A 56,577-nucleotide genomic window follows, 5' to 3' on the forward strand; every position below is an offset into this window, starting at 1 on the left:
CGCAGGCAGCATCACGGTCTGGATGATCTTGCGGGCCAGCCCGGCGCCGAAGATCCGCACCGTCAGATCGGTGGCCAGGAAGATGAACGGGAAGCTGAAGGCCCCCCAGGTGGTGTGGAAGCCAAAGACGGTGATCGGCAGCTGCACCAGATAATTGCTGCTGGCAATGATCAGAATGTGGAACAAAGAGAGGCGCACCAGCGCCGTATGGTGCTGAGCAGGGGTCAGATTCATGTTGTGACCTTTTTGGTTAATGGGGTTAGGGAACCCATACCGCCACCATTGGCGATAATTGAGGGGCGAGATTATACGCCCCGACACGGATAGTTCAATCCTTATGCTGCTGGTTCAGCCTGCGGCAATCATCGTCGAAGGGCGACGCCACAGACCCCCAGGCCGGTCATTCAATGCTTGTGCGACGGACCCGGCAACCACCATCGGGACTCATGCCCCATATTGCCGACCCAGCCAGAGCACCACCTCCCTGTCGTCCGGGTGTGTCGCCTCCAGCCAGCAGCCGCTGTGCTGCTCATACTCCAGCCGCAACCGGCTGCCTTCGAACTCCAGCAGCCAGCTGTGGCGATCCGCCCCCCACTCCCGCTCGAGCGGTATAAGCTCCCACCCCTCGACCAGCGCCTCGGCCAGGGCAGGGAAGTTGTCCCAGCAGAGCCCGGGATAGGTCAGCAGCAGCACAGCCGACTCGGCATCCACCTGCGTTACCCGCCAGTTCATCCTTCACTCCTCAACTGCTGCAAGAGAGCTCGCCACCGCAATACCACTGGGGAACCGGGGTCGCCAGATCCTCGTATTCAGGCTGCTCATCATAAGGGTGCCGCAGGGCAGCAAACAGCCGCTCGAACGGCGCCATGTTCCCCGTCTCGGCGGCGTCGATGACCTGCTGGGCCAGGGCATTGCGCAGCACGTACTTGGGATTGACGGCGTCCATCCGCGCCTTGCGTGCCTCATCCTGGCTCCCTTCCCGGGCCAGCCGGGCCCGATAGGCGTCGAGCCATTCCTGCCAGGGGGCGGGATCCGGCAGCAGCGCCAGCAGGGAGGCGGGCCACTCTCCCTGAGACGTCAGCTCACCCAGGCGGCGCAGGAAGAGGTGATAGTCCACCCGATGTGCCGCCAGCAGCTGGAACAGCTGGCGGAACAGGGCCGGGTCTTCCTCCTCCCAGCTTTCCAGCCCGAGTCGGGCCCGCATCAGCTCCGAGTAGTGCAGCATCAGCTGATGCTCGTACTGGGCCAGGGCCGCCGCCAGGGCGTCGCCGTCCACCTGATCCGCCAGCGCCTGGGCCAGCTTCTGCAGGTTCCAGTAACCGACCGCCGGCTGCTGATCCAGCGCATAGCGGCCCCCCGGATCCGAGTGGTTGCAGACAAAGTCGGGCACATAGGCGTCGATGAAGCCGTAGGGGCCGTAATCCAGGGTCAATCCGAGCAGGGACATGTTGTCGGTGTTCATCACCCCGTGGCAGAAGCCGGCGGCCTGCCACTTGGCGATGAGCCGCGCGGTGCGGCGCACCACCTCGGCGAACAGCTCGGCCCCGTTGCTGAGCTCCGGGAAGTGGTGGCGCAGCAGATAGTCGATGAGCTGCGGGATCTTCTCCCCCTGGCCGCTCCAGGCGAAGTACTCGAAGTGGCCGAAACGCAGGTGGCTCGGTGCGGTGCGCAACACGGTCGCTCCGCTCTCGGTCTGCTCCCGGTAAATGGGCTCGTCGCTGCCCACCAGCACCAGGGCGCGGGTGGTGGGGATGCCGAGGGCATGCAGCGCCTCCGAGGCGAGATACTCGCGGATGCTGGAGCGCAGCACGGCGCGACCGTCGCCGAAGCGGGAGAAGGGGGTCTTGCCCGCCCCCTTCAGGTGCAGATCCCAGCGCTGGCCGTCCGGCGCCTGTTGCTCACCCAGCAGCAGGGCACGGCCATCACCGAGGCGCGGGCTGTAACCGCCGAACTGATGACCCGCATAGACCTGGGCCACCGGCATCATGCCCGGCAGCGGCCGGCCCTGGCCGCAGCAGGCGAGCCAGTCGGCCGCGCTGACGTCCGCCAACCCCAGCTCGCGCAGCAGATCCTGGTTGAGGTGCAGCAGCCTGGCGTTGTGCAGGGGCTGGGGGGCCACCGGCTCGCAGGCCCAGGGCAGTTCGGTGGCGAAAGTGTTGATCAGCTTCATGGTGGCGTGGTTCATCCCTGCGTATGCTCGTGTCACTCTTTTATACCGCCGTTGGCCTGCGTCAGGCCAACGGGACTGTGTTCTATTTCAAATCGAGGAAAAGAAGATGCAAAAATGGCTGTATGTCCTGCCCCTGCTGGCGCTGGCCTGAGGTCAGCACGCCAGGGCGGCCGATGTGGACGCGGGCAAGGCGAAGGCCGCCCTGTGCGCCGCCTGCCACGGGCCTGAGGGCAAGGCCAGCATGCCTATCTATCCCAATCTGGCGGGCCAGAATGCCCCCTATCTGGTCAAGCAGCTGAAGGCCTTCAAGGAGGGCAAGCGCCAGGATCCCATGATGGCCCCCTTCATGGCCGCGCTCACCGAAGCGGACATGGACAACCTGGCGGCCTACTACGCCAGCCTGAAATGACCCTGTGACGCCCGGCTGACGAGCACCTAGACCCTGGTGCGCCGTCATCCGGGCCCGAGTCTGCGGCGGTCGATTGCGCTTCGCTAATCGGCCCTAGCGCCGGCAATACTCGATGATGAGGTCCATGAAGGCCTCACCGAAGCGCTCCAGCTTGCGGTGCCCTACCCCGTTGACGGCCAGCATCTTGTCTTCCGTCATCGGCATCGTCGCTGACCCATCTCCATCAGGGTTGCTTTCTAGCGCCGGCAATACTCGATGATGAGATCCATGAAGGCCTCACCGAAGCGTTCCAGCTTGCGGTGCCCCACCCCGTTGACGGCCAGCATCTCGTCTTCCGTCATCGGCATCAGCTGGGCCATCTCCACCAGGGTCGCGTCGTTGAACACCACGTAGGGCGGCACCTCTTCCTCTTCGGCGATCTGCTTGCGCAGGTTGCGCAGCTCCTTGAACAGCCGCTTGTCGTAGTTCGCGCTGTCGAGCAGGCCATTGCGCTTCTCCTTGCGACTGGAGATGGGCTGCAGCCGTGGCACCGCCAGTTCCAGCGGCACCTCGCCGCGCAGCACCGGGCGGGCCGCCTCGGTCAGCTGCAGCACCAGGTTGCGGGTGATGTTCTGGGTCAGCAAGCCCTTGTGGATCAGCTGGCGAATGACGCTCATCCAGTACTCGTGACTCTGATCCTTGCCGATGCCGTAGGTCGACAGCTTGTCGTGGCCGTGATCCTTGATGCGTTGGTTCAGCGAGCCGCGCAGCACCTCCACCACATAACCCACCCCGAAGTTCTGCCCCACCCGCCAGACGCAGGAGAGCGCCTTCTGGGCGTCTTCGGTGCCATCGTAGCTCTTGGGGGGATCCAGGCAGATGTCGCAGTTGCCGCACGGCTTGTCGTTGTACTCGCCGAAGTAGTTGAGCAGCACCTGACGACGGCAGGTCTGCGCCTCGGCGAAGGCCGCCATCACGTTCAGCTTATACTGTTCCACCTGCAGCTGCTGCGGGTTCTCGATGTTGTCGAGCAGCCGCCGCACCCGGCCGATGTCGGCGGGATCGTACAGCAGCAGCGCCTCGGCCGGGGTGCCGTCACGGCCGGCCCGCCCCGTCTCCTGATAGTAGGATTCGATGTTCTTGGGGATGTCGTAGTGCACCACGAAGCGCACGTTCGGCTTGTCGATACCCATGCCGAACGCCACCGTCGCCACCACTATCTCGACGTCATCCTTGAGGAAGGCATCCTGGGTGCGCAGCCGCTGCTCCAGCGGCAGGCCGGCATGATAGGGCGCCGCCTTGCAGCCGTGACGGGAGAGCCGCTCGGCCACCTCCTCCACCCGGTTGCGGCTGGAGCAGTAGACGATGCCGCAGTTGCCCTTCTGGCTCTGCACGTAGCGCAACAGCTGCTCCGCCGCCTTGAACTTCTCCACCAGGCTGTAACGGATGTTGGGTCTGTCGAAGCTGGCGGTGTGGATAAAGGGGTCATTGAGCTCCAGCCGGTGCAGCATGTCGCTGCGGGTCGCCTCGTCGGCGGTGGCGGTGAGCGCCACCACGGGTACCTGGGGAAACCACTGCTTGAGTCGCCCCAGCGCCGCGTATTCCGGCCGAAAGTCGTGACCCCACTGGGAGACGCAGTGCGCCTCGTCGATGGCGAACAGACCGAGCGGCAGCTCCGCCAGCCGATCCAGAAACTCGTGCTGCAGCAGCCGCTCCGGCGAGACATAGACCAGCTTGATCTCGCCGCGGCGCATGGCGGCGAAGTTCTGGATCATCTCCTCCCGGCTCAGGGCCGAGTTGATGTAGACGGCCGCCACGCCGTTGGCGCGCAGGCTGTCGACCTGATCCTTCATCAGGGAGATGAGCGGGGATACGACCACGCCCAAGCCAGGGCGCAGCAGCGCCGGGATCTGGAAGCAGAGCGACTTGCCGCCGCCGGTGGGCTTGAGCACCAGGGCATCGCGGCCCGCCACTATCTGCTCGATGATCTCCAGCTGGCCCGGCCGAAACTGCTGGTAGCCGAAGACCGCCTGCAGCAGGGCAAGCGGACTCTCTGGTTGAAAGTCGGGCTGGGTGTCGGCAACAGCGGTCATGGGCTCTCCTTTGGGGTCGCCATTCTAAAGCAGCCGCCGCTCACAATAAACCTGCCATTGCGACTGTTAAGGAAGTGTTGCAGACTGGCTGGAGTTTTTACTCGGCTTTAGCGCCAGGGATTGGGATCAGGGAATGAAACAGATGCTGAAGAAGATGGCGCTCAGTGGTATCGCCAATCTGTTCGCCGAACGGATGCCGTTCAACAAGCTGATCGGCATGCAGGTGACCCACTACGACTTCGACAAGGTGGAGCTGCGCATCAAGATGGAGGACAAACTCATCGGCAACCCCTTCCACAACATCTTGCACGGCGGCGTCACCGCCAGCCTGCTGGACGTGGCGGGTGGCATGATAGTCGCGGCCTCCTGCATCGACGAACTGGAAGACTTCTCCCCCAGCTACCTCAAGGAGCGCTTCTCCCGCCTAGGCACCATAGATCTGCGGGTCGACTATCTGCGGCCCGGCCGCGGCAACGAGTTCATCGCCACCGCCCACATCATCCGCGCCGGCAGCAAGGTGGCCGTTGCCCGCATGGAGCTGCACAACGAGGAAGGCACCCACATCGCCTTCGGCACCGGCACCTACCTGGTCGGCTAATGGCCGTTATTGCATAAAAACTGCACTTCTAAGCCGATTTTAATCATTAGAATTGTTACCCCCGCCGCCGCTCAGGGTCCATACTGAAAGTCGGGATTGTGTGCAGAGGGAGGAGTGCAGACGATGAGCGCGATGCTGGCTACCAAACCATCCAGAGCCTTGCTGACACAGATCGAGCTCCTGCTCGACGAGGTACATACGCCCGAGTGTCGCCACTGGTTGGAACAGGAGCTGGAAGGGTATTCTCTCTGTTCGCCCTTGCCTTGGTATCGCATCATAGCCTGTCGGCAACGCGGTCACTTCTTGGATCTGAAGACGGGAAAATATCTGACTTGCCACATCGGCAGTCAAACGCTAAGCCAACGCGACTTGGCCCAAGTTCAGTTCATCTATGCCCGTGAGCCCGCCGCCCATTATCTACTGCGACACGATTCCGGTATCGAACCTTGGCCAGAACAACTGCTGGAAGAGTATCAAGAGCAGTTGATCCCCGGCCATCTCTGCCTGCAAGCCTGGCATGAGCCCGTGTCTTCGTTGCGTCTACAACTGATGGAGGGAATCGAACATTTCATTAGTGAGTACCCCAAGCATGCGGCTCTGCAAACTCAGCACGGCTTCAAGGCATTGCGCCATCAACACTGGCATATCTGATTAAGCGCCCCGGGCGCAAGGAGGGCAGCATCGACAAGACCCACAACGAGATTGCCACAATCTAGAGTGCCGGAGTCAGGATCAGACTCCACCCCTGGGCCACCGAGCGGTGGCCCTTTTAATGGCCGGCGCTCGGCCCCGAGTATCTTCATCCTGCTGAAGGCATCAGGCAAACTGCAAATGCGAAAAGGCCGCTCATGGAGCGGCCTTCTCTAATCTGGTCGGTGTGAGCGCATCCGTACCTCCGGCCCCTAAGTCCCGAACAAAACCTGCACGAGTCCTGGCGTGACGACTACATCATCCCCCATTGGACGCCGCACGACCCGCATCGCCATGACGCCAATGCTTGCCTTCGGCCTAGCACCGCACATTGCCGAGCTTGCCACCAGCCACACCATCAGCATCGGGGCATCAGGGCATCAGGGCATCAGGGCATCAGGGCATCAGGGCATCAGCAGTATGCGGGGTCCAGGCCGCTACGACTAGCTAGCCGGGATCCGCCAAACCATGGCCCTGTGGGCGGAACGGGTCGGCGCTCTCTCTGCGGGTAACAAGGCAGCCCCTGCCAATGGCCAAACGAGGATAGCGGCTGACGGGAACAGCCCGTCGCAAGCGGGAAGACTTGGCTCACTGAACTAACGACGACGCAAGCCGTGGACAGAAGGGTACTGCATGACCGCAAAAATCAGGGAACACCATTCAAGGTGGCTATCACGGGAATACTGTACCCCGGAGCGCAGCGGTGTGCTGACTGGCACCACGGCCACCACCTACGCAGGTGTGGCTGACTCGCTGGTACACGGTGGACAGGGTGGGCAATGACTCGAACGCGTGCAGCAGGGTCACCGCCGGCTTTGCAGCCAAGCGCAAGTGACCTTCGCTGAGAATTCCACGTCGGCAGACATAAGAAGAGGGCCCGGCTTGCGCCGGGCCCTTCGGTTGGATGCAACGGTGTTACGCCGTTACGGTCCTGTGCACAGGTAGTTGTTGTTGTACTGATCCAGCGTCGTGCCGAGGTTGTTCGCCTCGGTCGCGAACTGGCCCTTCTTCGGATAATCGCCCGTCCCGGTGAAGTTCACCGCATAGCTAGGCGGCGGTCCATCGAGAATGGCCTGGCCCGCGACCATAGCCGTGACCGCGTTCGGGCACTGGCCGGCCCCGGCTTGCACGTTCAGCTTGGCTGCAAGCAGTTGCGCTGCCATGTTGAACGCCGGATCACTCGATTTCTGCTTGCCGGTCCCGACGTCCTGCTTGCTCAGGATGCGTACCGCTTCCTGGCAGGTATCCACGAACAGCTTGCCGATGTAGACGCCACCACCGGCAAAGGATGCCAGCGTCTGATCGAGCACGGGTTCTTGCTTGCCGTTGGATTTGGAACAGGACGCCCAGTTCCGCCAGTAGCCAATGGTCAACGCGCGGCCACCCGGGGGCTGGGTGTTGTCGATCGTGAACACCTTCGTCTCGCCCGGGCCAACCGAGAAATTGCCACAGAGAATACTGTTGTCGACATTCGGGTTGATGACCACTCCATCCGGCGGCATGAACGCATTCGGAACGAAGGTCCCGAAGTTGCTGAGCCACCCCGGCAGCATGATCTCGCAGATCTGATAGATCTGGTTCGGGACGAGCGCCGTCGTAAACGCCAGAGTGCCGCCGTTCCCGGTATTGGCCGACAAAGACTCGAGGGTCAGGCCGTTAACCGAGGGTGTGGCACCCTGCCGCAGCACGAAGATGAACGAGTAGCTACCCAGGTCGGGGAGGCCGTTCATGGTCTTGAGGACTTGCGCCCTGCCAAGCTTGCGGTTCAGGAACGAGCAAGAGAACGTCTTGCCAATATCCTCGGGGTAGTCAACCGTAAAGTCGCAGATCTGGTCCTTCGGAACCGAGTCCGGATCGGCCGAGATCAGGTCCCAACCCGTCTTGGTCGTCTCCACGACTGTGTAGGTGCCCTCGGCCAGCAGCTCCAAGTCGCCGCCCGCCCCCTGGAACATGCCGTAGCCCGCACCGGCGCCAACCACTTGCGTGCTCAGCAAGCCACCGCCCGGACCATACAGACTGAAGGTCCAGTCATAGTCGTCGTCCGAGCTTTCGAGTAGCGGCTCGGTGGTCTTCTGCACCTGCGCCAAGGCAAGGCGATCCCCTGGTTCATTCTGGAAGTCGGCAGTCGCCGCGCAATGCGTGGCAATGCCCTCCTCGAGACGGAGATCTACCGGCCTGGGGTTCGGGTACACGGCTGGATCGCGCTTGTCGACCAGATTGGCGGGCTCACCCGTGTCGCTGCCTGCGGCGAAGAACATGTTGCCCTGCTCCTCGACGTAGTAGAGATCGGGCACCAGGCCCCACGCCGTGACGGACTCTGTCGTCGCGCCACCACCGGTAAAGGTGATGACCTTCGTCTTGCTGAACGTCGGATCATCCGCGCGGGTGATGTGGAACGTCACCTCGAGTTTTTCGCCCGTATCCAGGAAGCTCGGGATGCTCTTCTGGATAGTGAGCTTGGCCTTCACCGACGAGGCGATGGGTATCTGCAATTGATCGGTCTGGGCAATGAACCCGTCCGAGGCGGACAGATAGGCGATATCGCTCAGCATGCCCGTCGTGACGCGCTTCGGATCGTCGAGGTAAACCTCCTTGTTGAAGGTGATGGAGCCACCGTCTGTCAGGCCGGTCGCCTCCCAGGTGACCACGCCGTCAGTCTGCGTATCCGCGAGGTAGCCATCCAGGAAGCCGCCAAACGACGGAGCCCCGACTGCATACATCAGGCCCACGCCGTCGATGTCCTCCACGTCCTTGATGGTCGTCGAGGCATTAGTGACCGCACCCTGCTGGATCTGCGCGTCCGCAACCGCCGTCGTCGTGCCCGGGACCGGGATGCCAGTTGCCTTATCCGTATAGGTCCCTGACACCTCGTTGTGCAGCCAGTCACCGACCTTGCCCGCCGTCGCCGCATCGAATTCCTCTGTGAATTCGGCGACCATGCCGTTGAAGCCGGCAGCGAGATCGAACGGACCCTTGTTGAAGGTGCCGAGCAAGGCTCCAGAGTTGTTCGAGCCCTTGTACAGCTTGTCCGTCAAGTCGATGGTGATGGTACGTGCGGCCGGATTCTTCGCGTTCAGCACTATGTTGACCGCAACCTTGCCGCCGATGACCTCCGCCTTGGTCCAGGTGACAGTGATCTGGACGGGAAGAGACTCTGGCGCGTCACTGCGGCAGACGTTGCCGAAGTCCAACGTATCTTCGGTTCCCTTGGAGATATTCCAGGTCTGCTCCGACCCCTGGTGCGCGGTCATCGTCTTCGAGATTTCCTGCGGCTCGATCTCCTTGACGGGGATCGAAACGTCCCGTGCGCCAGCGCCGCCCGTACCGAGGTCTTCGGCCAGGAGGTTGGCGTGCAGCGACGAGCCCGGGAACAGATGCGAACCCAGGGCCAGTCGGCCGTAGTAGTCGTAGACGCAGGTGGTGTTTTCCGCCTGTGTGACCGTGATCAGCCGGTAAATGGAGACGTCGGTTCCACCGACGCCGGGCACCTTAGGTGTTTGCGCCGTCGACTGAACGGCTTGGCAGGACGCGCTCGACTTGGCCAGGTTCAGCACCGGGGTCGACAGGATGTCATATCCGGGGCGGCTTGCATCCTCGTTGTCCAGCACCACGCCAAGGGTGTATGTCTGGTTGGCAGGGGCTGAGTTGCCGGCCTGCAGCGTGATGCGGTAAGGAACGAGGTCGAGTTCGTTCCACGTCTTGCCGAGGTTGCCGGTGGTGTAGTCAGTGTCGGGGCAAATGTAGGGACCGCCATCGGGGAAGGTGAAGCCCGCGTCTTTGCGGCATCCCTCCAAGGTGGTCTGCACCCCAACGGGGTCAGCGGCTTGCACCGGCGTCGCGCCGAGCAGCCCTAGCGTGAGCAGGGCTCCCAGCGTCGTCATCCATCGTTTATTGACTAACATATCGATGTCTCCTTTGACGTCTTTCCTTGTGTGGCCGGGTGGCGCCGATCGACACGATCACCTGCAACCGCCGGTCGTCATGACGAGACCTTGATAGCAAGCCCTGTGCCGATGGGTGTGGTGTGGAAAAACAAGGACTTACGAGCCACTGAAACGAGGGCCTGTCACAGGGATGAGACAGCTGACACGCCCGACTGGTCGTGGCTAACCGCAAGTCGTTGATAACTGAACCAACCGAGCCTGGCGCACACTGTCTCGCTATTGGTACAGCGGGTTCCGGTGCCTGAGGCGGCACCGGCCCTAGATTCGGCTTGAGAGTCTGCTCCATGCCGCTCGTCGAGCGGCCGCTGCGCGGAATCTCGAGCTGGCCAGTATCGTCGACTGGCAGACCATAGCGATCAGGCGGTCATACGGCGCCTCGCGGAATCGTCCACCTCGATGGCAGCGTCTAGGTCGATGTGGGTCGAAGCTATGATGCGGACGCCCAGTGAAAGGTCCAGCAGACCGCCGACGAGGGTCTGGCGCTGGCGAAGGCCGTGGAAGAGCAGAGTGCCTGGCGCAAGGGGATGACTGAACTGGATGCGCCTGACCACCCCGAGGGATGTACCGTTGCATGAGGGGGAATGCACTGAGAGAGGGAGGGCAATGAAGAGGCTATCCAGAAGAAATGCCCCACAGAACCGGGGTATATCAAATGCGAAAAAGCCGCTCATGGAGCGGCCTTTTCTAATGTGGTCGGTGTGAGAGGATTCGAACCTCCGACCCCTTCGTCCCGAACGAAGTGCGCTACCAAGCTGCGCTACACACCGATGTCTGCGGGGCGAGAATTTACCGAAAGCCCCGACATGACACAAGCCTTTTTTTGTTTCTGATGAAAAAAAGCCGCTTTCCGCTCAACAATGCAGCGCTTTGCGCAAAACGTGGCAAGCGGCGCCACATGAGCGTGGTGTCATACCCCTTTCGTCGGCAGCTGGAATTCGACCGGCCCCAGCAGCCGCTTTCGCCAATCGGCCACCACCCCGTGCTCCAGCCAGTGGGCCGCATGCTGGCGCCAGTTAGGGGAGAGGGCCGGATTGTCCAGCAACAGCTGCAGCTCCCCCTCGTTGCGGACCTGGTTGAACAGGATGTCGGCGGTGCGCTTCACCGTCAGCTCGGGATAGGGCCGGTCGACCAGCAACAGCTCCTCGTCCTGGGCAACCCACCCCTCCTCCAGCACCCTGAGCAACCAGCCGCAGCGGCCGTTGAGTTGCATCACCTGCGAGAGGTGCGGATAGCCAAAACGCTGGTTCAGCTTGAAACAGGGGGATCTCGGTTGGCTTACCTGAACAAGCGCCTCGCCGAGCCGGTAGACATCGCCGATGCAGGCCTGCGCCTCGGTCAGGCCGAGGCCGGAGAGGTTCTCGCCAAAGGCCGCCGGTTGCCAGGGGGTACGGGGTGCGGGCAAACCCAGCGCGGTTTGCCAGGTCTGCCACCAGGGATAGTGATCGGCGGGATAGTAATGCAGCGCCCTGTCCGGGCCACCGTGATGACGCTGGTCGCTCTGTTCATCACCGTCCAGACCCGAGAAGCTGCACCACAGGGGTCGGTCCGCTGCTTGCTTGTGGATGGCCGATACCAGGCCGGGAACCAGTTCGGCGTTCAACTCGGCACTCTGGCCGATAAAGAGGGAGATCCGCATTCTGTCCTCCTGCTGGATGAGAGAATGCGGATCTTAGGGGCTGTCGATGCTTTGGCGCAAGCCGCGTTGCTGCATCAAATGACGTCAGGCGACTGCCTGCATCTGGGTGGTCATTGCAATCTCGGCACGACGGCGTTTCTCCGCCTTGGCCATCAGATACCAGCTGCCGAAGGTAAACAGCGACACCGACAGCAGGATCAGGCTGGCCACCGCGTTGATCTCGGGTTTCACTCCGAGTCGCACCGCCGAGAACACCTCCATCGGCAGGGTGGTGGAGCCCGGGCCTGAGACGAAGCTCGCCAGCACCAGATCATCCAGCGACAGGGCGAACGACATCATGCCGCCCGCCGCCAGCGAAGGCGCAATCATCGGGATGGTGATCAGGAAGAACACCTTCCAGGGCTTGGCCCCCAGATCCATGGCCGCCTCCTCGATGGAGAGATCCAGCTCCCGCAGCCGGGCCGACACCACTATCGCCACATAGGCGGTACAGAAGGTGGTGTGGGCTATCCAGATGGTCAGCATGCCCCGCTCGGCCGGCCAGCCAATCAGCTGGGCCATGGCCACGAACAGCAGCAGCAGCGACAGACCGGTGATCACCTCCGGCATGACCAGGGGCGCCGTCACCAGGCCACCGAACAGGGTCCGGCCACGGAAGTGCGGTATCCGGGTCAGCACGAAGGCGGCCGTGGTCCCCAGCGCCACCGCGGCGATGGCGGTGTAGCAGGCGATCTCCAGGGAGCGCAGCACCGAGCCTATCAGCTGCTTGTTCTCGAGCAGGCCGAAGTACCACTTCAGCGACCAGCCTCCCCACACCGTCACCAGCTTGGAGGCGTTGAAGGAGTAGATCACCATGATGACCATGGGCAGGTAGATGAACAGCAGCCCCAGCCACAGCATCAGCTTGGCAAAACCGAAGCGCTTCATACTTTCCCCTCCAATTCCTTGGCCTGGTTACGGTTGAACAGAATGATCGGCACGATCAGCACCGCCAGCATCACCACCGCCAGGGCGGAGGCCACCGGCCAGTCGCGGTTGTTGAAGAACTCCTGCCACAGCACCTTGCCGATCATCAGGGTCTCGGGGCCGCCGAGCAGCTCGGGGATGACGAACTCGCCCACCACGGGAATGAACACCAGCATGCAGCCGGCGATGATGCCGTTCTTGGAGAGCGGCACCGTGATCCGCCAGAACCGGGTCAGGTTGCGGGCACCGAGATCCGAGGCCGCCTCCAGCAGGCTCTGATCATGTTTGACCAGGTTGGCGTAGAGCGGCAGCACCATGAACGGCAGGTAGGAGTAAACGATGCCGATATAGACCGCCAGGTTGGTGTTGAGGATCTGCACCGGCTCGTCGACCAGGCCGATGCCCATCAGCAGGCTGTTGAGCAGGCCGTTGTTGCTGAGGATCCCCATCCAGGCGTAGACCCGGATCAGGATTGCGGTCCAGGTCGGCATCATGATGAGCAGCAGCAGAACGGTCTGGGTCTCCTTGTTGGCCCGGGCGATGGAATAGGCCATGGGATAACCGATCAGCAGGCAGAGAATGGTGCTGATGAGGGCCATCTTGAGGGAGCCCAGATAGGCCGCGATGTAGAGATCATCCTCCTGCAGCAGCAGGTAGTTGCCCAGGTGGAGCAGGATGGTGAGCTGGTCATCGGCCCAGCTCACCACATCGGTGTAGGGCGGGATGGCCACGTCCGCTTCGGCGAAGCTGATCTTCACCACTATGATGAAGGGCAGCAGGAAGAACAGGAACAGCCAGAAGAACGGGATGCCGATCACCAGCTGGCGCCCGCCCAGTCGCTTCAGTCGTCTCAATGCCTTCATGATTGCAACACCACGCCGCTGTCATCTTCCCAGTAGAGGAACACCTGGTCATCCCAGGTCGGCCGCTTGCCGTGGCGTTCGGCGTTGGCGATGAAAGCCTGAACGATTTTGCCCGAGGGCAGCTGGATGTGATAAACGGAGTGGCCGCCCAGATAGGCGATGTCGTAGACCAGCCCCTTGGTCCAGTTGAAGTCGGGGTGCTCCAGATCGCTCGGCTTCTGAGTGCTCATCAGCAGCTTCTCCGGCCGCAGGGCATAACTCACCTTCTTGTTCTCGGCGCGAGAGCTGATGCCGTGACCCACGTAGATGGGCTGCTCCAGATCCGCACAGGCGATGGTGGCGTGGTCCTGTTCGTCCTCCACCAGCAGGCCGTCAAACAGGTTGACGTTGCCAATGAACTCGCACACCAGCCGGCTGGCCGGGGTCTCGTAGATGTCCATCGGGCTGCCGATCTGCTCGATGCAGCCCAGGTGCATGATGGCGATCCGCTCGGCCATGGTCATGGCCTCTTCCTGATCGTGGGTCACCATGACGCAGGTCACGCCGACCCGCTCGATGATCTCCACCAGCTCGAGCTGCATCCGCGAGCGCAGCTTCTTGTCCAGCGCCCCCATGGGCTCGTCCAGCAACAGCAACTTGGGGCGCTTGGCCAGGGAACGGGCCAGAGCCACCCGCTGACGCTGGCCACCGGAGAGCTGATGGGGCTTGCGACGGGCATACTGGGTCATCTGCACCAGCTTGAGCATCTCCTCGACCTGGGCATCGACCTCTGCCTTGGGCAGACCATCCTGCTTGAGGCCGAAGGCGATGTTCTGCGCCACCGTCATATGGGGGAACAGGGCGTAGGACTGAAACATCATGTTGATCGGACGTTCATAGGGCGGCATGTCGGTAATGTCGACGCCATCCAGGAACAGCCGTCCCTCGGTGGGGCGCTCGAACCCAGCCAGCATCCGCAGCAGGGTCGACTTGCCGGAGCCGGAGCCACCCAGCAAGGCGAAGATCTCGCCTTTATGGATGTTGAGAGACACGTTATCGACCGCCAGCGTTTCGTCGAACTGCTTGCTTACCCGATCTATTTTGACCAGCACTTCTTTACGCTGCTGGCTGCCCTCGAGGGCTTTTTTATAGGCACTGGAGGCTATCGCCATTACCAAACTCCCACACGTGATACCGGCCGGGGCCGATCCATAAAGACAATCTGGCGCCCCGGGGTGGGCGCCAAGGTTAGGTTCCGGACTTGATCTTGGTCCAACTCCGGGTGATCAGGCGCTGTACCGAACGGGGATGTGACTCCTGCACATACAACCGCTCCAGCACCGCCTGGGGGGGATAGACGGATTCGTCATCGCGCACCCGCTTCTCCATGTACTCTCCCGCCTTGGTGTTGGGGTTCGCATAACCCACATAGTCGCTCACCTTGGCGATCACCTGCGGCTCGAGAATATAGTTGATCAGGGCGTGTGCCTCTTTGACATTGGTGGCATCGGCCGGGATCGCCATCATGTCGAACCAGAGATTGCCGCCTTCCTTGGGGATGCTGTAGGCAATATTGATCCCCTTGCCTGCCTCGTTGGCCCGGGCCGCCGCCTGCAGGATGTCACCGGAGAAGCCGGCCGCCACGCAGATGTCGCCGTTGGCCAGATCGCCGATGTACTTGGAGGAGTGGAAGTAGGCCACATAGGGGCGCACCTTCAGCAACTGCTCCTCGGCACGCTTGAGATCGGCCGGATCATGGCTGTTGGGGTTGAGGCCGAGGTAGTTCAGCGCGGCCGGGATCATCTCATCGGCCGAATCGAGGAAGGCGACGCCACAATGAGACAGCTTCTCCATGTTGCCCGGCTCGAAGATGATCGCCCAGGAATCGATCTTGTCGACCCCCAGCACCGCCTTGACCTTGTCGACGTTGTAACCGATGCCGTTGGTACCCCACAGGTAGGGCACGGCGTACTGATGGCCGGGATCCACCTTGTCGAGCTGCTTGAGCAGCAGGGGATCCAGGTTGACCATGTTGGGCAGTTGGGCAGGATCCAGCTTCTGGAATGCCCCCGCCTGGATCTGCTTGGCCAGGAAATTGTTGGAAGGCACGACCAGATCATAACCGGTACGCCCGGTCAGCAGCTTGCCCTCTAGCGTCTCATTGGAATCGAACACGTCGTAGACGGTCTTGATCCCGGTCTTCTGCTGAAAGTCACTGAGGGTGGTCTCGCCGATATAATCGGACCAGTTGTAAAAATGAACCACAGGGGCTGCCTGGGTCAGATTTGCAAACCCCAGGGTCAGGGCCAGCGTTGCTATCTTGGTCATGTGCACTTTGATCAGTCCTCATATTGTGATTTTGCCAGTCGCGCATCCATACACGCCGTCCAACCTATTCGGGTGGTCACTACCCTCCCGGCCGAACTGCGGACCGGGAGGGGCACTCGTCACTTACTTGCCTGATTTGATCTTGGTCCAGCTGCGGGTCATCAGACGCTGCACCTTGGCCGGCAGATCCGGGAAGACGTACAGCTTCGCCAGGACCTCATCGCTCGGGTAGATACCCGGGTCGTTGCGGATCGCCTCCGAGACCAGCGGCACCGAGGCCTTGTTCCCGCTCGGATAGCTGACCGCATCCGAGATCTTGGCAATCACCTCAGGCTTCATCAGATAGTTGAGGAAGACATGGGCCTCTTCCACGTTCTTCGCATCGGCCGGGATGGCCAGCATGTCGAAGAAACTGCCTGCCCCCTCTTTCGGGATCACATAGGTCAGATTGACACCATTCTTGGCCTCGATCGCCCTGGACTTGGATTGCTGCAAGTCCCCGGAGTAACCGACCGCCACGCACAGGTTGCCGTTGGCCAGATCCGAAATGTATTTCGAAGAGTGGAAATAGGCGGTATAGGGACGGATGGAGAGGAATAACTCCTCCGCCTTCTTCAACTCATCCGGCTTCTGGCTATCCGGTTTGAAGCCCAGATATTGCAGGGCCGCCGGCAGCATTTCGGTCGGTGAGTCGAGGAAGGAGACACCGCACTCCTTCAACTTGGCCATATTTTCCGGCTTGAACACCAGATCCCAGGAGTTCACCGGCGCATCGGCACCCAGCACCGCCTTCACCTTGTCGATGTTGTAGGCGTAGCCGATGGTGCCCCACAGGTAGGGGATGGAGTACAAGTTGCCCGGGTCACTCGGCTCGAGCGCCTTGAGCAAGGTAGTGTCCAGGTTCTTCCAGTTCGACAGCTTGGCGCGGTCCAGCTTCTGGAACACCCCGGCCTTGATCTGCTTGGCCAGGAAGGGGTTGGACGGCACGACGATGTCATAGCCCGAACTCCCTGCCAGCAACTTGGCTTCCAGCACCTCGTTGCTGTCGAACACGTCATAGATGACCTTGATGCCCGTCTCTTTCTGGAAATCTTCCAGGGTATTTGGCGCGATATAGTCGCTCCAGTTGTAGACGTGCAGTACCTTGTCATCGGCCATCGCCCCAGTACTGACCATGACCAGCGCCACTGAGGCGGCCAGCATTCCCGTTTTAAAAGACATAGTCCTTGTCTCCTAAGCAAATTGTATGCGTAAGCCAACCTGCTCGGGTACAGCCTATTCCAGCAGCTTCGCAGCCGTCAGATCCAGACTGAGCCTGGCCAGTTTGACCAATTCATCTACCTGTTCCTCGGTGATCACCAAGGGGGGCGATATGATCATGGTATCGCCGACCGCCCTCATCACCAAGCCATTGTTAAAGCAGAACTCCCGACAGGTCATCCCCGCCTGCTGCTGGGCTGGGAAGCGACGCTTGGTCTGCTTGTCCTGGACTATTTCCAACGCGGCGACCAGGCCTTTACCCCGGGTTTCTCCCACCAGCGGGTGATCGGCAAGCTCGCTCCAGCGACGTTGCAAATAGGGGCCAATGCTATCATAAATTCGCTTAACTATGCTCTCCCTCTGCATAAGCTGGATGTTGGCGATGGCCACGGCGCAGGCGACCGGGTGGCCGGAATAGGTGAAGCCGTGGTTGAACTCGCCCCCCTCTTCCACCAGCACCTTGGCGACTCTGTCGCCGACCATCACGGCCCCCATCGGCAGATAGCCAGAGGTGATGCCCTTGGCCAGGCACATCAGGTCCGGCTTGATGCCAAAGTCTTCGCTGGCGAACCAGTGGCCGGTGCGACCGAAACCGCAGATCACCTCGTCGGCGATCAGCAGGATGCCGTACTTGTCACAGATGCGCTGGATCTCGGGCCAGTAGCTGTCGGGCGGGATGATGACGCCGCCGGCCCCCTGAATGGGCTCGCCGATGAAGGCGGCGACCTTGTCCACCCCCAGTTCCAGGATCTTCAGCTCCAGCTGACGGGCGCGCTCCAGCCCGAACTCATGGGCGCTCACCCCCTGCCCCTCACCGAAGTGGTAAGGCTGATCGATGTGGACTATGCCGGGGATCGGCAGCCCGCCCTGGGCGTGCATGCCTTTCATCCCACCCAGGCTGGCCCCCGCCACGGTGGAGCCGTGGTAGGCGTTGTGGCGGCTGATGATCACCTGCTTGTCCGGCTGCCCCTTGCTGGCCCAGTAGTGGCGCACCATGCGCAGCACGGTGTCGTTGCACTCTGAACCCGAGCCGGTGAAGAAGACGTGGTTGAGATGAGACGGCGTGATCTCGGCCAGCAGGGTCGCCAGCTCGGCAGCGGGCGGATGGCTGGTCTGGAAGAAGAGGTTGTAATAGGGCAGTTGCTGCATCTGTTTGGTGGCGGCGTCCACCAGCTCCTGGCGGCCGTAACCCATGTTGACGCACCACAGGCCCGCCATCCCGTCCAGGATGCGGCGCCCGTCGGAGTCTTCCAGATAGACCCCCTCGGCCTTGGTGATGATGCGGCTGCCCTTGTTGTTCAGCGCCTGAAAATCGGTAAAGGGATGCAGGTGATGGCTGGCATCCAGTTGTTGCCACTCACGAGTGGTGTGCTGCATTGCTTGCTCCTCGGTTCCTTCGATATGAGCGGGAAAGGCCGGTATCAGCCTCCATGCACTACCACCCTCGAGTGGTGTGCAACCCAGTTTGCTGCTGCTTGGTACTATCGCCATACGGGAGCGGCGGGTACTCGTCGCCCTGCACTGCCACTCATCACGAGCGGCGTGTGACCCGGTTTGTTTCTGCTTGGTGCTGTCGTCATACGGGATCGGCGGGTACTCGTCGCCCTGCACCGCCACTCATCATGCGCGGCGTGCGACCCGGTTTGTTGCTGTTTGGTGCTTTCACTCTCGGCGGGAGAGGCCGGCCTCGACCTCCCCCTGTCGGGGTTGCGTGCGCCTTGCACGCACCGACATCACACGTTCAGCAGCAGGAATTCCCGCTCCCAACGACTGATCACCCCGAAGTAGGTCTCGTATTCCTTGCGCTTGACCGCGACGAAGGCGCGGATGAAACGCTCGCCCAGCATCTCCTTGATGGGCTCGCACTGTTCCAGGTGGCTCAGCGATTCCTCCAGCGAGCGGGGCAGGCTGTAGGGCAGGTCGTAGGCGCTCGCCTTCATCTCCTGCATCGGCTCCAGCTTCTCCATCATGCCGAGGTAGCCGCAGGCCAGGGTCGCGGCCAGCGCCAGATAGGGGTTGGCATCGGCGCCGGCGAAGCGGTTCTCCACCCGACGCGCGCTGGCCTCGGAGAAGGGCACCCGCAGGCCGCAGGTACGGTTCTCCACGCCCCACTGCACGTTGCGCGGCGCACTCTCACCGAAGGTGAGGCGGCGGTAGGAGTTGACGTTCGGTGCCAGCAGCGCGGTCACGGCCGGGGTATATTTCTGCAGGCCGGCGATGAAGTGCATGAACAGCTCGGTGTTGCCGCCATTGTCCGTGCCGAACAGGTTGCGCCCCTCGGCATCCTCCAGGCTCTGGTGGATGTGCATGGCGGAGCCCGGCTCTTCACTCATGGGCTTGGCCATGAAGGTGGCGTAGATGCCGTGCTTGTGCGCCGCCTCACGCATGGTGCGCTTGAACAGGAACACCTGATCCGCCAGGTCGATGGCGTCGCCGTGCAGGAAGTTGATCTCCATCTGGGCGGCACCGGACTCGTGGATCAGGGTGTCCACCTCCAGCTCCTGCGCCTCGCAGTAGTCGTACATGTCCTCGAAGATGGGGTCGAATTCGTTGACCGCATCGATACTGAACGACTGGCGGGCAGTCTCGGGGCGGCCATTGCGACCCACGGGCGGCACCAGCGGGTAGTCGGGGTCTTCGTTGCGCTTGACCAGGTAGAATTCGAGCTCGGGGGCCACCACCGGCTTCCAGCCCTGCTTCTCATAGAATGACAGGACCCGGCGCAGCACGGAGCGCGGCGCGATGTCGATCAGCTTGCCATTGATATCGAAGCAATCGTGGATCACCTGAGCGGTGGGCTCCAGCGCCCAGGGCACGAAACGAATGGTGTTGGGATCGGGGTAGAGCTGCATGTCCCGCTCCAGCGGGTCTATCATGCTGTCGTCATCCGGATACTCGCCGGTCACCGTCTGAGTGAAGATGATCTCGGGTAGCCGCATGCCCCCCTCGCGCAGAAATTTATTGGCTGGAATGATCTTGCCTCGGGCATTGCCGGTGAAGTCCGGAAACAGGCACTCCACTTCCGTGATGCGATTACTCTCCATCCAGCCCTTGATACTGTCCATGTTAAACCCCGACTCTACGGTTGTCATTGGCAAGGGTGTCTAATATATGGAACACCCCTGTTAAAAAAATGTAATCAACAGCACCATAAAAGCCCGTGATAATGGCCTTTGTCAAGCGGTGGTGTTTAAAAAACTATAATTAATGGCCTATATAATGACCAGGCCGGCACCAAATACTAAACACCTTGTATCACCATCAGCTCACTGCAAGCCCAGTGCCAACGGCGGGCCGCTCAGGGGGCCAGGCTCCGTCAGGGCCTGTCCGAAAAGGGCCATTTTTTTGCAAGGGCGCACAGTCCTTATCCGATCTGCTTTGCATGCCTGCATTTTTTTGGTACAAGGCCCGCCCTGATTTGCACTCTCCTGCATGGATTTGGTGCAAATCGGGATACAGGGGCTTGGTCTGCAAGCAGACAGCCCCCATAAATAGGGAAAATTGGGAAACTGACTGGTAGTAAACGCTATGTGTGATTTCATGACTGAAGACCAACTGGCCTTTTACAAGGGTCAGATCGAGCGACAAATCGTCGAACTCGAAGATCGTCTCAACTCCCAAGCCAGCCAGGCCATCGCCACCGATACCAACGAGATGGCTGATGAAATTGACCGTGCCAGCATCGAGGAAGCCCGCCGTCTGGAGCTGAACCGCATCGAGCACGACAAGTTGCATCTGCGCAAGCTGAAAGGGGCGTTGAAACGCATCAATGAAGGGGAATTTGGCTACTGCGAATCCTGCGGTGACGAGATCTCCCTCAAGCGACTGCAGGCTCGTCCTGAGTCCCGTTTCTGCGTCGAATGCCAGAGCACCAAGGAATTCAACGATACCCACGTGTTCCGTCGCGTCGCCTGATTCTTCTGATAGACTCCGGGCAAGTCCCGGAATCTATCAGGAGAGCAGAGAGTGAAATGGCTCATCAATCTGTGTTTGTGCCTGCCGTTGCTGGCACAAGCACAGACTCTCACCGTCAAGGTCCCCAGCCGGCCGATCAACGACCTCGATAACGAATACCAGCTCAAGCTGCTGGAACTGGCACTCAACCACGCCGGTCAGCCGTTCAAGCTGGAGCGGGTCGAACTCAATCTCAATCAGTACAGCCTGCAGCAAGAGCTGCGCAAGGGCAAAACCATCAACGTGTTCTGGATGGGTACCTCCAGCACCCTCGAATCCGCCCTCATCCCCATCCCCATCCCGTTGTTCCGTGGCCTGGAAGGGTTGAGGATCGCCTTCATCCATCGCGATGCCCAGGAGAAGTTCAATCAGGTCGGCTCGCTGGCCGACCTCAAGCGCATGAAGGCGGCTCAGGGCGTCGGCTGGGCAGACAACAAGATCCTGGAGCTGGCGGGCATTCCGACCTACGCGGGCCGTTACAGCAACCTGTTCCGCCTCATCAACGACGGCGACAAACTCGACTTCTTCCCCCGCGGCCTGGTGGAGGTCTACGCCGAGAGCCATGAGCTGCTGGCCCAATACCCCAACCTCACCATCGAGCAACACCTGTTGCTGCGCTACCCCTTCGCCGAGTTCTTCTTCGTCAGCCCCGAGTCCCCCAAGCTGGCCAAGGCGATCCAGACCGGGTTGGAGCGCGCCTACGCCGATGGCAGCTTCATGCAGTTCTTCCGGGAGAATCCCAAGGTCCGCGAGGCCCTGGCCAGCGCGAACCTGGAGCAACGCCTGACCATTCCGCTGGTCAATCCGGACATGACCCCCTTGCTCAGGAGCATCCCGGCCCAATATTGGGAATATCCGCCCCGGCAAGGGCAGTAAAGCGCTGACGCAGGGAGACGATCTTCCGGCAGGGCAGTGACACAGCACGATCACAGCCTGTGACCCCATGAGGCCACAACAGGTCTGGTGCCCGCCAGGGAGAGGCGGGCCATGAGTTTCACTTACAGCACCAGGGAGGTGCCATGAAACGACTCGATGACTGGTTCGGCGACTATGGTCAGAGCCACCGCCACCCCACCAATGTGGCGATCCACAAGGTGGCGGTCCCCGGCATCTACCTGTGCGGGCTCGCCCTGCTCTGGTGCCTGCCGAGGGGACCCCTGCCATTCGGGCTCAACTGGGCAATACTGGCGGCCATCCCGGTGCTGCTGTTCTACCTGCGCCTGTCACGCCCGCTGTTCTGGGGCATGGCGGGGTTCACCGCCCTGGGGCTGGTGGCCTGCGCCCTGTGGCAGGGGCCCCTGCTGCTGCCGGCGCTGGTCGTGTTCGTGCTGCTCTGGATAGCCCAGTTTGTCGGCCACCGGATCGAGGGCAAGCGCCCCTCCTTCCTCGCCGACCTGCAATTCTTGCTGATCGGCCCCGCCTGGGTGCTGGCCAGTCTCTACAGTCGTTTGGGCCTGTCTTACCGATAGGCCGGGAGGAGTCTCAATGTCGTACCGTCGTCCCCTGCTGCTGCTCGTCGCCCTGCTCGCCGGCCCCGCCCTCGCGGACAAGGCCGATCCCGTCGGCGAGGTGAGCACCGCCTTCAAGCTGGTCGGCCCCAACCACAAGATCCTGGTGGAGGCGTTCGACGATCCCCGCATCGATGGCGTCGCCTGCTATCTGGCGCGCCCCAAGACCGGCGGCGTCAAGGGCGGGCTGGGGCTGGCGGAGGATCCTTCCCATGCCTCCCTCTCCTGCCACCAGATTGGCCCCATCACCCTGCCCGCCAAGTTGAAGGCGGGGGAAGAGGTGTTCGATGTCAGCACCTCGCTGGTGTTCAAGGAGCAGAAAGTGGTGCGTTTTTACGACAAAAAACGCAACGCCCTGGTCTACCTGACTTACAGCACCAAATTGGTAGATGGTTCTTACAAGAGCGCGGTGAGTGCGGTTCCCATCATGCCCTGGGGCTGATCCCCCACCATTTATCCCGTGCTCAACACCTCAAGCTGTTGTAATTTAACTACATCGATATCTGCGGAGAGCGCATCATGAAAGTCGCCGTTTTCAGTACCAAGAGCTATGACAAGGAACACTTCAATCAGGCCAACAGCCAGTACGGCTTCGAGCTGGAGTTCTTCGACGTACGGCTGGAAGCCAAGACCGCCCGCCTCGCCCACCACTTCCCCGTGGTCTGCCTGTTCGTCAACGATGACGCCGACCGGGCGGTGCTGACCGAACTGGCCGCCAACGGCACCAGGGTGATCGCCCTGCGCTGCGCCGGTTACAACAACGTGGATCTGGTCGCCGCCAAGGAGCTGGGGCTCAAGGTGGTGCGGGTGCCCGCCTACTCCCCGGAGGCGGTGGCCGAGCACGCGGTCGGCCTGATGATGACCCTCAACCGCCGCATCCATAAGGCCTACCAGCGCACCCGCGACGCCAACTTCTCGCTGGAAGGGCTGGTCGGTTTCAACATGCACGGCCGCACCGCCGGCATCGTCGGCACCGGCAAGATAGGCATCGCCACCCTGCGCATCCTCAAGGGCTTCGGCATGCGCCTGCTGGTGAGCGACCCCTATCCGAACCAGGCCGCGCTGGATCTCGGCGCCGAGTACGTGGATCTCGACACCCTGTTCCGCCAGTCCGACGTCATCAGCCTGCACTGCCCCCTGTTCAAGGAGAACTATCACCTGCTGAACAAGGAGGCCTTCGCCAAGATGAAGGACGGGGTGATGATCATCAACACCAGCCGCGGCGGCCTGCTCGACTCCAACGCCGCCATCGAGGCGCTCAAGACCGCCCGCATCGGCGCCCTGGGGCTGGACGTGTACGAGGAGGAGGAAGATCTCTTCTTCTCCGACAAGTCCAACGAGGTGATCACCGACGATGTGTTCCGCCGCCTCTCCGCCTGCCACAACGTGCTGTTCACCGGTCACCAGGCCTTCCTGACCCGGGAGGCGCTGCACGCCATCGCCGATACCACCCTCAGCAACATCCAGGCCATCGAGCAGCAGGGCCGCAGCGACAACGAGGTGGAGTAAGCATTCCGCGCATTTAGTCCGTCATTCAGGCGCGCCGGGTTGTGAGACCCGGCGCCTTCGGGTAGGCTACCAGCCCTTTTTTATGCAGGAGCCTGGCCGCCCATGTTTATCGGATTTGATTACGGTACCTCCAACTGCGCCGTTGCCGTGATGGAACAAGGCAGCCCCCGGCTGCTGACCCTGTCAGGCTCCCGCTACCTCCCCTCCACCCTGCACGCCCCCCACAGGGATGCCATCGCCGGCCTGTTGGCCGAACGGCTGACCCCTGCCCGGCAGACCGAGTACCTCAAGCTGCGCGGCCCCGTGGTGACCCGGGCCCAGGCGGTGCGGCGCCAGATGCGCGAGGAGGGGCTCATCGACGAGCTCAGCTTCGGCAATGCGGCACTGGAGCGCTACCTGGAGGAGCCGGACGACGGCTACTACATCAAGTCGCCGAAGTCCTTCCTCGGCGCCTACGGCCTCAAGGCCCCCCAGATCGCCCTGTTCGAGGACATCGTCTGCGCCATGATGCTGCGGGTCCGCGAGGAGGCGGAGCAGCAGCTCGGCCAACCGGTGCGCGGCGCCGTGATCGGCCGCCCGGTCAACTTCCAGGGGCTGGCGGGGGAGGAGAGCAACCGCCAGGCCATCGCCATCCTGACCGAGGCGGCCCGGCTGGCCGGCTTCGAGCAGGTGGAATTTCTCTATGAGCCGGTGGCGGCCGGCTTCGAGTTCGAGGCCCGCCTCAGCGAGGATGCCGTGGTGCTGGTGGTGGACATCGGCGGCGGCACCACCGACTGCTCCATGCTGCGCATGGGCCCGAGCCATCGCGATCGGCTGGATCGCAGCGGCGACCTGCTCGGCCACAGTGGCCAGCGGGTCGGTGGCAACGACTTCGACATCCGCCTGACGGTGGAGGGCATGATGCCGCTGCTCGGCATGCACGAGACCCTCAAGACCGGCAAGCCGCTGCCCCATCCGCTGTTCTGGGATGCGGCCGCCATCAACGACGTCAGCGCCCAGAGCCGCTTCTACAGCCTGGATACCGCCCGCCAGCTGCAGGACTTGCAGCTCGACAGCCAGCCCGGCAGCAAGCTGGCGCGGCTCGCCTGCCTGCGCGCCCACAAGCTGAGCCACCAGCTGGTGTGGCGCGCCGAGCAGGGCAAGATCGCGCTGTCAGACCACCAGCTCAATCAGCAATCCCTGAGCGAGCTGGAGAAGGGGCTGGAGGCGGAACTCAGCCGCGAGCAGCTGGCCAGCGCCTCGGCACCCTTGCTGGAGAAGATCGGCGAGCTGATGGATCAGGCCATTGCCGCCGCCGGCGTGCAGCCGGATCGGATCTTCGTCACCGGCGGCAGCGCCCGTTCGCCGCTGATCGCCGCCTTCATCCGCCAGAAGTTGCCCACTATCCCGCTAGAAGGGGGGGATGACTTCGGCTCGGTGGCCGCGGGGCTCGCCCGTTACGCCGAGCGGCTGTTCGCCAACTGACGAGCCCATTCGCGCTGTCCGGGCCTTAATCCGCCAGAAACTGCCGGCCATATGCGCTGGAAGGGGGAGACGTCGGCTCGGTGGCCGCGGGGCTAGCCCGTTACGCCGAGCGGCTGTTCGCCAACTGAGGCCACGCTGGGGCCCCTGCTGCCAAACTCGAGGCTCAGCCGGACCGGGTGTTGCCATTTGCCGACACCCCCCCGCCCATGAGGGCGACAGAAGCAGTCGGGCTCCCCCTCCGCCGCCCTGCCCCGCAGGCAGCGCCGAGGGTATGCTTGTCGCTCCCATCACCGGAGCCCCTTCGATGCCCAGATTTCTGCTACTGCTGCTCGCCCTGCTTCTGCTCAGTGCCTGCAGCAGTACCCCCGTCTTCGTCCAGCAAGATCTGCAGCACCACCACTGGGTGCTCGACAAGCTGGATGGTCAGCCCATCGCCAGCGCCCGCGTCAACCCGCCCGATATCGAGATAGGTGAGCACTTCACCGTCAACGGCATCGCCGGTTGCAACCGCTACTTCGGCCAGGGCCACCTCGAGGGCAACAGATTCTGGGTCACCAGCCTCGGCAGCACGGCCATGGCCTGCCAGCCCCAGCTCGACAGCATAGAGCAGGCGGTCATCGTTACCCTGATGGAGGGAGCCAGCCTGAGTGGGACTCCCCAGACCCTGATCCTGCAGGGGAAACGGCACCGTTTGGAATACCAGCTGCGCGATTGGGTGTACTAGGGCTCACAAAACCACTCGCCGACAGGAACAACTGGCCAGCCTGTGGCACACTATGAGGCACTGTTCGCAATGGAGGCTGCCTCAGCCATGTCGATGGATCGCCTGTTTGGCAAGATCAAGCAACTGCCCACAATCCCGCAGCTACTGCACGAGCTGATGCTGAGTTTCAGCGACGAGAATGCCCGCATCGACGAGATCGCGGCCAAGATCGCCATGGACCAGGTCATCAGCGTCAAGGTGCTGCGGATGGCCAACTCGGCCGCCCTGCGCCGGGGCAACGAGGTCACCTCCATCGAGCAGGCGGTGATCCGGCTCGGCTTCAACCGGCTGCGCTCCGTGGTGGTCGCCTCCGGCATCATCAGCAGCTTCAAGGCCCCCCCCAGCTTCGACAAGAACCGCTTCTGGACCCAGACCTTCCAGGTCGCCACCATAGCCCGCACCCTGGCCCTGCAGACCAAGGTGGTGGATGCGGAGACCGCCTTCACCTGCGCGCTGATCCACAACATCGGCGAACTGCTCATCCAGAGCACCCTGCCGGAGGAGGCCGAGCTCATCAGCCTGGCCATCGAGAAGGGCAGCAGCCGGGTCGAGGCCCAGCGGGAGATGCTGGGCTACGACTATGCCCAGCTCGGCGCCGAGCTGGCGCGGCGCTGGAACCTGTCGGAATCCTTCGTCGACGCCATCTCCCAGCAACTGGACCCGCTCTCCTATCAGCCGGTCAGCAAGGAGGCGGTGCTAATCCGGCTCGCCGTCTTCGTCTCCTTCGCCTGGCATGCCGGGGTGCCGGCTCAGGCCATCATAGCCCGCTTCCCCACGCCGCTCGCCGACCAGCTCGGGCTGGATCCCAGCACCCTGACGGACCAGCTCGAACAGCTCCATGAACAGGGCAACGCCCTCGCCGACTTGCTGACCCAGTAGCTCCATGGCGGCCGACCAGAGCGGGTCCGATCCCCGCCTCACTCTGGTCGGTCAACACCCACAACTTCACGAACAGGGTAGTAATATGGCCCTCGCCGACCTTCTGACGCAGTAGACATCATGACTCCTCCCTTCCTGTTTCACCCCCAGGTGGCACCCTGGTTCAAAGAGCGTGCCGATGCCCTGTTGCTCACCCTGTTCAGCGAGCTGGACAGCCCGATCCGGGAGGTGTGGCTGCGCCACGAGCCGGACAACGAGGAGTACCTGCTGGCCATGACCCCGGTCTCGACCCGGGATCGGCTGCAGGTCTGGCAGGTCGAGCTGCCGCTGGCCAGGGGGCAGGACATCCACCTCTACTGCTTCAAGTGCCTCACCGATGAGCAGCAGTGGTGGCTGCACGGGGCCGGCGTCAGCGCCTCCATGCCGCCGCGCGAGCAGCATTTTCGCTTCAACAGCCTGCATCAGCCGCCGGCCTGGGTGCAGGATCAGGTGTTCTACCAGATCTTCCCCGACCGCTTCTGCAACGGCGATCCCTCCCTCAGCGTGCGTCATCACGAGTACGAATACCGGGGCAGGGCCGTCATCAGCAAGGCCTGGGGAGAGCCGGTCAGCCGGCACGAGGAAGGGCATGCCGCCTGTGAGTTCTACGGCGGCGATCTGGCGGGCATCGATGCCAAGCTGCACTACCTGCAGTCCCTCGGCATCACGGCGCTCTACCTCAACCCCATCTTCGACTCGCCGAGCAACCACAAGTACGACACCCAGGATTACTACGGCGTCGACCCGCACCTCGGCAGCAATGCCCAGTTCGCCGAGCTGACCCGCAACCTGCACCAGCGCGGCATGAGGATCATCCTGGATGCCGTGGTCAACCACACCTCGACCGAACACCCCTGGTTCTGCCCGCCGCTGGGGGCCAAGAGCAACCCGGATTCCCCCTGGCGCAGCTTCTACACCTTCGATCAGGAGGGGGATTACGTCAGCTGGAAGGGGATCCGCAGCCTGCCCAAACTCGACTTCGCCAGCGCCCAGGTACAGGACGCCGTCTATCGCGCCGACAACGCCATCCTGCGCTACTGGATGCGCGCCCCCTACCAGATCGACGGCTGGCGCTTCGACGTCATCCACATGCTGGGGGAGCGGGGCTCGGCCATGGGCAACAGCGGCCATGTGCGCGCCATTCGTGGCGCTGTGAAGCAGGAGAACCCGGATGCTTACGTGCTCGGCGAGCACTTCTTCGAGGCGAGCCAGTGGCTGCAGGGGGATCAGGAGGACGGCGCCATGAACTACTACGGCTTCGCCCACCCGGTGCGCGCCTTCCTGGCGGGGCAAGACATCGCCTACCACCCCATCAGGATCAGCGCCGAGGAGCTGGACAGCTGGCTCAAGCTGGCGCGGGCCCACATCCCGTTCAAGAACCAGCTGGCCCAGTTCAACCTGCTGGACAGCCACGACACCGCCCGCTTCCTCCACCTGCTGGGGGAAGACAAGCAGCGCATGCGGCTGGCCGCCACCCTGCTGCTCACCTACATAGGCGTGCCGTCCATCTACTACGGCGACGAGGTGGGCCTCTCCGGCGGCAACGATCCGGACTGCCGTCGCTGCTTCCCCTGGGAGACCACCGACTGGGATCATGTGCTGCACGATCACTATCGGCGCCTGATCCAGCTGCGCAAGCAGCGGCCCGCCCTGCGCCGGGGTGACATCCAGACCCTCTACGCCGGCCCCCACAGCTATGTGTTCGCCCGCACCCTGCAGAGCGATCAGGTGGTGGTGGCCTGCAACCGCCACCCCACCGAACCGCGTACCATCAGCCTGCCCCTGTGGCAGACCGCCAGCCCCGCCAGCCGCTTCACCGACGCCTTCAACGGCGACAAGTTCGAGGTGGTGCAGGGCCAGCTGCAACTCACCATCCCGGCCAACTCGGCCAGGGTGCTGCTCTCGAGCTGAGATAAAAAAACCGGAGCAGATGCTCCGGTTTTTATTGGCGCTCAGGCTCAGTAGTTGATGCTGACGTAGGGCACTTCCGGCACGTCCCAGGCCTGCTTGAGGTAGACGGTCAGCACGAAGAAGAAGTTCGCGAGCAGGTTGGCGAAGCGGTAGAGGATGGGATCGAAGCGCACGCCGCTCTCCTCCAGTCGCACCAGCAGCCGCACCACCTTCTTGCTGCCGCAACGGCACAGATGCAGGGTGGGGATGGGTTGCGGCCCCTGGGGCAGCACGAAGCCGGTGACCCGGCCACGACTCGCCTCGTTGTAGTGATCGTAACGCCCCTTCAACCAGTCCAGATCCGCCTCGAAGATCCCCAGCTTGCCGCGCACCGAGCCGTTGAGGTTGTAGATGAGCCGCTGCAGGGCCCCCAGATCGGCCAGCATGGCCTCGGTATCGGCCTTGGGTGCCAGCTGCGCCAGCACGGCCCCCACCTGACAGCAGAGCTCGTCGGTGGCGATCTCGTAGTCGCACTGGAACTGGGTCTCGAAGATGAAGGGGTAGCAGAGCTCGCGCTTGTCTCTCGGTTTCTTGGGGTTCATGGCATCTTCTGGCTGGAGAAAAGGGCAGTTTGCCAGCCCGGGCCCGGACTGGCAAACGACCCGTACCCAGGGTCGACAGGGGCGATGGCGCCAGGTTAGCGCGTCGCCATCTGCTGGCCGAGCAGCCTCATGGCCTCCAGCATCCGCTGATTGAAGCCGACGAAGCCCGCGCTCTGGGCCGGATCGGCCTGCCCCCGCGCCGCCAGCACCGCCGGCGTCAGCGCCTGCTGTGAGGAAGCCGGCAGCGCGGCATCGGCCCCTCGCTGCCACTGGCTCAGCAGGGGCAGATAGTCCGCCAGCGGCTTCAGGCTCTCCTGCAATGAGTGAGCCCCCTGATAGGCCTGGCTCAGCTTGCTGCTCTGCCTGAGCTTGAGGGAGTAGGAGGCCAGCTGGCTGTCATCCAGTTGCAGCGCGTTCAGCCTGTCCGCCAGCGTCTTGTCATCCCCGCCGAAGAACTGGCCGGCCAGATCGTCCAGCCCCTTGACCAGCTTGCCGATGGCCTCCATCTCGTCGCCGCTGAGCGCCCCTTGCAGCGAGAAGTCGAAGCTCTGGCTCGACTTCAGGCTGAAGCCCTCCTCACGGCGGGACTTGAACTGCCAGCTGTCGCTGAAGCGCAGCATCAGCTGGTCCCCGTCCCGGGTCTCTATCTCGAGGAAGGCCTGCTGCCGGCTGGCCATCTTGGCCGCCCCCAGATCCGTGGTCGAGACCTCGCCGAAGAACTCCTGCTCGAAGGACTCCAGCCCATCCTGGATCAGCTTGTAGCTCTTATCGATGCCGGTCTTGATCTCCTCGTTGTCGGTGGCCCAGTCGCCGAGCTGCTCCCTGGCGCCGCTGAAGCCCATGTCGACCCCCTTGCGCGCCTGCGCCATCATCTCGGCCAGCTCGTCATCGCTCTTGCCATCCGAGCGCGCTGCCCCCAACCGCCCGCTGACAAATTGCAGCACGTTGTCCGCCACCGACTGGAAGTCGAACAGGGTCTCCGGGGTGATCGCCTCCGGCGGGTTCAGTTTGAACTCCTGATTCTTGGGCGCCTGATAGCGCTGGCCATGCAGCTCAAGCGTGAACTGCAGCGCCTGCTGGATCAGCACCTGCGCCCACTTGGGCGGCCGGTTCAGGGTGACCGCCTCCCCCTCCTCCGCCTGCTTTGCCGCCGCCTGCTGAGGTGCCTTGGGGGAGGCACCCACTCCCTTGGGTTGGGCCGCGCCCACGCCATCTATCTGCATAATCCTTCCTCCCGCCATGGTGGTGGATCGGTTATCGGCCTGACTGCACACTTCTTGACCATAAAAACTTGGAGAATCTGCGCCCGCCTTTTACAATCTGGCCCCTTTGGATGGCCTCTGGCCTTCCCCCGGTTTCTGTCCGGCCCTGCCCGGTGCATGCGAGGTATCAATGACCCAATCCCAGCGGACTCCCGCCGACTACCAGGCCCAGCTCGACGAGAAGAGCGCCCGCCTCATCGAGCTGTTCGCCGCTTGCAATCCGCCCGCGCTGGAGGTGCATGCCTCGCCCGCCGAGCACTACCGGATGCGCGCCGAGTTCCGCATCTGGCACGAGGGAGATGACCTCTTCCACTGCATGTATGCCCCGGCCACCAAGGAGATCATCCGGGTCGACCTGTTCCCCACCGCCAGCCGCCTCATCAACCAGCTGATGCCGGTGCTGCTCGAGGGCCTGCGCCCGCACCCGGTGCTGCGCAAGAAGCTGTTCCAGATCGATTACCTCTCCACCCTCTCCGGCCAGCTCTGCGTCAGCCTGCTCTACCACCGCCGGCTCGAGGCCGAGTGGCAGCCCGTGGCCGAGGCGCTGCAGGCCGAGCTGCGCGCCAAGGGCTTCGATCTGCGACTGATCGGCCGCGCCCACAAGCAGAAGATCTGCCTGGGGGAGGAGTTCGTCATCGAGCGGCTGACGGTGCAGGGCCGCCAACTCATCTATCAGCAGGTGGAGAACAGCTTCACCCAGCCCAACGCCGAGATTAACCAGCAGATGCTGGGCTGGGCGCTGGACGTGACCAGGGGGAGCGAGGGTGACCTGCTGGAGCTCTACTGCGGCAACGGCAACTTCTCCATCGCCCTGGCCCAGAACTTCCGCAAGGTGCTGGCCACCGAGATCGCCAAGCCGAGCGTGGATTCCGCCCAGTTCAACATCGCCGCCAACGGGGTGGACAACGTCATCATACTGCGCATGTCGGCGGAGGAGTTCACCATGGCGATGCGCGGCGAGCGGGAGTTCAACCGCCTCAAGGGGGTCGATCTCGCGAGCTACCAGTGCAACACCATCTTCGTCGACCCGCCCCGTGCCGGGCTCGACGACGCCACGGTCAAGCTGGTGCAGGAGTACGACAACATCCTCTACATCTCCTGCAACCCCGAGACCCTGCAGGCCAACATGCAGGTCCTCGGCGAGACCCACGAGATCGCCCGCTTCGCGCTGTTCGACCAGTTCCCCTGGACCCATCATATGGAAGCCGGGGTCTACTTGAAGCGCAAGGCGAGTTAACACAGGCGGCAGCAACCAATATGACGACAGGGCCCAAGGGCCCTGTTTGATTATTTATCCCGGTGCAGAGAGCGGGGGGAGCCGTTATGCTGGCGGCACGCGCATCCGCGCCATTGCCGGGGTGTCACGCCACCATGCCACGCGTTCTCTTTGTTGAAGATGATCCCGAGATAGGCCAGCTCATCAGCAGCTGGCTGGGCCGCCACGATATCGAGGTCCTGCTGGAGACCCGAGGCGATCTGGCGCTGGCCAGAGTCCTGGCCGAGCAGCCGGATCTGGTGCTGCTCGACATCATGCTGCCGGGTCAGGACGGGCTCTCCCTGTGCCGGGATCTGCGGCCGCGCTTCCAGGGCCCCATCGTCATGCTCACCTCGCTCGACAGCGACATGAACCAGATCCTCAGCCTCGAGCTGGGGGCCAACGACTACATCCTCAAGACCACGCCACCGCCCGTGCTGCTGGCCCGGCTGCGGGTCCAGTTCCGCCAGCAGGGGGCGCCAGCCGCGGCCGTGCCCAGCGCACCGCCCCAGCGCCTGCAGTTCGGCCGCCTGCAGATCGACGGCCCGGGCCGGGACGTGCGGCTGGCTGGCACCAGCATCCCACTCTCCACCGCCGACTTCGATCTGCTGTGGGAGCTGGCCTGCCACGCCGGCCAGATCCTGGGGCGGGAGGCGCTGTTTCGCAGCCTGCGGGGGCGCGACTACGACGGCCAGGATCGCAGCATGGACGTCGCCATCTCCCGCCTGCGGCGCCGGCTGGGGGATGACCCCAACAACCCGACCCGGATCAAGACGGTACGCCAGAAGGGTTATCTGCTGGTCCCCCAGGCCTGGGACTGATCGGGCGCCTGGCGGCCCAGTGCCGACGGCCAGCCCCCACTTCTGCCCACAGGGAGAGCGCCCATGCGTCGCCTGTTTATCCAGTTCTACCTGCTGCTGATCGGCTGCTTCGGCCTCGCCATCCTGCTGATCGGCCTGGTCTATCAGGTCAGCGCCGAGCGGGCCGGTGACCGCTATCTTGAACGCATGATGCAAGGCTCCCTCGGCCTGCTCACCGGCGAGCTGGCACGGCTGCCGGCCGAGCATTGGCACGCCCGCATGGCGGAGCAGAGCCGTCAGCTCAACCTGCCGCTGCAGATAGGCCCCCTCGCCAACCAGCCGCTGGCCAGCGACGATCAGGCCTTCCTCGAGGCGGGCAACATCGTCATCGTCGAGGAGGACGACACCTTCCTGCAGCGCATTCCCAAGACCGATCAGGTGCTGATCGTCGGCCCCGTGCCCTATCTCTCCTACCTGCACGAGCTGCACTGGGTCGACGTGGGCCTGCTGCTGCTCATCGGCCTCTCCCTCGGCCTGCCCATCCTGCTCTGGCTGCGGCCCCACTGGCGCGGCCTGCAGCAGCTGGAGCAGACCGCGCGCCGGGTCGGCGACGGCGATCTCTCCAGCCGCACCGGCCTGCCCGCCGGCAGCAGCCTGGCCAGGGTCGGCCGCACCTTCGATCAGATGGCCGAGCAGTTGCAGGCCATGCTGGCCAGTCGCAAGCAGCTGACCGACGCCATCGCCCACGAGCTGCGCACCCCCCTGGTCAGGCTGCGCTACCGGCTCGCCATGCTGGAGCCGCCACCGAACGAGGTGGATCGGCAGGGGCTGGAGCGCGACCTCGGGGCGCTGGACTCCCTCATCGAGGAGATGCTCACCTACGCCCGCCTCGATCGCCCGTCCCTGCCGCTGCAGTGCAGCGAGCTGGAGCTGGGTGGCTGGGCCCGGGAACGGCTGGGGGACTGGCAGGCCCTGCGGCCGGACAAGCGACTCGACTTCGCTATCCCCCCGGGGCCACTGCCCTGGCGGGGGGATGCCAGGCTGCTGGAGCGGGCGCTGGAGAACCTCATCGGCAATGCCCTGCGCCACGCGGCCGGCCGGGTGAGCCTGAGCATGGCGCGGCAACAGGATGACTATCTGCTGATGGTGAGCGACGACGGCCCCGGCATAGAGCCCGCGCTCGCGCCCCAGATCTTCGAGCCCTTCGTGCGACTGGATCAGAGCCGGGACAGGCGCACCGGCGGGGCCGGGCTCGGGCTCGCCATAGTGCGCAGCATAGCCCGCCACCACGGCGGCGAGGTGCAGCTGTTGCCTGCGGCGAGCGGCGCCTGCTTCTGCCTGCGGCTGCCGGTACATTTGGATACAAACCGTCACCAGCCACTCACTGAAGCGGATCGGGAACAGCCCTAGGATGAAGCCATGGAGAAAAGCTCCATACCATCAACCCGAACGAGGAACTGGAATATGAACAAGCTGATCCCCCTGAGCCTGGCCGCTGTCTTCGCCCTGACCTCCGGCTTCACCATGGCCGCCACCGCCACCCCGGCGACCCCGGCCACCCCGGCCACCCATGCGACTCAGACCAAGGTCGTGAAAAAACACCACCACAAGGCAGCCCACACCGCCGTCGCGCCTACCGCCAAGGCCAAACCCACGGCTGCAACCCCCAAGGCCTGATAACAACAGTTCGGCTTTGCCTTAACGAGAAGGGGCCCCAATACGGGGCCCCTTCTGTTGTTACCGCTGGCGAGCCTGGGGCTCGATCCGCGATTCAGTCCAGCATGTAGTCCGCCGGCAACGCGACGCGGGCCACCCCCGACTCGACCGCGGCCAGCGCCACGGCGCGGGCCACCCGCGGCAACAGGCGGGCATCCATCGGCTTGGGAATAACGTAATCCTTGCCGAAGCTCAGCTCACTCACCCCGGCAGCAGTCAGCACCTCGGCCGGCACCGGCTCCTTGACCAGGCCGCGAATGGCCTCCACCGCGGCGATCTTCATGGCGTCGTTGATGCGGCTGGCGCGGGCGTCCAGCGCGCCGCGGAAGATGAAGGGGAAGCAGAGCACGTTGTTGATCTGGTTGGGATAATCGGAGCGGCCCGTGCCCATGATGAGGTCATCGCGCACCGAGTGCGCCAGCGACGGCTTGATCTCGGGATCCGGGTTGGAGCAGGCGAAGATCACCGGGCGCGGCGCCATCAGGGCCACCGCCTCGGCCGGCAGCACGTCCGGGCCCGAGACGCCGACGAACACATCGGCCCCCTCGATCGCCTCCATCAGGGTGCGCAGTGGGGTGTCGTTGGCGAAACGTTGCTTGTACTGGTTCAGATCGGTGCGACCACTGTGGATCACCCCCTGCCGATCCAGCATGAAGATGTGCTCGGGGCGGGCGCCGCACTTGATCAGCAGATCCATGCAGGCGGTGGCGGCCGCGCCGGCGCCCATGCAGACGATGCGGCTCTGCTCGATGCGCTTGCCCTGCACTTCCAGCGCGTTGAGCAGGCCGGCGGCGGTGACGATGGCGGTGCCGTGTTGATCATCGTGGAACACCGGGATGTCGCAACGAGCGATCAGCGCCTGCTCGATCTCGAAGCACTCCGGCGCCTTGATGTCTTCCAGGTTGATGCCACCGAAGGTGTCGGCGATGGCCGCCACAGTGTCGATGAACTGCGCGCTGGTCTCGTGCTTGACCTCTATGTCGATGGCGTCGATGCCGGCGAAGCGCTTGAACAGCAGGGCCTTGCCCTCCATCACCGGCTTGGAGGCCAGCGGGCCCAGATTGCCCAGCCCCAGGATGGCGGTGCCGTTGGAGATGACGGCCACCAGATTGCCCTTGCCGGTGTAGCGGTAGGCATCTTCCGGGTTGGCGGCGATCTCGCGCACCGGCTCGGCGACGCCCGGGCTGTAGGCCAGCGCCAGATCATGGGCGGTTTCGGCAGGCTTGGTGAGGGCGATGGCAATCTTGCCGGGAACGGGCTGGGCGTGATAATCGAGCGCTTGCTGACGCAGATCGGACATGGGGGACCCCGATACGGAAATGAATGTAGTGGTGCATGGCTCGCCGACGGCGAGGGCTGGGGATCATAAAGAAAACCAGCGGGCTTTCACAGTAGAAAATATTGCCACGAGCCACTGACATGCCAGTTATTAGCATGTCACACCAACTACAAATACCTATTTAGTTATAGATATGGTTTCAGTCCATCACGGGTATGCCGGCCCGCGCCTCCGCCTGACGGGCGATGGCCTCCGTCATCCCCTGGAAGATGAACAGGTGGAACGGCAGCATGGCGAGCCAGTAGGCCAGCCCCCAGGCGCCCTGCGGATGCCAGTGGGCGGTCACCTTGAGCCGGGTCAGGCCGGACTCCTCCGGCAAGATGTTGAACTCCAGCCGCCCCACCCCGGGGGCCTTCATGTTGAACAGCAGATCCAGCCTGCGTCCCTCGTCCACCCCGAGGATCTGCCAGGAGTCCAGCATGTCCCCCTTCACGAAGCGATCCGGGTTGGTGCGGCCGCGGGTGCGGGCCGGGCCACCGATCAGGTGATCCATCCATTCGCGCACCACCCACAGCTCGTTCATGTAGAAGTAGCGCTGCTCGCCCCCCAGCTGCTGCAGCACCTGCCACACCACCTCAGGGCCGGCGAGGCAGACTGCCTCCCCGCTGGCGGTGCGATCATAGAAACCGTATTCGGGATGGCGCCAGCGCAGGCCCAGCGGCGTCTCCTCCCCCTGCTGCTCGGCCCCGAGTCGCTGCTCCAGCGCCAGGGTCTCGGTCAGCGCCTCGTCGAAGCTGAGCAGAGTCTGGGGCAGCAGGCTCTGCAGCTGGCCCCCCTCGGCCGGGATGTCGTGCTTGAGGCCACCCACCAGCGCCTTGGCCACCGGCTGGGGCACCGAGGTGGCAAATTGCAGCCACCAGGCGGAGAGCCTTGGGCTCAGGAAGGGGATGGGGATGACCGGGAAGCGCTTGCCTATATGGGCGGCGAACTTCTGCAACTGCTGCTGATAGCTGAGCAGTTCGGGGCCCACGGCGTTCAGCACCAAGCCATCCACCCCCTCGGCCTCCACCAGCCCGCCCAGGTAGTGCAGCAGGTTGGACAAGGCGATGGGCGGCGTGCGGGAGCGCACCCACTTGGGGGTGACCATCATCGGCAGGTTGAACACCAGATCCCGCATCACCTCGAAGGCGGCGGAGCCGGGCCCTATGATGATGCCGGCCCGCAGCTCCACCGTCGGCACCCCCGCCTCGCGAAACAGCTCGCCACAATGGCGGCGGGAGTTGAGGTGGCGGCTGTTGCAGCGCTCCGGCTGGATGGCGCCCAGATAGATGATGCGGCGCACCCCGGCGGCGCGGGCGGCGGCGGCGAAGTTCTTCACCCCCTGCTGCTCCAGCCGGTGGAAACCCGCGCCGGCACCCATGGCGTGCACCAGATAGAAGACGGTGTCGACCCCGGCCAAGGCGGGCAGCAGGGTGATGGGCTTGAGGCTGTCGGCGAGGCGAAACTCAACCCCCTCCGGCAGCCGGCAGGGGCGGCGGGCCCCGGCGATGACCCGGTAGCCCAGCGTTTGCAGGTGGGGCACCAGATAAGATCCGATATAACCGGCCGCCCCCATCACCAGACATGTGCGCATCTGTTCTTCTCCCATGATTGAGCCAACACCATAGGGCAAACCGCTTCAATACAGAACGCCAACCAATAAAAAAGGCGCCCGATGGGCGCCTTTTTCAGAATTCTTCAGAAGTAAGATTACTTCTTGGCAGTCAGACCACCGAAACGCTTGTTGAACTTGTCTACGCGGCCGCCGCTAGAAACTTCTTTCTGCTTGCCGGTATAGAACGGGTGGCACGCGGAACACACGTCCAGGCTCAGATCTTTACCCAGGGTAGAGAAAGTGTTGATGACGTTACCGCAAGAGCACTTGGCGGTGATGGCGACGTACTCAGGATGGATATTAGCTTTCATGGACAACCTCGATTATCAGGCCGTGTCGCCATCCGATCTCTTGTCGGACACCACACGATTGTTGAACACAGTTTCAAAGGCTGCGAATAATATAGGAAATGCCTGAGTTCAGGCAAGTGGCTTCGCAGAAAAAATAGGCAACCCCTGGTGGATTCATCGCAAACGCTTGATCTGGTTCGTGTCGCTGTGCCGGTACCCTTACGCCGTCATTTCGACTATCTCTCCCCCTTGCCCCTGCCTGCGCCCGGTTGTCGGGTCGAGATCCCCTTCGGCCCCCAGACCCTGGTCGGCCTGGTGGTGGCCCATCCTGGCGAGAGTCAGGTGCCCCGCGCCAAGCTCAAACCCATCAAACGGGTGCTGGACAGCGCCCCTGTGCTGGGCCCGGACATACTGGCGTTGATGGAGTGGAGTGCCAACTACTACCAGCATCCGCTGGGCGAGGTGCTGCCCCACGCCCTGCCGGTGCTGGTGCGCAAGGGCGAGCCCGCCGCCTACCGGGAGCTGGAGTTCTGGTTTGCCACCGACGCCGGGATGGCGATCGATCTCAACGAGCTCAAGCGTGCCGCCAAGCAGCAGCAGGCCCTGGCCCTGCTGCGCAAGGGGCCGCAGACCCCCTCTGCGCTCAAGCAGGAGGAGATCCAGAGTGCGGCGCTCACCGCGCTGGAGAAGAAGGGGCTGCTGGAGAGACGCAGCCTGGAGCCGAGCCATGAGGGGGACTGGGCGAGCCGCTTCGAGGCGGGCGAGGGGCTGCGCCTCAACGGCGAGCAGGCGCTGGCGGTCTCCGCCATCACCAGTCAGAGCGACCAGTTCGGCGCCTTCCTGCTGGACGGCATCACCGGCTCCGGCAAGACCGAGGTGTACTTAAGCATCCTCGAACCCCTGCTCAGGGCGGGCAAGCAGGCGCTGGTGATGGTGCCGGAGATCGGCCTCACCCCCCAGACCATCAACCGCTTCCGGCGCCGCTTCCAGGTGCCCGTGGTGGCGATGAACTCCGCCATGAACGACAGGGAGCGGCTCGATGCCTGGCTCGCCTGCCGCGATGGCGGCGCCGCCATCCTGATCGGCACCCGCTCTGCGGTGTTCACCCCCTTCAAGGATCTCGGCATCATCATCATCGACGAGGAGCACGACGGCTCCTTCAAGCAGCAGGACGGTTTCCGCTATCACGCCCGGGATCTCGCGGTGATGCGCGCCCATCGCGCCGGCATCCCCATATTGCTCGGCTCGGCCACCCCCTCGCTGGAGACGCTGCACAACGCCCGCAGCGGCAAGTATCACCACCTCAGCCTGACCCGGCGCGCCGGCAACGCCCAGACCGCCCGTCAGGTGATCCTCGACATCAAGAGCGTGCGGCTGCAGGCCGGGCTCTCCCCCCAGCTGGAACAGCTGATGGCGGAGCACCTGGCGGCCGGCAACCAGGTGATGCTGTTTCTCAACCGCCGCGGCTATGCCCCGTCGCTTATCTGCCACCAGTGCGGCTGGAGTGCCGCCTGCGAGCGCTGCGACGCCTGGTACACCTGGCATCAGGCCGGGCGCCGGCTGCACTGCCACCACTGCGACAGCATACGCCCGCTGCCCCACCACTGCCCGGAGTGCGGCAGCAACGAGCTGATCGGTTCCGGAGTCGGCACAGAACAGCTTGAGCAGCTGCTCACCACCGTTTTCCCCCAGTACCCTGTGGTCCGTATCGACCGGGACAACACCCGCCGTAAAGGCGAGCTGGAGACCCATCTCGGCGACATCAAGGCGGGCAAGTACAAGATCCTGATCGGCACCCAGATGCTGGCCAAGGGCCACCACTTCCCGGATGTGACTCTGGTCGGCCTGCTGGACGTGGATGGCGCCCTGTTCAGCGCCGATTTTCGCGCCGCCGAGAAGCTGGCCCAGCTCTACACCCAGGTGGCGGGCCGCGCCGGGCGCGCCAGCAAGCCAGGGTTGGTGGTGCTGCAGAGCCACCACCCGGAGCACGCCCTGCTGCAGGATCTGACCCAGAACGGCTACGGTCACTTCGCCGACACGGCACTCAAGGAGCGCCGCCTGCTGGGGCTGCCGCCGTTCAGCTATCAGGGGCTGTTCCGGGCCGAGGCCAACGGCCGCGACGAGGTGCAGCTGTTCCTCGGCCGGCTCGCCGAGACCCTGCGCAGCGCCCAGTATCCCCATGTGCAGGTGCTGGGGCCCATCAGCGGCTTCATGGAGCGCAAGGCGGGCAAGTTCAGGATGCAGCTGCTGGTGCAGGGGCCGAACCGGGCCCCCTTGGCGCAGCTGCTGGATTGGGCGGTCAAGGAGCTGGACGGCTGGCCCGAGACCAAGAAGGTGCGCTGGAGCCTGGATATAGACCCCACCGAGTTGAACTAAGTTGAACCCGGTGCGGGCATACAACAAGGGGGCCTGCGCCCCCTTGTTGTCTCTGCATCAGCCCCTTATTGCGCGGGCTGTGAGACCCCCTCCAGCCGCACCTCGACCCGGCGATCCGGCGCCAGACAGGCGATCAGCGCCTGCCTCGACTGCTCGCCACAACTGCCCCCGGTCACCGGGGCCGACTCACCGCGCCCCTCGGCCCGCACCTTGTCGGCAAACAGTCCCTTGGCGACCAGGTAGTCGGCCACGCTGCGGGCACGTTGCTCAGACAGGGACTGGTTGTAGGCGTCGGACCCCAGCCTGTCGGTATGACCGATCACGGTCGCGACCCCGTCTTTCGGGTTGGCGGCCACTATCTGGGCGAACAGACTATCCAGCGCCTGGCTCGCCTCGGGTCTCAGGGTCGCCTTGTTGAACTCGAACAGCACATCCGAGTTCAGGCTGAACTGCTTCTCGACCAGCACGGGCGCCACGACAGCGGCGGGGGGTGGGGTCGGGGCCACGGGTTCATCGCCGACCTGGTTGAAGTGATAGACCATGCCGACCGCCAGCAGGCCGTTGTCCAGCTCTATGCCGGACTCATCGAGCGAGGTCTTGCCGAGCGGGGTGGTGTACTGGTATTCGAGGCGGGCGGACCAATCCTTGTCGATGGCATATTCCAGACCGAGTGCGCCGACGAAGGCGGCGCCGTGATACTTGCCGCCACCCGACTCGGTGAGGTTGCTGGTGCCATCGTTGGCCCAGGCGCTGATGGAGCTATCGGTCCAGGCGTAGGCCCCCCCCAGCCGGCCATAGATGTCCAGGGTCTCGGTCGCCGGGAAGCCGATCTTCATGGTGGCCTGGATCATCTGCGCCTTGGCCTCCCCATCCAGTCCCGCCTCGACCCCATTGCTGCTGAAGCGCTGATCGACCTGATACTTGCCGAGCCAGTCATACCCCAGCTCGACGGCCACGTTCCTGTTGACCTGATAGCCCACGAAGGCACCAAGGCCGAGGTCACTGTGATCCTGACCGGGATCGAAGGTATCGAGCACCTCCTTGACCTGATCGTCGTAATCCACCCCGTAGAAATTGGACCAACCGGCCTTGCCACCGGCATACCAGGTGTTGTCTTGCGGCGCGGCCTGCAGCGCCCCCGTAGCCATCAGACCGCCGATCAGGACGGCGAGCGTAGATTTGTTCATGGATGAGCCCCTGCAATGAATTGTTATGACGCGCTGGCGTCTCTCTTCCCTGACGAGGCCCAGAACCCAAGCCTCACACTGAGATTATCCCATCTGTTGCAAGCCTCAAATGACAAAACTCTCGGGAGTGTGAGCTCGCTTACATTCTGAGACCAAGGCGGCCTTCTTCCTGATATTCAAGGAAATAGACCCCATTCGCCCAGTACCCTGTCGTCCTTTGATCATGGCTGCATTGCATATGCCAGACCATAATCAAATCCGTTTGACCCCCATCAATCGTTCGGATAACATCCAAATAATAATGATGTTATCCGCATAGGAATGTCTCGATGTATTTATGACAAAGGGCATTTGATGGGATACGCCTGCCAAAGACAAATACCAATAAATGTCTAGTGATTGGTTCCGTGCCTCGTACGCGCCCAAGACCGCAGAATAAATATGACTCACTCAGCGGTGAAACTGTATTACACCATGAATCGATAACAGGCACCTGGACACATGAACTATCTGGAACGATTAGCTCCTATTTTATTTTTATTGATGTGGAGTAGTGGTGCCATCTTCGTCAAGATGGGATTGGAGAACGCATCTGTGTGGTCCTTCCTGACCCTTAGGGCTACAGGTGCATTTCTACTGATGGGGATGATCTATCTCTGTTTTAAAATAAAGAGTAAAACAAAATTAACACCAAGCATACTTGCCAGAGTGGTGGTAACAGGCCTCCTGTTGCAGGTCTTCTACCAAGCCTTTTATTTCTTGTCCATTCGTTATGAACTCTCGCCGGGTCTGGTCTCCATCGTCCTCGGTTTGCAACCCATTCTGACCATATTGCTCGGTGGAGATAAGGCATCACCCTATAAACTACTGATTCTTATGATCGGCTTCTCAGGCCTGGGACTTGCGATCTTTGGAGCCAAAGATGTCAGTCATGTCACTCCCTTGGGTGTTATCTTTGCGCTCCTCTCGGTAATGGCAATCAGCATAGGTTCTCTCTGCCAGAAGACGATCCCCATAACGCCACTGGAGTCAGGCATGATCCAGAATGGTTGTGCCTCCATCGTCTTCGTAGCCACTTCCTTCGTTATCGGATGGCATGTGAACTGGACCCCAAACTTCGTCTTCTCCTTATCATGGATGATAGTGGTCGTTTCCACCGGGGCCGTATTACTGTTGTTCTATATGATCCAGAGAAACTCGGCAAGCAAGGTCAGCGTCCTCTTCTATCTGGTGCCAATATTAACCATGCTCTTTGATTTCATTGCTTTCGATACTGAAATTACAACAACAACTATTATGGGGGCACTAATAGTCATCGCCTCTATCAAGCTATTCAATCTACCAACTCGGCGCACATCTGAAAAAGTGCTCTCGTGAAAATATAAAAGAGGGAAGTTGATACTTCCCTCTTTTTAATCACTTCATGCGTTCATCGCCACTCGCCAGGAACAGCCGGTAGGCGGGATCGTCGCTCACCTCCTTCCAGCCGTAGCCAATCTCGCGCAGGTAGTCGTGGAAGGCGGCCACGTCCTCGTCCGGCAGCTCGAAGGCACAGAGCACCCGACCGTAGTCTGCACCGTGGTTGCGGTAGTGGAACAGGCTGATGTTCCAGCGACAGCCCAGGGTCTCCAGGAAGCGCATCAGGGCGCCCGGCTGCTCCGGGAATTTGAAGCTGTAGAGACGCTCACCGAGGGGCCGGGCAGGGCGGCCGCCAATCATGTAACGCACGTGGTTCTTGGCCAGCTCGCTCTCTGTCATGTTGACCACGGGGTAACCGTTGCCACCAAGTTGATCGATGATCTGGCCGAGCTCCTCGTCGCCGCCGGTGAGGCGCACCGACACGAACAGCGAGGCCTGCACGGCATCCGCGTAGCGGTAGTTGAACTCGGTCACCATGCGTGGCCCGAGCTGACGGCAGAAGTCGAGGAAGGCCCCCTTGCGCTCGGGGATGGTCACCGCCAGCATGCCCTCGCGCTTCTCGCCGATCTCGCAGCGCTCCGACACGTAACGCAGGCTGTGGAAGTTGACGTTGGCGCCGGACAGTATGGCCGCCATCCGGCCGCCCTTGACCTGCTCCCGCTCGCTGTAGGCCTTGAGCCCCGCCAGCGACAGTGCACCCGACGGCTCGGCGATGGCGCGGCAGTCGTCGAAGATGTCCTTCAAGGCGGCGCAGATCTGGTCGTTGGAGACGGTCACCACCTCGTCCAGATACTGGTTGCAGAGGCGGAAGGTCTCCTCACCGATGCGCCTGACCGCCACCCCGTCCGCAAACAGCGAGACCCGCTCCAGGTTGACCGGCTCACCGGCCGCCAGCGCGGCCTTGAGGCAGGCGGAGCCCTCCGCTTCCACCCCTATCACCTTCACGTCCGGCAGCAGTTGCTTGATGTAGACCGCCACCCCGGCGGCCAGGCCGCCGCCGCCCACCGGCACGAACACGTGGGTGAGGTGGGTATCCTGCTCCAGCAGCTCCTTGCCGATGGTGCCCTGGCCCGCGATCACCTCGACGTCGTCGAACGGCGGTATCAGGGTATAGCCCTCCAGCTCGGCGAGGCGGCGACTCTCGCCGTAGGCCTCGTCGAAGCTGTTGCCAAACAGCAGCACGTTGCCACCCAGGCGGCGCACCGCATCGATCTTGATGTCCGGCGTGGTCTTGGGCATCACTATGATGGCCTTGATGCCGAGCTTGGCCGCCGACAGCGCCACCCCCTGGGCGTGGTTTCCAGCCGAGGCCGCCACCACGCCATTCGCCTTCTGCTCGGCGCTTAAGGTCGCGATCTTGTGATAGGCGCCGCGCAGCTTGAAGGAGTGCACCGGTTGCAAGTCCTCCCGCTTCAGGCTGACGTGGTTACCTAATCGCTCGGACAATTTTTTAAGGGTCTGCAGAGGGGTCACCCGAGCCGCCTCGTAGACGGGGGAGAGCAACACCTTGCGTAGATAATCTGCCGCTGAAACCATGTCCTATTCCTCCAGCTTGCTGAGGTCGCGCACCGCGCCTTTATCTGCGCTGGTGGCGAGCATGGCGTAGGCACGCAGGGCGTAGGAGACCTGACGCTGACGGTTCAGCGGTTTCCAGCCACGGGCCTCGACGGCGGCGCGGCGCGTGGCCAGCACGCTGTCAGCGACTTCCAGCACCATGCTGCGGGCCGGGATGTTGATGTTGATGATGTCGCCATCCTCCACCAGGCCTATGGTGCCGCCGGAGGCCGCCTCGGGGGAGACGTGACCGATGGAGAGGCCCGAGGTGCCGCCGGAGAAACGACCGTCGGTGATCAGCGCGCACGCCTTGCCGAGCCCCATGGATTTGAGATAGGTGGTGGGGTAGAGCATCTCCTGCATGCCGGGGCCGCCCTTGGGCCCTTCGTAGCGGATCACCACCACCTCACCGGCCTGCACTGTGCCATCCAGGATGCCGGCCACCGCGGTGTCCTGGCTCTCGAACACCCGGGCCGGGCCGCGGAAGCAGAGGTTCTCTTCATCCACCCCGGCGGTCTTGACGATGGCGCCGTTCAGGGCAAGGTTGCCGGAGAGCACGGCCAGGCCGCCTTCCAGGCTGTAGGCGTTGTCCAGCGAGCGGATGCAGCCCTCGGCACGGTCCAGATCCAGCTCGGGCCAGCGGCAGCTCTGGCTGAACGCCTTGGTGGTGCGGATGCCGGCCGGGCCGGCGCGATAGAAGTCGTGCACCGCCTTGTCATCGCAGCGGCTGACGTCGTACTGCTCCAGCAGCTCGTGCAAGCTGGTGCCGAGCACGTTGCGGGTATCCCCGTGCACCAGCCCGGCCTTCTCCAGCTGGCCCAGGATGGCGACCACGCCACCGGCGCGGTGCACGTCTTCCATGTGGTACTTCTGGGTGGAAGGGGCCACCTTGCACAGCTGGGGCACCCGGCGGGACATGCGATCGATGTCGGTCATGGTGAAGTCCACCCCGGCCTCCTGGGCCGCCGCCAGCAGGTGCAGCACCGTATTGGTGGAGCCGCCCATGGCGATGTCCAGCGCCATGGCGTTCTCGAACGCCGCCTTGGTGGCGATGTTGCGCGGCAGGGCGCTCTCGTCATCCTGCAGGTAGTAGCGGTTGGCCAAGGCGACGATGCGCTGGCCGGCCAGCTTGAACAGCTGCTCCCGATCGGAGTGAGTCGCCAGCATGGAGCCGTTGCCCGGCTGGGATAGACCCAGCGCCTCGGTCAGACAGTTCATGGAGTTGGCGGTGAACATGCCGGAGCAGGAGCCGCAGGTGGGACAGGCGCTGCGCTCTATCTGATCGCTCTGGGCGTCGGACACCTTGGGATCGGCACCCTGGATCATGGCGTCCACCAGATCCAGCTTGATGATCTGATCCGACAGCTTGGTCTTGCCCGCCTCCATGGGGCCGCCGGAGACGAAGATCACCGGGATGTTGATGCGCAAGGCGGCCATCAGCATCCCCGGGGTGATCTTGTCGCAGTTGGAGATGCAGACCATGGCGTCGGCGCAGTGGGCGTTGACCATGTACTCCACGGAGTCGGCGATCAATTCGCGGGAGGGCAGCGAATAGAGCATGCCGCCGTGGCCCATGGCGATGCCGTCATCCACGGCTATGGTGTTGAACTCCTTGGCGACGCCACCGGCCGCCTCGATCTCCCGGGCCACCAGCTGGCCGAGATCCTTGAGGTGCACGTGACCGGGCACGAACTGGGTGAAGGAGTTGACCACGGCGATGATGGGCTTGCCGAAATCCTGATCGGTCATGCCGGTGGCGCGCCAGAGGGCACGGGCCCCGGCCATGTTACGTCCGTGGGTGGTGGTGGCGGATCTCAACTTCGGCATTGTCTCTACTCCCTGAATACATGAGCCCGGTTGGGCAAATTAGTGATGCAAAACTGTCACTGCAAATCGGTTGTGGCAAAGGATCTGCCCTTGCCATAGCCGACTCTGGTCTGAGAGCGGGCGACGGATCGCCCGCTCAGCCTTCGATCAGTCGTTGACCGGGGTCAGCCAGTTCCACTTGTCCTCGGTCTGGCCGTTGAACAGGCCGAAGAAGGCATTCTGCAGCCGCTCGGTCACGGGGCCACGGCTCCCGGCCCCGACTTTCATCCGATCCACGGATCGCACCGGCGTGACTTCGGCGGCGGTGCCGGTCATGAAGATCTCGTCCGCCACGTACAGCGCTTCGCGCGGCAGCGCCTGCTCGCGCACCTCATAGCCCAGATCTTTAGCCAGCGTCATTATGGTGTCGCGGGTGATGCCGGGCAGGATGGCGGCGGTGGCGGGCGGGGTAAACAGCACGCCGTTCTTCACCAGGAACAGGTTCTCCCCCGCCCCCTCGCTCAGATAGCCGTTCACGTCCAGCGCCAGCCCCTCGGCGAAGCCGTTGCGCTTGGCCTCCCTGCTGATCAGCTGGGATGAGAGATAGTTGCCGCCGGCCTTGGCACCGGTGGGGATGGTGTTGGGCGCGAGCCGGCTCCAGGAGGTGACGCACACATCCACCCCGTTTTTGAGCCCCTCTTCGCCGAGGTAGGCGCCCCAGGGCAGGGCGGCGACCATGAGATCCGCCTTGGCATCCAGCGGAGGATGCAGCCCCAGCCCCACGTTGCCGACAAAGGCCAGTGGGCGCAGGTAGCCGCTTTTGAGGCCGTTCTCGCGCACCACTGTGCGGCAGGCGTCATTCACCTCGGCCTCGCTGTAGGGCACGTCCATCCAGTAGATCTTGGCGGAGTCGAACAGGCGGCGGGTGTGCTCCTGCAGACGGAAGATGCAGGTCCCCTTGGGGGTATCGTAGGCACGCACCCCCTCGAACACCGAGGAGCCGTAGTGCAGGGCGTGGCTCATGACGTGGACCTGGGCATCTTGCCAGGGCACCAGTTTGCCGTTGAACCAGATGTACTGGGGGTGGGAAGGCTGTGACATTGGCTTTGCTCCTTAAGCGCTGATCCGGGGCTGCTGTTCCAGTGCATCGACCCGGGAGACGTCCACCAGCTTGACCAGCTGGCTCCACAACTGCTGGATGGGACGCACCGACTCGACAGTAACCGTGATCCGCAGCTGTTGGCAATCCTGCTCCATATTGAGGGCGCAGAGCGCGAAGCCGCGGTGGCGCACCACCCGCAGCACCCGCTCCATCACTTCGGGTCTCGGCTGGGCGTGAATATGCAATGTGTGCTGGTTCATGGGCGTTGCTCCATCATCTTGTGGTTGGCGACTCCTGGTGGCACCAGGGGCCAGACGTTTTCTTCCTCTGAAATCGCGACATGCAGCAGGTAGGCGCTCTCGCTCGCCAGCAGACGGCCCAGTGCCGGCGCTATCTCCGCCTTGCAGCTGATGGTCTCGCCGGGGATGCCGAAGGCGGCGGCCAGGGCGATGAAGTCCGGGTTGTCCGAGAGTATGGTCTCGCTGTAGCGGCCGTCGAAGAACAGCTCCTGCCACTGGCGCACCATGCCGAGACGCTGGTTGTCGATCAGCACCATTTTCACCTTGAGCTGGGCGCGGCGTATGGTGCCGAGCTCCTGCACGTTCATCATGAAGGAGCCGTCACCGCTCACCAGCACCACCTCATCATCCGGCCGCGACATCTTGGCGCCGATGGCGGCGGGCAGGCCGAAGCCCATGGTGCCGAGGCCGGCGCTGGAGAGGTGGTTGCGCGGACTGGTGAAGCGCATGTGCTGGGCCACCCACATCTGGTGCTGGCCCACGTCGCAGGCCACCACGCTGCTCTCGGGCAGACGCTCGGAGAGCTGCTTGAGCAGGGCCGGGGCATAGATGGGCTGGCCGGGGTGGTCGTAGCGAAACGCATATTCCCGTGCCATGGCGGCGCAGTGCTCGCGCCAGGGTGCGATGTCGAGGGCCATGGCCAGCGCCGGCAGCACCAGCCTCAGATCCGTGGTGATGCCCACCTCGGCGGCGCGGCGCTTGCCGAACTCGGCGGCGTCCACGTCCAGATGGACCACCCTGGCGTGGGGGGCGAACTCGTCCAGCTTGCCGGTCACCCGATCATCGAAACGGGCGCCCACCACCAGCAGCAGATCACACTGCTGCACCGCGTAGTTGGCGGCCTTGGTGCCGTGCATGCCGAGCATGCCGAGATAGACGGGGCTATCGGGATCCAGCGCCCCTATCCCCTTGAGGGTGGTGACCGCCGGCATGCCGCTGGTGGCGGCAAACTCGCGCAGCTCGGCCTCGGCATTGGCCATGCCGACCCCACCCCCGACGTAGAGCACGGGGCGCTCGGCGGCCGCCAGCAGGGCGCGGGCGGCGCCGATCTCGGCCGGGTTGAGGGCCTCCGGCTCCGCCACCGCAAACAGCGGGCTCAGGGTGGGCACGGCGGCCAGCTGGATATCCTTGGGGAAATCGATGAGCACAGGGCCGGGGCGGCCTTCGGTGGCGATGGCGAAGGCTTCGGCCAGCACCCGCCCCAGATCGGCGGGGTCGGTCACCATGAAGGAGTGCTTGGTGCAGGAGAGGGACATGCCGAGTACATCCACCTCCTGGAAGGCATCGGTGCCCACGGCGGCGCAAGCCACCTGGCCGCTGATGGCCACCAGCGGCACCGAGTCGAGCAGCGCCTCCGCCAGCCCGGTCACCAGGTTGGTGGCACCCGGGCCCGAGGTGGCGATGCAGACCCCCACCCGGCCGGAGGCGCGGGCATAGCCCACCGCCGCCATGGCGGCGCCCTGCTCGTGGCGGCAGAGCTGATGGGCCAGACCACCGTCATACAGGGCATCGTAGACCGGCATGATGGCCCCGCCCGGGTAACCAAACACCTGGGTCACACCCTGTTTCTTGAGAGCCTGTACCAAAAACTGCGCGCCGTTCATGTGGAAATCCTGTCCTTTGGTCGAAAAAAAACCCCCGAGCCGTGAGGCTCGGGGGTCGCTTGTTTCGTTCTGTCCGGTGGTGGGTCTATCCCTTGTTCCGTGCAGCTAAACGAGCCCCGAGCGGTGAGATAATAATCACCACTAGGACCACAATAATGCTGACGAAACGGGAGGCCATGTTCATAGTTACAACCGGAAATCCTGTGAAATCGGGGCGGTTTGCACCGCGAATGGCTATTAGAACTAGCACGGTGATTTTTATTGGGCAAGCGTTTTTTAGCTGACAAGACTCTGATTTCAAGTGCGCCGACGGCCTCTGACTGGCACAAAAAACTAATAAAAAACGGTTAACCAGCACATACATCAAACCAAGGACGGGATTTATGTCATTAGCTGTGGTTTATAGCCGTGCCAGCCTGGGGATCGCGGCGCCGCAAGTCACGGTAGAAGTCCATTTATCCAACGGGCTGCCCGCCTTCAACATGGTGGGATTACCGGAAACCTCGGTGAAGGAGTCGCGGGATAGGGTGCGCAGCGCCCTGCTCAACGGCAACTTCGAGTTCCCGAGCAAACACATCACGGTCAACCTGGCCCCCGCCGATCTGCCCAAGGAGGGGGGTCGTTTCGATCTGGCCATCGCCATCGGCATTCTCGCCGCTTCCAAGCAGATACCGGCAAAATACCTGCTCGATCATGAATTTTTGGGGGAACTGGCCCTGACCGGCGAGATCCGCCCCGTACTCGGGGTCTTGCCCGCCGTGCTCGCCTGCCGCGATGCGGGCCGTACCCTGCTGGTGCCGCGGGAGAACGGCCCCGAGGCCTCCCTCATCCAGGATGCGGAGGTGCGCACCGCCCACCAGCTGCTGGCCGTCACCGCCTGGCTGGCGGGCCAGTACGAGCTGCCCCTGCCGGAGCCCCAGAGCACGGAGGCGCTGCCCGACGTGCCGGATCTGCAGGATGTGATCGGCCAGTCCCAGGCCAAGCGGGCGCTGGAGATCGCCGCCGCCGGCAGCCACAACCTGCTGTTCATAGGCCCCCCCGGCACCGGCAAGAGCATGCTGGCGAGCCGCTTGCCCGGCATACTGCCGCCGCTCAGTGAGCAGGAGGCGCAGCAGACCGCCGCCATCCACTCCATCGGTGGGCTGACTCCTCGGGTCGGCCACTGGCACCACAGGCCCTATCGCACGCCCCATCACAGCGCCTCGGCGGTGGCCCTGGTGGGGGGAGGCAGCCACCCGAGACCCGGTGAGATCTCGCTGGCCCACAACGGAGTGCTGTTTCTCGACGAGCTGCCGGAGTTCGAGCGCAAGGTGCTCGACTCCCTGCGCGAGCCGCTGGAGACCGGCCACATCACCATCAGCCGGGCCGCGCGCCAGGTGGACTTTCCCGCCCGCTTCCAGCTGATTGGCGCCATGAATCCCAGCCCCTGCGGCCACTATGGGGACGGCCAGACCCGCTCCAGCCCGGATCAGATACTGCGCTATCTCGGCAAGCTCTCCGGCCCCTTCCTGGATCGCTTCGATCTGACGGTGGAGGTACCGCTGCTGCCCAAGGGCAGCCTCACCGGCAAGGCGGAGCGCGGTGAGCCGAGCCGCCAGATCCGGGAGCGGGTGCTGGCGGCGCGGGAGCGGATGCTGAGCCGCAATGGCAAGCTCAACAACCTGCTGGATAGCCGCGAGATCGAAGATATTTGCCGACTATCGGCGCAAGATGCCGAGTTTCTGGAGAGCGCCATCCAGAAGCTGGGGCTCAGCATCCGGGCCTGGCACCGCATACTGCGGGTGTCGCGCACCATAGCGGATCTGGCGGGCCGGCCCGCCATCGAGAAGGAGCACCTGATCGAGGCGCTCGGCTACAGGGCCATGGATCGGCTGCTCTCCCGCCTGCGCAGCGGCTGAATGACTGGGATTATGGGAAAGTGAGTCCTATGTGGTCCGTGGCTGCCAGACATGGTTTAGCGCGCCATCGGCTGATATTATGGCCACAGATCTGACCACTTGGTGGTCATCCACAGACAAGAAGACGGACTCGATTCATGCAAAACAAGCTGATAGAGCGACTGCGCGGCAGCCTCTCGACCCTGCTCTATTTCCTCAATACCCTGTTCTGGTTTGTCCCCATACTGCTGCTTGGCCTGGTCAAGCTGCTGCTGCCGATCAGGGGCTGGCGTACCCTCTGCAACGCCCTGCTGGATGGCTGCGCCAGCTGCTGGATAGGTTTCAACAATCTGATCCAGAAAGTCATCATCAGAACCACTTTTGAGGTGGTCGGAGTGGACAAAGGGCGCCGGAATGAGTGGTATATGGTGATTGCCAACCATCAATCCTGGGTCGACATACTGGTATTGCAGCGGATTTTTAATCAAAAAATCCCCTTCCTGAAGTTTTTCCTCAAGAAAGAACTGATTTGGGTACCTTTTCTCGGTCTGGCCTGGTGGGCGCTGGATTTCCCCTTCATGCGACGTTATTCCCGAAAGTTTCTGGAAAAACGCCCTCATCTGAAGGGAAAGGACATAGAAACAACCCGTAAGGCCTGTGCCAAGTTCCACCACATTCCGGTGAGCGTGATGAACTTCGTGGAGGGCACCCGCTTCACCGCCCACAAGCATGACAAGCAGGCCGCCCCCTATCGCCATCTGCTGCACCCGAGGGCGGGCGGGGTCGCCTTTACCCTGGCGGCCATGGGGGATCAACTGCACCAGCTGGTGGATGTGACCATCGCCTATCCGGGCGGCATCCCCAGTTACTGGGACTTCATGTGCGGGCGGGTCAGGGAAATCAAGGTTCGGGTGCGCTATCTGCCGATCGAACGCAATCTGGTGGGGGATTACTTCAATGACCCCGAGTTCCAACAAGAGTTTCAACAGTGGTTGAACGGGATCTGGCACGAGAAGGATCAGACCCTGAGCCAACTGCTGGCGGACGAGACACAGTAAACGACACCCATGCTCACCTTTCTTCCTGGCCCGCTGGTGCTGCTCATCAGCGCCAGCCTGACCATATTGTTCATCATCCTGGTCTCCAGCCTGATCCTGCTGGTGTCGCTGATCAAGCTGCTGCCGATCCCGGGCCTCAGCCACGCCTGCAGCCGGATCAACAACGGCATCATGCGCTTCTGGCTGAGCTGCAACGCCCTGGTGATCCGCCTCACCACCCGCATCGAATGGCAGATCGAAGACGACACCCGGTTGCGCAAGGATGGCTGGTATCTGATCGTCAGCAACCACCTGAGCTGGACCGACATAGTGGTGCTGGGCCATCTGTTCAGGGACCGGCTGCCGGTGCCCAAGTTCTTCATGAAGCATGAGCTGATCTACATCCCGCTGATGGGATTGGCCTGCTGGGGGCTGGACATGCCCTTCATGCGCCGCTACTCGCGGGCATTCCTGCTGCGCAACCCGCACCTGCGCGGCAAGGACATAGAGACCACCCGCAACGCCTGCGAGAAGTTTCGCCACATCCCCACCACCGTCATCAACTTCGTGGAAGGCACCCGTTTCACCGAGCCCAAGCGGGATGCGGTGCGCTCAGCCTACCGTCACCTGATGCCGCCCAAGGCGGCGGGGCTGGCCTTCACCCTGGCCGCCATGGGGGAGCAGTTCGACAGCCTGATCAACGTCACCATCAGCTATCCGGACAACGCCGAGACCCCGTTCAAGGACTTCCTGATGGGGCGGATGAAGCGCATTCGGGTGCGTATCGAGGAGCTGCCCGTCGATGAGCCGCTGGTGGGGGATTACTTCAACGACAAGCAGTTCAAGCGGGGCTTCCAGCAGTGGCTGAACCAGCACTGGCAGGAGAAGGACAGGGTGCTGGCGCAGTGGCAGGAGGCCGATGCGGCGGCTCAGGTCGAGGCGGTGGTCGCCAAGGTGAGCGCCGAGGCCAGCTCGGGCAGCTGATCCTCCGAGAAGACTCTGATGCCGTGGCGCCGCAGCAGGGCCGTGGTCTTGCCCTCGCCCGCCACCGAAACTCCCTCGAAGCGGCCGTTGTAGATGCGGCCGCTGCCGCAGGAGGGACTCCCCTCCTTGAGCAGCGCGAAGCGGATCCCCTGGCTCTGGCAGAGCCGCAACGCCAGCTCGGCACCGCGATCGAATTCGGCGGTCACGTCCAGCCCAGACTGAGTCACCACCAACTCCCCCTGCCGTTCGGCGGGCGGGCGCGGGGTCGGCAGGCCACCGGCCACCTCGGGGCAGAAGGCCAGGGTGCGCCCCTCGGCCCCCAGCGCGCTCAGCCAGTCGCTGAGGATCCCCTTGCTCTGACCGTCGTAACGCACTGGCTGCCCGAGCAGGCAAGCGCTGACCAGCACGCGTAGCGGTTTATGGTTCATGCTTCAGCTCCATTCATCACCTGATCAAACATCACGCAGCAGGGGCTCTCCAGCCGGTAGAGGATGGCCGGGCGCTGCTTGCCGGTGCGCTTGCGGCCGGTATCCACCAGGATATCGGCGCGGTGGATGCGCTTGCGAAACGCCGCCGTGTTCATCGGGGTCTGCAGGATGACCTCGAAGGCGCGCTGCACCTCGGAGAGGGTGAACTCGGGGCCAAGCAGTTGCAGTGGCAGGGTGCTGTAGCGGCTCTTGATGCGCAGCCGCTCCAGCCCCTTGGCGATCAGCTGGCCGTGGTCGAAGGCGAGGCCGAGGCCCGGCAAGACCGAGAGCGGATGCCAGCAGCCGCGCACCACCTCCACCTCCGGCTCGACCAGGCACAGGTAGACCAGGGTAGTGGACCAGCCGCGGGGATCCCGCTCCAGATTGCCGAGGGTGCAGACCTGCTCGCTGTAGCAGTGGCCCAGCCCCCACTCCGCCAGCAGGCGATGGCGGGCGGCGTCCAGATCCCGGTCCCGCGTCTCGTCGATGCGCAGCGCGGGCAACTGCCAGCTATCGGCAAAGGGGGGGCGATCGCGGGTCTCGAGGAGCAGCTCGAGCCGCTCCTCGTTCAACCGCAGCACCACCATATCCAGACTCATTCTCGGCATCCTGACTGACCTGCTCGCCTTCCAATAATGTTTGGTAGATAATATCACAAGGATAGTATGTGCAGGAGCCAATCATGGGAACCGTCGCCAGCCTGGATATTGATGCGCAGAAGGGCTTCACCCCCCTCTGCCCGAACGAACTGCCCGTTGCGGGTGGGGATGCAATTGTGGCTGCGCTCAACGCCCAGGCCCGCCTCGCCAGCCTGCGGGCAGGCAGCAAGGATGCCCACCCCCGCAATGCCGCCTGGGCTGTCTCTGACCCCGCCGACATGCTGCAGCCGCTGGATCTGCCCAACGCCGACCTCAGCTGGCCGGTGCACTGTGTGCCGGGCACCCCGGGCTTCGAGCTGCTGGATGGCCTGCCCGCCCCCATCGATTACGACTTCTTCGTCTGGAAGGGGGTCGAGCCGGATCTGCATCCCTACGGCGCCTGCTTCCACGACCTGGCCGAGCGGCGCAGTACAGGCCTCATCGAGTTTCTGCAGTCCCGCGGCGTCAGCACTGTGCTGGTCGGCGGCCTCGCCACCGACTACTGCGTCAAGACCAGCGTGTTGCAACTGCGCCGGGCCGGCCTGCGGGTTATTGTTCATCTCGACGCCTGCCGTGGCATCAACCCCGAGACGGTGGCCCAGGCCCGCACCCAGATGATCGAGGCCGGCGCCGAACTGGCCCAGACCCTGACCGATGTACAACGCCTGCTGGATGCCTGACATGCCCATCACTCTCATCAGCCTGCCCGGCGCCTGCAACTTACCCATGCGGCAGGTCACCCGCCTGCCAGGATACTGATATGCCTCCTATCCTCACCAGCCTGCTCGACACCGATGCCTGCAAATTACCTATGCGGCAGGGGAACGTCATCGCGCTCACCAGCCTGCGGGGAGTCTGATATGCCGCCGATTCTCACCAGCCTGCTCGACACCGACGCCTACAAGCTGCACATGCAGCAGGCCGTGTTCCATCGCTATCCGGATGCCGAGGTGGTGGCCGAGTTCCACAGCCGCAATGAAGAGGATCTGCTGCCCATGATGGGCCAGATCGAGGAGCAGCTGCGCCTCGCCGGCTCCCTGCGGCTGACCAAGCCCGAACTCGACTTCCTGGCCGAGCGTCCCTTCTTCACCGCCGATTACCTCGATCACCTGCGCCGCAAGCCGCTCGACGCCTCCCTGCTGCGGGTGTTCGAGCAGGATGGTCGCATCAATGTGCGGGTCGAGGGCCCCTGGCAGGACGTGATCCTGTGGGAGATACCTGTGCTCGCCATCATCAGCGAGATGCGCAACCGCTTCCGCTATCCCCAGTTCGGGGTGAGTCAGGCGCTGGAGCGGCTGGATCAGAAGATCGACAAGCTGGAGCATGAGCTGAGCCCGGCGGAGATGCAGGATTTCAACCTCATCGACTTCGGTACCCGCCGCCGCTTCTCCCACGCGGTGCAGGACGCCGTGGTGGGCCGTCTCAAGGAGCGTCTGCCGGCATTCAAGGGCACCAGCAACTACCAGCTGGCCCAGAAATACCGGCTGCCGGCGGTGGGCACCCAGGCCCACGAATGGTTCCAGGCCCACCAGCAGCTCGGCTTCCCGCTGGAGCACAGCCAGCGCGCGGCCCTCACCAGCTGGCTGGATGAGTTCACCAACCACCTCGGCATCGCCTTGACCGACTGCATCACCATGGATGCCTTCCTGCGCGACTTCGACTTCGAGCTGGCCAGCCGCTACCAGGGCCTGCGCCACGACTCCGGCGATCCCGTGGTGTGGGGCGAGAAGGCCATCAGCCACTATCAGCGGCTCGGCATAGACCCCAGAGACAAGACGCTGGTGTTCTCCGACGGCCTCAACCTCGACAAGGCGGTGCAGCTGTTCCGCCACTTCCGCGGCCGCATCAACACCAGCTTCGGCATCGGCACCAAGCTCACCTGCGATCTGCCCGGCGTCAGCCCGATGAACATCGTCTTCAAGCTGATGGAGTGCAACGGTGGCCCGGTCGCCAAGATCTCCGACAGCCCGGGCAAGACCCTGTGCCGGGATGCGGACTTCATCCGCAACCTCAAGCAGGCGTTTCACGTCGGGGTGTAAGGTAGCTTTTTAGGGGCGCCGCCTTGTGCATCACGCCGCCGGCGCCCTACCATGATTCACTTGCCAGGTCCGACAGTTGTCGGGCCTTTCTCTTGCCCGAACGACAGACCACAAGGAACTGCCATGACTCGTAAATGGATGTTTGCCCTCACCACCCTGCTCGCCAGCCTGGGTGCCACCGCCGCCGAGCCGCTGCGCGTCTCCGCCATTCCGGACGAGGCTCCCACCGAGCTGCAGCGCAAGTTTGCCCCGCTGGGTGACTACCTGGCCGAGCAGACCGGCCGCGAGGTGGTGTTCGTGCCGGTCAACGACTACGCCGCCGTGGTGGAGGCGCTGGCCTCCGGCAAGCTCGACATGGCCTGGCTCGGGGGCTTCACCTACGTGCAGGCCCATCGCCGGGCCGACAAGG

The 56,577-nt window shown here is 63.3% G+C and carries 51 protein-coding genes and 1 tRNA gene (2 of these 52 cut by a window edge); 24 read left to right on the forward strand and 28 right to left on the reverse strand.

The window, feature by feature from the left end; translation table 11 throughout:
- From AACW18_RS20430 to AACW18_RS20440, 3 genes are all read right to left on the reverse strand, one after another.
- Positions 1-234, reverse strand: partial view of a 7-cyano-7-deazaguanine/7-aminomethyl-7-deazaguanine transporter gene (locus tag AACW18_RS20430; protein ID WP_218389691.1) — the beginning only. 441 nt of this gene lie to the left of the window's left edge; 234 of the gene's 675 nt are visible here — the first part of the coding sequence; the start codon lies at positions 232-234; its stop codon lies beyond the left edge, outside the window.
- A gap of 210 nt (positions 235-444) precedes the next feature.
- Positions 445-732, reverse strand: a complete 288-nt coding sequence (locus tag AACW18_RS20435; protein ID WP_218389692.1) for a DUF3630 family protein — start codon at positions 730-732, stop codon at positions 445-447.
- 10 nt (positions 733-742) lie between these two features.
- A complete protein-coding gene (locus tag AACW18_RS20440; protein ID WP_218389734.1) occupies positions 743-2,170 on the reverse strand; it encodes a protein adenylyltransferase SelO in 1,428 nt (475 codons plus the stop codon).
- 175 nt (positions 2,171-2,345) lie between these two features.
- Between AACW18_RS20440 and AACW18_RS20445 the strand changes: the two genes are divergently transcribed.
- On the forward strand, positions 2,346-2,579 hold the full coding sequence (locus tag AACW18_RS20445; protein ID WP_339381604.1) for a c-type cytochrome: 234 nt from the start codon (positions 2,346-2,348) through the stop codon (positions 2,577-2,579).
- A 93-nt stretch (positions 2,580-2,672) separates the two neighbouring features.
- On the opposite strand, the gene AACW18_RS20450 is transcribed toward AACW18_RS20445, so the two are convergent.
- Together AACW18_RS20450 and recQ are read right to left on the reverse strand one after the other, a co-directional pair.
- Positions 2,673-2,777 (reverse strand): HRDC domain-containing protein, encoded by a 105-nt coding sequence (locus AACW18_RS20450; protein WP_218389693.1) that lies wholly within the window; start codon positions 2,775-2,777, stop codon positions 2,673-2,675.
- A gap of 38 nt (positions 2,778-2,815) precedes the next feature.
- The gene (gene recQ / locus AACW18_RS20455) at positions 2,816-4,651 is read right to left on the reverse strand and encodes an ATP-dependent DNA helicase RecQ (protein WP_218389694.1); all 1,836 of its coding nucleotides are present in this window, start codon (positions 4,649-4,651) and stop codon (positions 2,816-2,818) included.
- Positions 4,652-4,784: 133 nt separating this feature from the next.
- Between recQ and AACW18_RS20460 the strand changes: the two genes are divergently transcribed.
- Complete coding sequence (locus AACW18_RS20460; protein WP_042654403.1) at positions 4,785-5,249, forward strand: thioesterase family protein; 465 nt, start codon at positions 4,785-4,787, stop codon at positions 5,247-5,249.
- Positions 5,250-5,372: 123 nt separating this feature from the next.
- Positions 5,373-5,900, forward strand: a complete 528-nt coding sequence (locus AACW18_RS20465) for an AbiTii domain-containing protein (RefSeq protein ID WP_042654404.1) — start codon at positions 5,373-5,375, stop codon at positions 5,898-5,900.
- A gap of 962 nt (positions 5,901-6,862) precedes the next feature.
- On the opposite strand, the gene AACW18_RS20470 is transcribed toward AACW18_RS20465, so the two are convergent.
- From AACW18_RS20470 to AACW18_RS20515, 10 genes are all read right to left on the reverse strand, one after another.
- On the reverse strand, positions 6,863-9,841 hold the full coding sequence (locus AACW18_RS20470) for a hypothetical protein (RefSeq protein ID WP_218389695.1): 2,979 nt from the start codon (positions 9,839-9,841) through the stop codon (positions 6,863-6,865).
- 732 nt (positions 9,842-10,573) lie between these two features.
- A tRNA-Pro gene (locus tag AACW18_RS20475) sits at positions 10,574-10,650 on the reverse strand.
- 140 nt (positions 10,651-10,790) lie between these two features.
- Positions 10,791-11,519, reverse strand: coding sequence for an MOSC domain-containing protein (locus AACW18_RS20480; RefSeq protein WP_218389696.1), 729 nt, complete (start codon positions 11,517-11,519; stop codon positions 10,791-10,793).
- An 84-nt stretch (positions 11,520-11,603) separates the two neighbouring features.
- Positions 11,604-12,446, reverse strand: coding sequence for an ABC transporter permease subunit (locus tag AACW18_RS20485; protein WP_042654407.1), 843 nt, complete (start codon positions 12,444-12,446; stop codon positions 11,604-11,606).
- Entirely contained in the window at positions 12,443-13,348 is a 906-nt protein-coding gene (locus AACW18_RS20490; protein ID WP_042654408.1) for an ABC transporter permease subunit, read from the reverse strand. The genes AACW18_RS20485 and AACW18_RS20490 overlap by 4 nt, the downstream gene beginning before the upstream one ends.
- Positions 13,345-14,499: a polyamine ABC transporter ATP-binding protein gene (gene potA, locus AACW18_RS20495; protein WP_033129005.1), complete on the reverse strand. Its 1,155-nt coding sequence runs from the start codon at positions 14,497-14,499 to the stop codon at positions 13,345-13,347. Before potA ends, AACW18_RS20490 begins: the two co-directional genes overlap by 4 nt.
- Positions 14,500-14,575: 76 nt before the next feature.
- Positions 14,576-15,655, reverse strand: coding sequence for a polyamine ABC transporter substrate-binding protein (locus tag AACW18_RS20500; protein WP_232018890.1), 1,080 nt, complete (start codon positions 15,653-15,655; stop codon positions 14,576-14,578).
- 123 nt (positions 15,656-15,778) lie between these two features.
- Entirely contained in the window at positions 15,779-16,876 is a 1,098-nt protein-coding gene (locus AACW18_RS20505) for an extracellular solute-binding protein (protein ID WP_042644596.1), read from the reverse strand.
- A 54-nt stretch (positions 16,877-16,930) separates the two neighbouring features.
- Entirely contained in the window at positions 16,931-18,292 is a 1,362-nt protein-coding gene (locus AACW18_RS20510; RefSeq protein WP_218389697.1) for an aspartate aminotransferase family protein, read from the reverse strand.
- A gap of 356 nt (positions 18,293-18,648) precedes the next feature.
- Positions 18,649-19,980 carry a glutamine synthetase family protein gene (locus AACW18_RS20515; RefSeq protein ID WP_218292058.1) on the reverse strand — a complete coding sequence of 444 codons (1,332 nt, stop codon included), beginning with the start codon at positions 19,978-19,980 and terminating at the stop codon, positions 18,649-18,651.
- Between the two features lie 463 nt (positions 19,981-20,443).
- On the opposite strand from AACW18_RS20515, the gene AACW18_RS20520 reads away from it, so the two are divergent.
- From AACW18_RS20520 to malZ, 9 genes are all read left to right on the forward strand, one after another.
- Complete coding sequence (locus tag AACW18_RS20520; RefSeq protein ID WP_042654413.1) at positions 20,444-20,830, forward strand: TraR/DksA family transcriptional regulator; 387 nt, start codon at positions 20,444-20,446, stop codon at positions 20,828-20,830.
- 51 nt (positions 20,831-20,881) lie between these two features.
- Positions 20,882-21,745, forward strand: coding sequence for a hypothetical protein (locus AACW18_RS20525; RefSeq protein ID WP_218389698.1), 864 nt, complete (start codon positions 20,882-20,884; stop codon positions 21,743-21,745).
- A gap of 143 nt (positions 21,746-21,888) precedes the next feature.
- Complete coding sequence (locus AACW18_RS20530; protein WP_218389699.1) at positions 21,889-22,338, forward strand: Mpo1 family 2-hydroxy fatty acid dioxygenase; 450 nt, start codon at positions 21,889-21,891, stop codon at positions 22,336-22,338.
- 16 nt (positions 22,339-22,354) lie between these two features.
- Positions 22,355-22,819 carry a CreA family protein gene (locus AACW18_RS20535; RefSeq protein WP_218329643.1) on the forward strand — a complete coding sequence of 155 codons (465 nt, stop codon included), beginning with the start codon at positions 22,355-22,357 and terminating at the stop codon, positions 22,817-22,819.
- Positions 22,820-22,896: 77 nt separating this feature from the next.
- Positions 22,897-23,886 carry a 2-hydroxyacid dehydrogenase gene (locus AACW18_RS20540; RefSeq protein ID WP_218329642.1) on the forward strand — a complete coding sequence of 330 codons (990 nt, stop codon included), beginning with the start codon at positions 22,897-22,899 and terminating at the stop codon, positions 23,884-23,886.
- A 102-nt stretch (positions 23,887-23,988) separates the two neighbouring features.
- Positions 23,989-25,350 (forward strand): molecular chaperone, encoded by a 1,362-nt coding sequence (yegD, locus tag AACW18_RS20545; protein ID WP_042654418.1) that lies wholly within the window; start codon positions 23,989-23,991, stop codon positions 25,348-25,350.
- Between the two features lie 304 nt (positions 25,351-25,654).
- Positions 25,655-26,074, forward strand: coding sequence for an META domain-containing protein (locus AACW18_RS20550; RefSeq protein WP_218292062.1), 420 nt, complete (start codon positions 25,655-25,657; stop codon positions 26,072-26,074).
- A gap of 69 nt (positions 26,075-26,143) precedes the next feature.
- Positions 26,144-26,992, forward strand: a complete 849-nt coding sequence (locus AACW18_RS20555) for an HDOD domain-containing protein (protein ID WP_218389700.1) — start codon at positions 26,144-26,146, stop codon at positions 26,990-26,992.
- Positions 26,993-27,112: 120 nt separating this feature from the next.
- The gene (gene malZ / locus AACW18_RS20560) at positions 27,113-28,942 is read left to right on the forward strand and encodes a maltodextrin glucosidase (protein ID WP_218389701.1); all 1,830 of its coding nucleotides are present in this window, start codon (positions 27,113-27,115) and stop codon (positions 28,940-28,942) included.
- Between the two features lie 47 nt (positions 28,943-28,989).
- Here the strand turns inward: malZ and AACW18_RS20565 are convergent, their stop codons facing one another.
- Positions 28,990-29,523, reverse strand: a complete 534-nt coding sequence (locus AACW18_RS20565) for an ATP--cob(I)alamin adenosyltransferase (protein ID WP_042654422.1) — start codon at positions 29,521-29,523, stop codon at positions 28,990-28,992.
- 95 nt (positions 29,524-29,618) lie between these two features.
- Positions 29,619-30,746, reverse strand: a complete 1,128-nt coding sequence (locus AACW18_RS20570; protein ID WP_218292066.1) for a DUF5610 domain-containing protein — start codon at positions 30,744-30,746, stop codon at positions 29,619-29,621.
- A 169-nt stretch (positions 30,747-30,915) separates the two neighbouring features.
- On the opposite strand from AACW18_RS20570, the gene trmA reads away from it, so the two are divergent.
- The 4 genes from trmA to AACW18_RS20590 all read left to right on the forward strand — a co-directional run bounded on the left by trmA (position 30,916) and on the right by AACW18_RS20590 (position 34,517).
- Positions 30,916-32,022, forward strand: a complete 1,107-nt coding sequence (trmA, locus tag AACW18_RS20575) for a tRNA (uridine(54)-C5)-methyltransferase TrmA (protein ID WP_218292067.1) — start codon at positions 30,916-30,918, stop codon at positions 32,020-32,022.
- 134 nt (positions 32,023-32,156) lie between these two features.
- A complete protein-coding gene (gene rstA / locus AACW18_RS20580; protein ID WP_042654478.1) occupies positions 32,157-32,861 on the forward strand; it encodes a two-component system response regulator RstA in 705 nt (234 codons plus the stop codon).
- Positions 32,862-32,924: 63 nt separating this feature from the next.
- Positions 32,925-34,250 carry a two-component system sensor histidine kinase RstB gene (rstB, locus tag AACW18_RS20585; protein ID WP_218389702.1) on the forward strand — a complete coding sequence of 442 codons (1,326 nt, stop codon included), beginning with the start codon at positions 32,925-32,927 and terminating at the stop codon, positions 34,248-34,250.
- A gap of 54 nt (positions 34,251-34,304) precedes the next feature.
- On the forward strand, positions 34,305-34,517 hold the full coding sequence (locus tag AACW18_RS20590) for a hypothetical protein (protein WP_218389703.1): 213 nt from the start codon (positions 34,305-34,307) through the stop codon (positions 34,515-34,517).
- A 94-nt stretch (positions 34,518-34,611) separates the two neighbouring features.
- Here the strand turns inward: AACW18_RS20590 and AACW18_RS20595 are convergent, their stop codons facing one another.
- From AACW18_RS20595 to rpmE, 3 genes are all read right to left on the reverse strand, one after another.
- Complete coding sequence (locus tag AACW18_RS20595; RefSeq protein ID WP_218292071.1) at positions 34,612-35,856, reverse strand: malic enzyme-like NAD(P)-binding protein; 1,245 nt, start codon at positions 35,854-35,856, stop codon at positions 34,612-34,614.
- A 178-nt stretch (positions 35,857-36,034) separates the two neighbouring features.
- On the reverse strand, positions 36,035-37,468 hold the full coding sequence (locus AACW18_RS20600; protein WP_042654479.1) for a DUF2867 domain-containing protein: 1,434 nt from the start codon (positions 37,466-37,468) through the stop codon (positions 36,035-36,037).
- A 116-nt stretch (positions 37,469-37,584) separates the two neighbouring features.
- Positions 37,585-37,800 (reverse strand): 50S ribosomal protein L31, encoded by a 216-nt coding sequence (gene rpmE, locus AACW18_RS20605; RefSeq protein WP_042654428.1) that lies wholly within the window; start codon positions 37,798-37,800, stop codon positions 37,585-37,587.
- Positions 37,801-37,947: 147 nt separating this feature from the next.
- Between rpmE and priA the strand changes: the two genes are divergently transcribed.
- Positions 37,948-40,155 (forward strand): primosomal protein N', encoded by a 2,208-nt coding sequence (priA, locus tag AACW18_RS20610; protein WP_218389704.1) that lies wholly within the window; start codon positions 37,948-37,950, stop codon positions 40,153-40,155.
- A 65-nt stretch (positions 40,156-40,220) separates the two neighbouring features.
- Here priA and ompA read toward each other — a convergent pair whose 3' ends face one another.
- The gene (gene ompA, locus AACW18_RS20615) at positions 40,221-41,342 is read right to left on the reverse strand and encodes a porin OmpA (RefSeq protein ID WP_218389705.1); all 1,122 of its coding nucleotides are present in this window, start codon (positions 41,340-41,342) and stop codon (positions 40,221-40,223) included.
- A 501-nt stretch (positions 41,343-41,843) separates the two neighbouring features.
- On the opposite strand from ompA, the gene AACW18_RS20620 reads away from it, so the two are divergent.
- The gene (locus AACW18_RS20620; RefSeq protein ID WP_218389706.1) at positions 41,844-42,719 is read left to right on the forward strand and encodes a DMT family transporter; all 876 of its coding nucleotides are present in this window, start codon (positions 41,844-41,846) and stop codon (positions 42,717-42,719) included.
- A 39-nt stretch (positions 42,720-42,758) separates the two neighbouring features.
- On the opposite strand, the gene ilvA is transcribed toward AACW18_RS20620, so the two are convergent.
- The 5 genes from ilvA to ilvG form a co-directional block, all read right to left on the reverse strand.
- Complete coding sequence (gene ilvA / locus AACW18_RS20625; protein WP_218389707.1) at positions 42,759-44,297, reverse strand: threonine ammonia-lyase, biosynthetic; 1,539 nt, start codon at positions 44,295-44,297, stop codon at positions 42,759-42,761.
- A gap of 3 nt (positions 44,298-44,300) precedes the next feature.
- Complete coding sequence (gene ilvD / locus AACW18_RS20630) at positions 44,301-46,142, reverse strand: dihydroxy-acid dehydratase (RefSeq protein WP_218292076.1); 1,842 nt, start codon at positions 46,140-46,142, stop codon at positions 44,301-44,303.
- Positions 46,143-46,289: 147 nt separating this feature from the next.
- A complete protein-coding gene (locus AACW18_RS20635; protein ID WP_218389708.1) occupies positions 46,290-47,222 on the reverse strand; it encodes a branched-chain amino acid transaminase in 933 nt (310 codons plus the stop codon).
- A gap of 12 nt (positions 47,223-47,234) precedes the next feature.
- Positions 47,235-47,483 carry an acetolactate synthase 2 small subunit gene (gene ilvM / locus AACW18_RS20640; RefSeq protein WP_033129032.1) on the reverse strand — a complete coding sequence of 83 codons (249 nt, stop codon included), beginning with the start codon at positions 47,481-47,483 and terminating at the stop codon, positions 47,235-47,237.
- Positions 47,480-49,126, reverse strand: coding sequence for an acetolactate synthase 2 catalytic subunit (gene ilvG / locus AACW18_RS20645; RefSeq protein ID WP_042654434.1), 1,647 nt, complete (start codon positions 49,124-49,126; stop codon positions 47,480-47,482). Before ilvG ends, ilvM begins: the two co-directional genes overlap by 4 nt.
- A gap of 383 nt (positions 49,127-49,509) precedes the next feature.
- Here ilvG and AACW18_RS20650 point away from each other — a divergent pair, with 383 nt between their 5' ends.
- The 3 genes from AACW18_RS20650 to AACW18_RS20660 all read left to right on the forward strand — a co-directional run bounded on the left by AACW18_RS20650 (position 49,510) and on the right by AACW18_RS20660 (position 53,024).
- Positions 49,510-51,024 carry a YifB family Mg chelatase-like AAA ATPase gene (locus tag AACW18_RS20650; RefSeq protein WP_218389709.1) on the forward strand — a complete coding sequence of 505 codons (1,515 nt, stop codon included), beginning with the start codon at positions 49,510-49,512 and terminating at the stop codon, positions 51,022-51,024.
- Between the two features lie 137 nt (positions 51,025-51,161).
- Positions 51,162-52,061, forward strand: coding sequence for an acyltransferase (locus tag AACW18_RS20655; protein ID WP_218389710.1), 900 nt, complete (start codon positions 51,162-51,164; stop codon positions 52,059-52,061).
- 9 nt (positions 52,062-52,070) lie between these two features.
- Positions 52,071-53,024 (forward strand): acyltransferase, encoded by a 954-nt coding sequence (locus AACW18_RS20660; protein WP_218389711.1) that lies wholly within the window; start codon positions 52,071-52,073, stop codon positions 53,022-53,024.
- Here AACW18_RS20660 and AACW18_RS20665 read toward each other — a convergent pair.
- Together AACW18_RS20665 and AACW18_RS20670 are read right to left on the reverse strand one after the other, a co-directional pair.
- Positions 52,970-53,452, reverse strand: coding sequence for a DUF523 domain-containing protein (locus AACW18_RS20665; protein WP_218389712.1), 483 nt, complete (start codon positions 53,450-53,452; stop codon positions 52,970-52,972). The two genes, AACW18_RS20660 and AACW18_RS20665, sit on opposite strands and share 55 nt — an antisense overlap.
- On the reverse strand, positions 53,449-54,099 hold the full coding sequence (locus AACW18_RS20670; RefSeq protein WP_218389713.1) for an NUDIX hydrolase: 651 nt from the start codon (positions 54,097-54,099) through the stop codon (positions 53,449-53,451). Before AACW18_RS20670 ends, AACW18_RS20665 begins: the two co-directional genes overlap by 4 nt.
- 74 nt (positions 54,100-54,173) lie before the next feature.
- Between AACW18_RS20670 and AACW18_RS20675 the strand changes: the two genes are divergently transcribed.
- The 3 genes from AACW18_RS20675 to AACW18_RS20685 form a co-directional block, all read left to right on the forward strand.
- Entirely contained in the window at positions 54,174-54,809 is a 636-nt protein-coding gene (locus AACW18_RS20675) for a nicotinamidase (RefSeq protein ID WP_218389714.1), read from the forward strand.
- A 180-nt stretch (positions 54,810-54,989) separates the two neighbouring features.
- On the forward strand, positions 54,990-56,168 hold the full coding sequence (gene pncB / locus AACW18_RS20680) for a nicotinate phosphoribosyltransferase (protein ID WP_218389715.1): 1,179 nt from the start codon (positions 54,990-54,992) through the stop codon (positions 56,166-56,168).
- Between the two features lie 123 nt (positions 56,169-56,291).
- On the forward strand, positions 56,292-56,577 hold the 5' end (the start) of the coding sequence (locus AACW18_RS20685; RefSeq protein ID WP_218389716.1) for a putative selenate ABC transporter substrate-binding protein. It continues 560 nt past the right edge of the window; 286 of the gene's 846 nt are visible here — the first part of the coding sequence; it begins with the start codon at positions 56,292-56,294; its stop codon lies beyond the right edge, outside the window.

Source organism: Aeromonas sp. sia0103 (assembly GCF_963895295.1).
Lineage (GTDB): Bacteria > Pseudomonadota > Gammaproteobacteria > Enterobacterales > Aeromonadaceae > Aeromonas > Aeromonas encheleia.

What these genes read in the sequence shown, in the direction of transcription:
- AACW18_RS20465 (WP_042654404.1), top strand. Translation starts at nt 5,373, where the DNA reads ATGAGCGCGATGCTGGCTACCAAACCATCCAGAGCCTTGCTGACACAG.
- AACW18_RS20665 (WP_218389712.1), bottom strand. Translation starts at nt 53,452, where the DNA reads ATGAACCATAAACCGCTACGCGTGCTGGTCAGCGCTTGCCTGCTCGGG.
- AACW18_RS20650 (WP_218389709.1), top strand. Translation starts at nt 49,510, where the DNA reads ATGTCATTAGCTGTGGTTTATAGCCGTGCCAGCCTGGGGATCGCGGCG.
- AACW18_RS20490 (WP_042654408.1), bottom strand. Translation starts at nt 13,348, where the DNA reads ATGAAGGCATTGAGACGACTGAAGCGACTGGGCGGGCGCCAGCTGGTG.
- malZ (WP_218389701.1), top strand. Translation starts at nt 27,113, where the DNA reads ATGACTCCTCCCTTCCTGTTTCACCCCCAGGTGGCACCCTGGTTCAAA.
- ilvA (WP_218389707.1), bottom strand. Translation starts at nt 44,297, where the DNA reads ATGGTTTCAGCGGCAGATTATCTACGCAAGGTGTTGCTCTCCCCCGTC.
- AACW18_RS20520 (WP_042654413.1), top strand. Translation starts at nt 20,444, where the DNA reads ATGTGTGATTTCATGACTGAAGACCAACTGGCCTTTTACAAGGGTCAG.
- AACW18_RS20670 (WP_218389713.1), bottom strand. Translation starts at nt 54,099, where the DNA reads ATGCCGAGAATGAGTCTGGATATGGTGGTGCTGCGGTTGAACGAGGAG.
- pncB (WP_218389715.1), top strand. Translation starts at nt 54,990, where the DNA reads ATGCCGCCGATTCTCACCAGCCTGCTCGACACCGACGCCTACAAGCTG.
- AACW18_RS20470 (WP_218389695.1), bottom strand. Translation starts at nt 9,841, where the DNA reads ATGTTAGTCAATAAACGATGGATGACGACGCTGGGAGCCCTGCTCACG.
- AACW18_RS20635 (WP_218389708.1), bottom strand. Translation starts at nt 47,222, where the DNA reads ATGTCACAGCCTTCCCACCCCCAGTACATCTGGTTCAACGGCAAACTG.
- AACW18_RS20655 (WP_218389710.1), top strand. Translation starts at nt 51,162, where the DNA reads ATGCAAAACAAGCTGATAGAGCGACTGCGCGGCAGCCTCTCGACCCTG.
- AACW18_RS20530 (WP_218389699.1), top strand. Translation starts at nt 21,889, where the DNA reads ATGAAACGACTCGATGACTGGTTCGGCGACTATGGTCAGAGCCACCGC.
- AACW18_RS20600 (WP_042654479.1), bottom strand. Translation starts at nt 37,468, where the DNA reads ATGCGCACATGTCTGGTGATGGGGGCGGCCGGTTATATCGGATCTTAT.
- AACW18_RS20565 (WP_042654422.1), bottom strand. Translation starts at nt 29,523, where the DNA reads ATGAACCCCAAGAAACCGAGAGACAAGCGCGAGCTCTGCTACCCCTTC.
- AACW18_RS20620 (WP_218389706.1), top strand. Translation starts at nt 41,844, where the DNA reads ATGAACTATCTGGAACGATTAGCTCCTATTTTATTTTTATTGATGTGG.
- rstB (WP_218389702.1), top strand. Translation starts at nt 32,925, where the DNA reads ATGCGTCGCCTGTTTATCCAGTTCTACCTGCTGCTGATCGGCTGCTTC.
- AACW18_RS20460 (WP_042654403.1), top strand. Translation starts at nt 4,785, where the DNA reads ATGAAACAGATGCTGAAGAAGATGGCGCTCAGTGGTATCGCCAATCTG.
- AACW18_RS20540 (WP_218329642.1), top strand. Translation starts at nt 22,897, where the DNA reads ATGAAAGTCGCCGTTTTCAGTACCAAGAGCTATGACAAGGAACACTTC.
- rpmE (WP_042654428.1), bottom strand. Translation starts at nt 37,800, where the DNA reads ATGAAAGCTAATATCCATCCTGAGTACGTCGCCATCACCGCCAAGTGC.
- AACW18_RS20535 (WP_218329643.1), top strand. Translation starts at nt 22,355, where the DNA reads ATGTCGTACCGTCGTCCCCTGCTGCTGCTCGTCGCCCTGCTCGCCGGC.
- AACW18_RS20515 (WP_218292058.1), bottom strand. Translation starts at nt 19,980, where the DNA reads ATGGACAGTATCAAGGGCTGGATGGAGAGTAATCGCATCACGGAAGTG.
- ompA (WP_218389705.1), bottom strand. Translation starts at nt 41,342, where the DNA reads ATGAACAAATCTACGCTCGCCGTCCTGATCGGCGGTCTGATGGCTACG.
- AACW18_RS20660 (WP_218389711.1), top strand. Translation starts at nt 52,071, where the DNA reads ATGCTCACCTTTCTTCCTGGCCCGCTGGTGCTGCTCATCAGCGCCAGC.
- ilvD (WP_218292076.1), bottom strand. Translation starts at nt 46,142, where the DNA reads ATGCCGAAGTTGAGATCCGCCACCACCACCCACGGACGTAACATGGCC.
- potA (WP_033129005.1), bottom strand. Translation starts at nt 14,499, where the DNA reads ATGGCGATAGCCTCCAGTGCCTATAAAAAAGCCCTCGAGGGCAGCCAG.
- AACW18_RS20440 (WP_218389734.1), bottom strand. Translation starts at nt 2,170, where the DNA reads ATGAAGCTGATCAACACTTTCGCCACCGAACTGCCCTGGGCCTGCGAG.
- AACW18_RS20485 (WP_042654407.1), bottom strand. Translation starts at nt 12,446, where the DNA reads ATGAAGCGCTTCGGTTTTGCCAAGCTGATGCTGTGGCTGGGGCTGCTG.
- AACW18_RS20555 (WP_218389700.1), top strand. Translation starts at nt 26,144, where the DNA reads ATGGAGGCTGCCTCAGCCATGTCGATGGATCGCCTGTTTGGCAAGATC.
- AACW18_RS20675 (WP_218389714.1), top strand. Translation starts at nt 54,174, where the DNA reads ATGGGAACCGTCGCCAGCCTGGATATTGATGCGCAGAAGGGCTTCACC.
- AACW18_RS20590 (WP_218389703.1), top strand. Translation starts at nt 34,305, where the DNA reads ATGAACAAGCTGATCCCCCTGAGCCTGGCCGCTGTCTTCGCCCTGACC.
- AACW18_RS20480 (WP_218389696.1), bottom strand. Translation starts at nt 11,519, where the DNA reads ATGCGGATCTCCCTCTTTATCGGCCAGAGTGCCGAGTTGAACGCCGAA.
- AACW18_RS20450 (WP_218389693.1), bottom strand. Translation starts at nt 2,777, where the DNA reads ATGACGGAAGACAAGATGCTGGCCGTCAACGGGGTAGGGCACCGCAAG.
- recQ (WP_218389694.1), bottom strand. Translation starts at nt 4,651, where the DNA reads ATGACCGCTGTTGCCGACACCCAGCCCGACTTTCAACCAGAGAGTCCG.
- AACW18_RS20550 (WP_218292062.1), top strand. Translation starts at nt 25,655, where the DNA reads ATGCCCAGATTTCTGCTACTGCTGCTCGCCCTGCTTCTGCTCAGTGCC.
- AACW18_RS20505 (WP_042644596.1), bottom strand. Translation starts at nt 16,876, where the DNA reads ATGTCTTTTAAAACGGGAATGCTGGCCGCCTCAGTGGCGCTGGTCATG.
- trmA (WP_218292067.1), top strand. Translation starts at nt 30,916, where the DNA reads ATGACCCAATCCCAGCGGACTCCCGCCGACTACCAGGCCCAGCTCGAC.
- AACW18_RS20435 (WP_218389692.1), bottom strand. Translation starts at nt 732, where the DNA reads ATGAACTGGCGGGTAACGCAGGTGGATGCCGAGTCGGCTGTGCTGCTG.
- AACW18_RS20500 (WP_232018890.1), bottom strand. Translation starts at nt 15,655, where the DNA reads ATGACCAAGATAGCAACGCTGGCCCTGACCCTGGGGTTTGCAAATCTG.
- ilvG (WP_042654434.1), bottom strand. Translation starts at nt 49,126, where the DNA reads ATGAACGGCGCGCAGTTTTTGGTACAGGCTCTCAAGAAACAGGGTGTG.
- ilvM (WP_033129032.1), bottom strand. Translation starts at nt 47,483, where the DNA reads ATGAACCAGCACACATTGCATATTCACGCCCAGCCGAGACCCGAAGTG.
- yegD (WP_042654418.1), top strand. Translation starts at nt 23,989, where the DNA reads ATGTTTATCGGATTTGATTACGGTACCTCCAACTGCGCCGTTGCCGTG.
- AACW18_RS20510 (WP_218389697.1), bottom strand. Translation starts at nt 18,292, where the DNA reads ATGCAGCACACCACTCGTGAGTGGCAACAACTGGATGCCAGCCATCAC.
- AACW18_RS20595 (WP_218292071.1), bottom strand. Translation starts at nt 35,856, where the DNA reads ATGTCCGATCTGCGTCAGCAAGCGCTCGATTATCACGCCCAGCCCGTT.
- AACW18_RS20570 (WP_218292066.1), bottom strand. Translation starts at nt 30,746, where the DNA reads ATGCAGATAGATGGCGTGGGCGCGGCCCAACCCAAGGGAGTGGGTGCC.
- rstA (WP_042654478.1), top strand. Translation starts at nt 32,157, where the DNA reads ATGCCACGCGTTCTCTTTGTTGAAGATGATCCCGAGATAGGCCAGCTC.